Genomic DNA, 57671 nt, shown 5'->3' on the forward strand with positions numbered 1-57671 from the left:
CTTGTGAAACCCTTGCGCCCACTCCCAATATCGCACGACTTTAGAACAGTCTCCCAAGAAAAATGTTACCCAACGCCGTAATTTTTTGGGAATTTTTTTGAGTAGTTTTTTATAATAAAATACTACAGGGCCAATGCCCGGAATTACGATATGACCACCGTGGGTATGACCAGATAGTTGCAAATCTACCCGCCATTGTTGCAATATCTTTGCTGTATCTGGGTTATGAGATAAAACAATGCGCGGTGTAACCGAGTCTAATTGATTCATGACTGGTGCAGGGTAAAATTCCTGTGACCAATAATCAGCTAGTCCAACAAGGGGTAATTCTTTTCCTAGTGGATAGGCGATTTCATTCCAAAGCACATGCACCCCAATGCTAGTTAACGCCTGTGTAACTTCTGCTTTTGAGTGGCTGTAATAGATATCGTGATTACCAAGTACGGCGTAAATACCACAACGACTTTGCAAATGTTTGAGTCGATGCACCAATTGGTGAATCGGCGTCGGATCATCAGTTACGTAATCACCAGTTAATAGAATTAAATCTGGTTCAGCTTCATTAGTAAGTGCGATCGCTTTTTCTAACATGTCTTCCGACAGGCGCAAACCATCGTAGTGAAAATCTGACAACTGCACTAGCGTTGTACCTTGTAAAGATGCTGGAAGTTTCGCAATCTTAACCGTGATTTTATCTACTCTTAAATGTCCCGTAAACAACCAATGCATAAGGCAACCGATACTCCTCATACCAGCGCTTACAGCTTACCAAAATAAAAATGTAACTTGATAAACTGCAATAATTTATGTCATCTATTCCAGATACAATTAACTAATTGATTGAAATTCTGAAACTAAACTACAGGTACTCATTAGCCAGAATACCTGCCGTGATTCTATTCTTGAATTTTTAAATTTGGATTACTTATTCACCCTGTAGGGTGATTATAGTAACTTCTGGGCGGCAAAATAAGCGTCCTGGGAGGTAAGTCCCCAAACCACGATTGACATATAGCTGATTTTTTCCCAGACGGTGCAAACCCTGTGCCCATTCCCAATGGCTGACTACAGAAATATTTTCTGACAAAAATGGAAATCGACGCTGCACTTTTTTGGGTATTTTTTCTGCAAGCTTGTCGTAAAAAAACATCGCAGGGCCAATTCCGGGAATCACGATTTGACCACCGTGAGTATGACCAGATAATTGTAAGTCAACTCGCCATTCTTGCAGTATCTCGGCAGTATCTGGGTTGTGGGATAAAACGATGCGGGGTGTGTCGGGGTTTAGTTGATTCATGACTGGTACAGGATTAAATTCCTGTGACCAATAATCAGCTAGTCCAACAAGAGGTAATTCTTTTCCTAGTGGATAGGCAATTTCGTTCCAAAGAACGTGGATTCCGATGCTAGTAAGGGCATCGGTAACTTCTGTTTTGGCGTTTTGGTAATGTATATCGTGATTGCCAAGAATAGCACAAATACCACTGCGACTTTGCAGATGTTTGAGTCGAAGTATCAGTTGGTGAATCGGCGCGGGATCGTCAGTTACGTAGTCACCAGTTAATAAAATTAAATCTGGTTTAGCTTCGTTAGTAAATGCGATCGCTTTTTCTAGCATCTCTTCTGACAGCCGCAAACCATCGTAGTGAAAATCTGACAACTGCACCAGCCTCTTACCTTGTAATGATGCAGGCAACCCTGTAATGTTAACCGTCAATTTCTCTATACTCAACGGCCCAGATAACAACCAATGCATAAGACGTTCACTAAAGCTCAATCATAGCGATAACAGCTTAACGAAACATCCTCGATTTGTGTGTAGAGATCCGTACAACTTATTGAAAATTTCATCAAAACTAATCAAAAGCCTGAAAGCTAGACATAGCATACCTATTCAGCCTAAATACACTTTTTTACATAAATTTTTGGTTCAGCCCCAAAAAGAAACCCCCTCTGCTTTCGTTGTAGTAAAGTCATTACAAGGCAGAGGGGTTTCATTTTTTATTTTTATATAGTGTATAGGCAGATTTTAAAGATAATGCTGGCAAAAACCAGTTTCTCTGATGTTGTCTTTTTTTAACCTGCCTACCCAGTTCAGCCTATTTCCAATCAGGAATCTCGGCATCTTCTCCACCAATCCCGATTCCAGTGTTAAATATTTCGGCATCAGTAAGGTTGAGATCATTCATTGATGCTTTATACACATTAGAATCGTGAATCGTAGCGCGTGTAAAATTTACTCCGTTAAGATTGGTTTGCTTTAAATTCACATTGCTTACATAAGCAGATGTTAGATTAGCACCTGCCAAGTTTGCACCAGTTAAGTCAGCACCTTCGAGGTTAGCGCCTACAAGGTTGGCTCCTTGAAGCTTTGAGCCTCTCAAGTCAGCACCAATTAAATGAGCGCCACTGAGGTTAGCTCCCGAGAGATTACAGTTAATGCATTCCCCAGTTGAAAGCAGCTTTTGTAAGTCCTGCGGGTTCTCGGCTCTAACCAAGCTAGCAAAAAATAGGGGAGTTGCTAAGGCCATGGCCGCTAATAGCTGGAGTTTCATAATTTTCCCCCTTAAATAATCAAGTTGCGTCCGTTCTGTCCCTCACAACTCTATTATCTCATTAAACTTCTTAAGGTCAATCTATCTCTTGACAACTTAGTTGTGATATGAAACAGAGATAACGATAATCTAAAAAATGCCGTTAATTCTGATTTTTGGCGATTTTTACTTAATAATCCCTAAAAAACTACCAATGTTAAATCACTGTTAAATCTTTTCAAGAGCTTGCACTACTCATCATAATTTGGCTAGTTTGATAAGTATTTATACTTTTTAGTAAATACTGTTAGTTTTAGTCCTCAGAAATTCTCGGATATACTGATTAACCAATTCAGGCTGTTCTTGCTGCACCCAATGACCACAATTGGGTATGTACTTAATTTGAAAATCCCTGACATAGGCTGCGGTATCGTAGCTTAGTTCCTTGCCAAGTGCAGTGTCATTTTCTCCCCAAATCATCAGTGTTGGCACTTCCAGAACACCCCAACTTGGATTTAGCATTCTCTGTTGAAAAATATTGCGGTAGTAGTTCAACATTGCTGTGAGGGCGCCGCGTTTTGCAGCAGCATTTTTATAAGCGTCAATATCCGCTTGGGTGAAAGCATTCTTATTAACTGCTGTATTTTTAAAAGTTGTTTCAATTACTTGGTAGTCTGAAGATTGTAAAAGTAATTCTGGTATCCACGGTAGTTGAAAGAGAAATATGTAGTTGCTACGTAGCAACTGTTGAGGAGTACGTAATCCTTGAGCAAATTTGGCAGGATGAGGTAGGTTAAGAATAATTAATTGTTCTAACATTTCGGGGTAAGTGTATGCAAAATTCCAAGCGATCGCACCTCCCCAATCATGACCAACTAATACACATTTTTGGTATCCTAATCCTTTAATTAGTCCCTCAACATCTTTGATAAACTCATCCATTACATAAGCTGATTGCTCATTTGGTTTATCACTATCGTTGTAGCCACGCAAATCAAGGGCGACCACTTTAAAATCTTGGGCAAATTCTGGTATTTGATGCCGCCAAGAGTACCAAAACTCCGGAAATCCATGCAACATCAACATTAAGGGGCCTTCCCCTTGGGTAACGTAGTGTAGTTTTACCCCATTAGTAGTTATATATTCGTGTTTCCAAGAACTTTCTATTAAAGACATAATTAATTCAAATTCAGCATTAAAAAATACTAAATAGTAATACTGTACTTAGCAACTGTAATATTATTTGGAGTAACCTCACATCTATTAAAAGACAGTATTATGATAGTGATTTTTTGCAAAAACATTAGACAATTTGCCCTGCGGTAGATGTAAATCATGGGTAATTTTTGGTAAAAGATAGATATAATATTTCTCCCTAATTACCATGACACAACAGTTGACAAACCATGCTTCATTGTGGGTTGAGCGACTGGGACGATTTGGCTATGTTTCTAAGGGAGTAGTTTACGGTATAGTTGGACTACTGGCAGCACAGGCAGCTTCTGGCAGGGGTGGTAAAACAACTGATACCCAAGGCGCTCTCCAAACAATTGTCAACCAGCCATTTGGTAAATTTTTGCTAGCTTTAGTTGCAATTGGCTTGATTGGATACGTAATCTGGCGTTTTGTACAGGCAATTAAAGACCCAGAAAATAAAGGGAATGATGCCAAAGGTTTGGCAGCGCGAATTGGTTACGCAGTTAATGGCTTGATTTATGGAAGTTTAGCCTTAAGTGCTGTGAAAATCGTTATGGGTACAGGTAGCGGTAAAAATAGTAGTGATTCTACTGAAGATTCGACAGCACGTTTGCTTTCTCAACCCTTTGGTGAATGGTTAGTTGGAACTGTGGGGGTGTTTGTAATTGCTCTAGGTTTCTATCAGTTTTATCAAGCTTTTAGTGGCAAATTTCGTAAAGAACTCAATTTAACTGAGTTAAGCAACACACAAGCCCAATGGGTAATGAGGATTTCCGGATTTGGTTTAGCGGCACGGGGTATAGTATTTTGTATTATCGGTTGGTTTTTAATTGAAGCCGCAAGGCAATCGAACGCCGCTACCGCCGAAGGTTTAGATGAAGTATTACAGACACTAGCGCAACAGCCTAACGGAGCATGGCTTTTGGGTATTGTGGCACTAGGTTTAGTTGCCTATGGAATTTACACAATAATACAGGCGCGGTATCGTCGGTTAGTCAATGTTTAGATAGTGCAGTGCCGAGAATTTCAATTTATCAAATAGAATTCAGGAGTCAGGAGTCAGAATTCAGAATGAATTCTTTACGATTGGTGGACGAATAATCGGGTTTAAAACCCCTACAAAATAAGAAAATTTGGCCCACTAATTGATTCTGACTACTGAATTGTGACTCCTGAATTCTTCTTCAAATAAATGGCAATAATAGAAACCCGTGGTATTTGGCTGACGACTACTGATAGTAAGGTTCTCAGGTCAAAGGAACGCATTGCCGAGGCGATGGATTTCCTTGCTGAAACTGGATTTAATGTGGTGTTTCCCGTTGTTTGGAATAAGGCAGTAACTTTATATCCTAGTCAAACAATGCAGCAGACATTTGGAGTCGAAATTGACCATCTGTCTGTAGGTCGTGACCCTTTAGAAGAGGTGATAATTGAGGCGCGGCGAGTTGGGTTAAAAGTTATTCCTTGGTTTGAATATGGCTTTGCAAGTTCCTACAATTTGAATGGTGGTGTACTCTTACAAAAAAAACCGGAATGGACTGCGCGCGATTGTAACGGCAACTTACTAAAGAAAAACGGCTTTGAGTGGTTGAATGCACTCGACTCACAGGTGCAGGAATTCTTTTTGAACTTGGTGCTGGAAGTTGTAAAGAATTATGATGTGGATGGTGTTCAAGGAGACGATCGCTTCCCTGCATTCCCCTGTGAAGGAGGCTATGATGAGGGAACTGTCAACCGTTATCGCCAGCAATTCGATCGCAATCCGCCACAGAACCCCAAGGATAGACAATGGTTACAGTGGCGTGCAGATATTCTCACTGATTTCTTGGCGCGTCTCTACCGGGAAGTGAAAGCAGTTAATCCTAATTTATTAGTAGCGATCGCACCTAATATTCATGATTGGGCATTCCAGGAATATCTGCAAGACTCACCCGCATGGCTGAAGCGGGAAATAGTTGATATGATTCAGCCGCAGATTTATCGCCGTGACTTTAGGAGTTATCAGGCGATCGCTGATAAACTAGTAAACCAGCAGTTCACAGATGCGACACTGCCTAAGTTAGCGCCAGGAATACTGATGAAACTTGGCTCTTACTGCATTAGTCCAGAATATCTGGTGCAGGCAATTGAATACAATCGTCAACTTGGAATTCAAGGAGAGGTATTCTTTTTTTACGAAGGTTTGCGCGAAAATAACAATACCCTAGCTAAAGTTTTGCGAGATGGCCCTTATGCTAAGTCTGCATCATTTCCCACTTTGTCAGATTTGAGTGCGGGTGGTGTAAGTAACAGCAAGACATCTTCAATTTGGCAAGGAGTAGCAAGGTTTTTGAGAAATCTTTAGCTATAAATGCAATAAGCTTTATACTCTACCCAATAACATGATTCGTGATAATTTTTGCTGTATAAAACTAATACTAATTTCAAATTAACAAAGTCAGATTGAATCTGGGTTTTCGAGAGGTAATTGAAAATATTTTTTATTAGATTGGAAACAATTAATGATAATCTTTTAACACTAACTTAATAATTCAATTATTTATAAATTAGAACACTCCCACTATGATATTTTTGTTGAATCTGAGTTAAGCAACAAACCAGAATTTATATCTTTCTTAACTGATACTCAAGGTAATATTATTAGTCTTACCTTTCCTCTAGAACCAACTGCTAAAGAGATTTTATTTACCCGTATACCTGCAAGCACATCTCGTTAATTTGGATATTACTGTAACGCTTATGCTAGTACTACCATAATATTTGGGGGCTATGGAAAAATTGAACCTATAAAGTAACTTACAGATGCAACAGGTAATTGAAACTCTCAAACAAGATTTACCGACACTTTTTGAAAAAGATATTTCCTATGACATTTATACAGACGATATCTATTTTAAAGACCCAGTAAATACATTCAAATACAAATTTAACTATCGGATTATATTTTGGACTTTGCGATTTCACGCTCGGCTATTTTTTACCCAAATTTACTTTGATGTACATGAGGTCTATCAGTCAGCCGAAGATACGATTTTAGCCAAATGGACAGTGCGAGGAGTGTTGCGCGTTCCCTGGAAAGCTGGTTTGCTTTTTAATGGCTATTCAACATATAAACTCAACCAAGATAATTTGATATACGAGCATATCGACACTTGGGATCGTAAACCTGGGGAGATTTTACGGCAGTTTTGGCAAAGGGGAGGAGAGAGCTAATTTAGATACAATGAAAAATTTGGTTTACCGCCATGCCCAAGCGACTAAAACAAAACTCTGACCACCCACACCGACATCATACTCCTACTATAGATAATGAAGCGATACCTTCGGTGGGCTTCGCCTACACTAAATACATAGACAGGCTTTATTAACTCCAGTAGTTTTTGCTCAACAAAAATATTATAAGCAGTTAGGATTACGAGATAAATAAATTCTTGCAGTGCAGGGCTAGTGGAAATATAAAGATTACAAGATATTAGGTATGGGTTGAAAGGGTTCAACTCCGTCCTGCTTAACTTTTGCTGCCAAGCATGGTGGTTGGACTAATTTTTTGCGAAATCAAAGAACAAAAGTTCTTTGTTTAAGCAAGGTATAGTAAAAGTTTTTAGAGCTTGAGTTAAACTTAAGCTTATATGGTGTTCTATTTGGTAAGTCTAGTATTGACTAATAACCGTACACAGTCCTAATATTGCGACATTAGTTTGTGAATGGTTATGTCGAAGACTCACAACACCAATTAGTGAAAGAGCGACATTAATGTGTGAACGGCGACATCTAATTTGTAAATGTACAACAACTCCACTTATCGCTCACTACTTATAAACTTTAAAGTGGCTCAGGTCGGAGTTGAACCAACGACCCCAGGCTTATGAGTCCCAAAATAAAGCCAACTATATCAAGAGCTTCAGCTCCAGGTATCTTATTTCATAGTCAGGTAATAGTCAACACCTCTTTTATGATCTTATTATATTAAGTGATTATTGACACTAAAGTTTTCACTGGCTAAAGTTGATACAGTCTCCAAGCAATAAATAACTCTTGGGTTGATTGTGATTAAGTTCACGCCCCTTGCGTTATTGCCAATAGACTTAGTGTGTTGTGGTATCTGAGGAAACTACAGCCACAGATTTACTTGGGCAGATTACTAAAATCAAGCATCAATAGATTCTTATCTCCTAAGAGTCTAGTTAAATGTTCTTCACCCACAACTTATATATGGAAAGTAATAATAATGGTCAGTCAGTTTTAGGAGCATTGATTTTATTTGTACTAGTGATTGGATTACTTAAAGGTTGTAGTGGGGATGGTAGGTTTCAGTACAGATATGACGCTTGCATGGAGGGTTCTATTAAACCCACTGCCGTATTTAAAGCTATATTTGTCTGTTTGTGGGTTTAATAATTTAGTGTTACCTCGCATAACTAAAATATGAATGAACTAAATAACAATGACAAAAAAAAGGCAGGCAAGGCAATTGGAAGTATAGCTTTATTAATTGCTATTATCTTTGTATCGAAGAATTATCAAGACTACCAAAACAGAGAGGAAATACGTAAGGTTTGTAACCAAATGAAAGTAGCTAGCCAAGAGTGGGAAAGAATAAGACGGCATAATGTGGGCCCGTTAGAAGCAATGAAATCTGGTAAACCAATATTAATATATAATGGCTTAGACTGCGACCAGATAAAATAGATTAGTAAATTTTAGTAAAAAAATAGTTGAATCTATTTCTAAAATTAAGTATTTCAAGCTTCTGTTTTATTAAACTAACTTTTAAAATAAAAGAGGTTATAAAAGTGAAATCAGATGATAGAACTGCGAATTTAGTTTCATTTTCTTTATATTATTTGATTGCTTTATCCCTTATTACCTCATTCAAGTATCATTTTTCTGTAGGTTTGTTTTCATTTCTGATATGTTATATGTTAATTTCAATTTTCTACAACTCTATTATGGGATTTTTAGCAGGTACTCCAATAGGGGTAAATAATACTACACCTATAATAAAAAATGACACAAATCTTTATATTTTTGTTGTTAGGGCTTGCTTGTTGTGGGTAGTATTAAATATTTTATATGTATTAGGGTTACAATTACATTTTAGTATTATGTTTTATTTTGGAGATGTTTTGGGATCATTTTTGATTTTAATTATATATTTATCACCTATATATTTACTTCCAAGGTACGGCAAAAATATATAAAGTAAAAAGCTTATTAAGCAGCCCTCAACATTGAAGACTCAGGTACTTCCTGTTCCTCCTCCCATAGCAAGTCATTACCATAGAAAGTACTGTTGCTTTCTCTTCTCTTCCAAGCATAAGCAGCCAAAGCCAAAGCCATCACACAATCAGTAGCCAGACCTTTGTCATCCAATTTATAAAACCTTAACTCAGTCTTGAGTTGCTTTAACCTATCCTGCTCATCATAAGGAATTACCAACTTACCTTTCTCTACAACTCCTGCTAAATTAGAAAGCATAAAAGTTTTATGGTTATGTTTATTATTCTTGGCAGGTTTCTTAGTAGAGTTAATAGGGGTGCAGCGTAATAAATCTTCAGGGGCTAATTCCTTATCTATAGCTTCTTTAAGGTACTGACCTGCTAATGCGGTGGCATCATAATATAAGTCTCCTGGGAACTGAGCTAACCTGCGTTTGATTCTTTCAATAGTTCCATTCTGGTCAAATAGTGGAGTCTTAGAAATTCTTTCAAAGGCTACTACTCTCAACTCTCTATCAATAAATTGAAGTGTAGTTAATACAGTTGAGTCACCATTAGTATCACCAGCTACATCAACTCCAGTAAAGAATAAAGAAGTGGGGCCTCCTTTAGGTAAGTAAGGATAATTAATACTAGTTCCATTTTCAGGTAAACAGAAGCCTGTAAGTGGGTCATCAAAGGGGAAGAAGCAACTATGCTTTTCTCCTTTTTCAATGGCTACATCTAAATAAGAACCTGCAAAGAATGTACTACCATAGTTAGCAAACTTACCATAAACCTCTTCTCTAATCTGAGCCTGGGTCATGTTGACCATGTTGGCTTGGATAGTTTCAGGAGGATTAACAGGGTTATCAAACTGAGAAAACTCTGCAATCACAACTGAATTATCTTTTTTAAGTTTACGTTCTTTAAACTCAGCCCATAACTTTCTAAAATAGATAGCTCCTTGACCAGCAGTATCTCCTTCTCCTTGAGGTGTACTTATAAAATACTTGCGTCCACTTACCTCAGTACCACGTACATTAAGTATCTTCATACGTAAGTGTTCTAAAGCATACTCAGAAGCTGACTCATCTAATGTGGCTACATCTAAATAGAAACCTAGAATAAATCTTCCTCGTTGAACAGTAGCCTGAAACCAAATAATACTATTTAAACAGGTTTCTATAAAAGGTTGCTGCCCATCAGAGATATGTTTAATGAACCCTATACTCGTCAAGAAGGGGCTATCTTGTACTAGGTTGATGATTTCATCCTTAACTAACTTTGCCTGCTTTAGGGAAGGTGCACAGTTAATAGATTGAAATCTCTTACCATAGTCATTATAAAAGACAGAAGTAATAGGGCGCTTTCTATAAAATAAAAACCATAAGTGCATAAGAGCAGTAACAAAAGTCTTCCCACTTCTACTACCTGCCTTTAATATTCCTTCTTGAGAATTAATAGATTGCCTTAACCATTGTCTTTGCTTGGGGTGGCCCTTAACTAACTGACCTGTTTCAGGGTGGATTCTTTCAATCTCATTTAAATATAAGTTTACCTTATTTCCTAAAAAATATTTAACAAATAATACAGGGTCATTTGCTCCAGCTAGAAACTGTTGTCTTAATGTTTCTGACTTTAATATACCTTCTAAATCTGATGGGATAGCACTCATTAGTCATCCTCCCCTAACTCATATTCAACTTCTACATCAGCAGGTTTCAAAGCCAGTAGGTCATCTAATTTAGCTTCAGGATTAGCAGATAAATAACCCCTAACCATATCTTGAATTAGCATTACAGGGTCTATACTTATTTGGTCATATAAAGATTTAAGGATAGCTTCATTCTCATTGCGATCGCGTAATTCTTTTCTAGTTTTTAGAGTGGAATTAATCTGAGCTTGGTGAGATTGAATAACTTTAGATATATCAGTAATAGCCTTACTTAATCCATTGATATTATTGGCAGCTACTTCTAGTTCTCTAGCAGTAGAACCAGTGGCAGAAGCATTTGCCACTACTGCTGTGTTATACCTTTCTATAATATCTGACTGATGTTCAATTAGCCTACTAAGCATAGCATCACTAAGCATTAGGCTATCATCTATCAAAGTTTCTTTGTTATAGTCACTAGCTAATAGTTCCTTTCTCTCTTTATTTGTTAATGATTTAATAGCTCTCATGTCTTGATATTTAGTTAACTTAGAATTTAAACCATGAGTAATCTTAGCTTTAGCTGCTTTACCACCATGAGCTGCACAACATTTGTAGCCAAGCATTATATTATTTTTACATTGAGTGCCATCTTTCTTAACTACAGAACATCTAATAGGTTCCTCTCTCTTACCTGATAGATATCTATGTTTATATACTGCACTCTCTTTATATGAAGACAAAAAATATATCCTCCAATTATGTAGATAACTAAAGGATATCATATTAAAACATACATAAATAGGATTATTACAGGTCTGATTTACTAGCCATACGTATTTTAATTTCTTTGACATCTAGCTGAATAGTTTCTAGTTTAGAAAGTATTTTATTATGAGCTTCATCTGTGTCAGCTTCTATTATTATAAGAGTTTTTTTAATGTCTTCTGAGTTAGAATTAATAGCTTTAATAAAATGCTCCTGGGTAGTCAAGTAAGACCTTATCTCTGGTACTACGTGTTTACCTATTGTTTGGCTTAATCTTTTAGCTAAAAAGAATATACCTATTCCTACAAGTGATAAAGTAATTAAAACAGTTAGAGCATTACTAGTAATAGAATTCTTACTTATTTCATAAATATCTTGTTGGATATCATGTTTATTAATCTTTTGAGTTTCTATTATCTTATTTAATTTTTCTATACCAGGTTGCGAACCTGCTTTTTCTGCTGTTAAAAATTGCTCGGTGTACATAGATGTAGGTATTGGAATATTAATCAAGTGTGTGCATCTGATTCTTATTTAAGAATCAAGTTGGCTGGTTAATGCAGCCAACTTAGTTTGTACACTTTTAAACTCTTCTAAGAAACCAAGTTCTTCTGGAGTACCTGAGATAGTAGTTAAAGGTTCAATTTTATAAACTTCTCCCTTTTCATCTCTATATTCTTTCTGCATTAGTAACTCTAATTTAGCATCTAGAATGTTACCATTCTGTATGTCACCTTGATATCTCCAAACAACAGTGTAAGGAGTTAAGGTAATGTTAATCGAGTTACTAGCTTTGACAGATTTGTTAGGCATATTAATTATATATTATTAAAGTTTATTTAATTGGTATTCTATAAGGACAGTTGGATTGATTGCATTAGGGGCATTACCTACTTTAACAAATGATAAGAAATACTTTCCAGTTGTTAGTAATATGATATTTAAATCTCCACTAGTTTTAGTAATATTACCAGTAGCTTCTAAAGAGTCTCCTGCTATTAAATCTATAGATGTTAATACATTAGATATATCTCTAATTTCTAATTTCCAGTAGTTAACAGAAGTTAAAGTCCCTGTAGTATTAAAGTTGATAGAAGCTTTAAGTAAATAATTATTAGATAGGTTGCCTATAGGATAAGGGATGTTACCACTGCTACTAGAAACAGTTCCTATTACACCACCAATAATAATTGTTTGACCTAAGTTTAAAGAAACCTGTCTTTGTAAAGTATATCTACTTAACCAAAGATTTTTAGTATCATCATAAGACCAACCATTACAAGGCTGGTCTAAGTATTGAGTAATAGCCATTTAATTTACCAAGTAGAAAGTGCAGTACGTTTCCATGTATTAGCATTAGTACAAAAATAAATGTAGTTAGCATCAATTCTTATCTCTCCTGCTGTTCCAGTATCAGTTGCTGAAGTAGGAGCTGTATTCAAAGCAGATAACCTAAATTGAGTTCCGGTAATAACCCCAGTTCCACTAATGTTTGCTGTAGAAGTAGTACCACCAAAAAAATAAAAACCTTGACTAGTACTAGGTACACTTAACCAAAAAGTACCCCCGCTTACTCCTATTCCATAGTCAACGTTTGTTGCATTAACATTAGGGTAAAATACAAATTTTGTTCCTGGACTTCTAGTATTATAAGTAGGGTTACCTAATCCTGTATTAGGAGTGAGATAAGCTGTTGCTTGGACGGTAGAGCCAGCAGTAATAGCTCCACCAACACCCATACCCCCAGCAGTAACTAAACTTCCTGTAGTTGTGGAGCTTGATGCAGTACTATTAGTTATGTTAACTACATTAGAAAAAGTTTTAGCACCTGAAACAGTTTGAGTTCCGGCTAGATTAACATTAGAAGCATTTAAGGTATCTACTTCAGAACTTAAATAAACAACTGGAGTAGAACTAGTAGTATTAGTTTTTACAGTTCCATAAGCTGTACTTGTAGCAGGGCTAGAGCTACCCCCACTACCGCTATCTACAATTACATTACCATTAGCATCAACAGGTACTACAGTTTGGGCATAGGTTCCATCAGGTAATTTATAAGTACCACCTACCCCAGTTTGAGCAGCTATTATTTGGTCAGCATACTGTCCATTAGGTAAAGCAATTTTAGTCATATTTAAATAAATTTATTAATATTTATTATTAAGTTAATTAAGTTTATTGTGTAAGCATATTAAGGTGCAACTTCTTGTACAATAACACTTGAAGTATATGCACCACCACTTTGAAACTTTATGTTAGCTCCAACTGAACTGGCTCTAATTAAATAAGTAGTAGGGAAAATACTAGTAATAGCCGTTTTGCAGTTTATTGAAATTGGGGGACAATATGTTGTTGTAAATCTTCCACTTTCAATATTACTGGTGTAAACATAAGCAGAAGTTGTATTATTATAAATCCCAATACCAGCAAGATAAATGTTATCACTGGTAGCACTACTACTCTTTACAATGCCATTAAGGAGAATATAAAAGTAAAGACTATTAGTTATACTAGTAGGTGTAATAGTTACACTTAATCCTGTATTAGTAAGAGTACCATTAGTTATTATTGCTTCTGTACTATACTCTGCGTAGACTGCTTGTATTAACTTTCCACTACCACCTAAAGCTAAGATATCCCAATCAACACTACCTAAAGAAGGTACTTGTGTGGTGGTTTTATTAGCTCTATAACTAGACCCTAAATAACTAACAGCTAAGTTCTTTCTATAAGTTTTAGTACTAGACCAATTTCCTTCCCATATTACTGATAAACCATTTACATTAATAGTGTCATTAGTAACTTTATCTGGAGTTAATTCTATTGCCATTTTATTAACCTGCTAATTCCATAAGAGTTATTGAACATAAAGCTGATTGTGCTAATTGAAAGTTGGTGCCACCTAATTGAACTTGAATGGTATAACTTCTGCTATTAGTATTAGTTGAACTTACTCTTAAGTTAATGGCTACTGACTCAGGGTAAGCATCTGCTCTTCTACCTACATTCAAAGCTTGAATAGGATTAGCCGAACCATCACTAGCAGAAACTCTAAGATTAAAATAATTACTTGCAGAACTTGTACTTTTTACTACGTTAAATGTTCCAGTTATTTGAATAACAGAACTTGCAGAAAGAGGAGTTATTGTAGCAGAAAGATTAGTACTATACCAAGTACTACTTGCAGTACCCCCTACTCCTAAATTACTATCAAAAGCAACGTTAGTAGTATGTACTGTTTGTAAAACTACTCCACCTCCTCCACTACCAGCAGAGCTTTGAGGAGTCCAACCATCATTAGTTGAATTCCATGTTAGTACTTGTCCATTAGTAGGTGCATTGGAAATAATTACTCTACCCTGCAACTTGTTAGCATTCCATTGAGCAGTGTCTTTACCTACTTGAGAAGCAGTTACAGAGTGTGGATTAGAAGTATTTGATGTGTGACTTGTTAGATTACTTGAGGGAGCTGCGCCTAAAGCAGTTAAAGCATCAGAGGCCGTAGTAGATCCTGTACCTCCCTTGCTAACAGGTAATGTTCCTCCAAGGTTTCCTAAAGTTAAATTAGCTTCAGTTACATCAATGTCTACTTCATTATTTGCACCATCATTATTGACTGTTAACTTATTTGAGCCAGCATTAATGTTTTTAAATTCTAAGTTGGCTCCAGTCTTTTGTTTAAATACACCAACTCCACCCGTACCTACATTAGATGCAGTGTTAGTTTCACCTGAACCTCCACCACTACTAACAGTTTGGTTAGTCCATTTAGAAGTTGTAGAGTTGTAAGCTAATACTTGACCATTGTTAGGGCTAGTAAGCTGTACATTATTTAGTTGGTCTAAAGCAACATTACTATTACCTTGGGCTAATAACTCCCAATCTGTAGCAGTATTAGAAGGTGTTTGAGTAGTGGTTTTATTAGCTCTATAGCTAGAACCATTATAAAAAACTCCTTGATTCTTTCTATAAACTTTATCATTAGCCCAATTACCAGCCCATAAAACTGAGACTCCTACACAAGACATTAGCTTAAAGCCTCCGCATCAATATAGATTTCAGTATTAGGCTCTGTACCAGTTATCTCAATTCTGTAAGCTGTAGTGTTAGCTAATGAGTATCTTTTAACAATATTGTTATCTGTAACTGGAATACCTATTACCTCATAAGATAAACCTACTAATGCTTTGAAAGTGTAGGTAATGTTTGCAGAGGCAGTTATCTCTATGTTTAACTCTCTATAACCACTATTAGGAATAGACTGACCAATATAAGTCTGAGCTTGTAGAAGTGTTGGGATAGCAAAGTCTGTGTTGTCTAATTTCTTAGAGAAGATAGCTACAGTGTCTGACATATCTACTCCATAATCAACTAGGTAAGAGATAGTAAATTGACCTGCTGATGTCCATGCACCATTGGTAGCTTGCTTCTCCCTTAATGCTTCTCTATCTTCTAACTTGTACTTTCTATCAATTGCTTTTAGCTCAATAGCTGTAAGCCTTTTCTGGTCTTGTAGATTAATATCTCTATCTTCTTCTCTACCAATTTGAGCTAACTTAGCATTCTTTTCAGCCTCAATAATTGCTAACTTTTCTTCTAAAGTATCTTTACAACAACTCTTTGAAGCTCCACTACCTATAAGGTCTACAACATCTTTCTGAGTCCAGAATTGAGCAGCAGTTAATGTAGCTAACTTATTAATAGTAATGTAAGCTTTTAAATGTAGAAAATAATCTGTTTGAGCTTTTTCTATTAATTCCCTATCTCTAGTAATAGAAGTTCCAGAAGCAGAATCATACTTAACTACAGGGTCATTTACATAATAGTATTTGACACCAAAGCCTATAAGATTCCATGCATCAATAACATCAGCTTGTAATGAAGTTATAGCACCACTAGATAGGGTAGCTTGTATATCTATTAAACCTTTAGATTGTAAATCTGATACTACTGTAAGGGTTAATAAGTTACATCTATTATTGTCAAGAATAGTGGTAGCAGTATCATTTAAAACTGAGCGTAAATAATTATTAAAAAAGTCATTCCAAACAATTGATACTGACATATATATTTATTAAGTTATTCTATCAGGGAATCTTTTTATATAATTTATAATAGTGTTTTTAGATAAACCTTGAAGTCCACTAACAGTAGCAGGAGTGTACTGTTGATAAGTCATACTAGACCCAGTTACTCTGACATTAACGTTATTATTAAAAGTCTGAGCTACCTGTTGATAAACTTCTAAAAGGTTAACTAAAAGTAGTCCTGAATCACTATATTGATAGTAATTGTTTATTGCTACAAAAGTTTTAGAAGAGCCTACATGAAACAAATAACTTATATTAAAAGGATTTTGTCTAGGTCTACCCCAAGAACTTGCAGGTAAATTATTAGGGTACCAGTATTGGGTATTTATATGGGTTGTTAATACTTCTTTATCAAATAACTCAAGTACAGAAGTGCTTGGAGAACTTAATGAAATTGAGTTAAATTTATTAGTGATAGCAGCAGTATCAGCTACATATCCTGGTATGAAATATGCAGGGTAATCAGTACTTTGTAAAGTGCAGGTGGCATTATCTATATTTATAGTTACAGCTCCAGCAGTCTGTAAAGTCTGTTGAAAACCACCTGTGTTGTATGTTATTGCTGGTACGTATACTAATCCAGAGAACTGATTAGTTATAGAAGAGGTTAGTAAATCTCTTTCTAATGCTTTATACCTTTCTAAATCTGCAAACATAATATTTTATAGGAGGGAATTAAACCCTCCATTCAATTAGCTTTATACGTTAGGAGCAGTATAGTTAGTAGCATTCAATTGAAGTACAGCAGCAGCACCACGGTGATTAGGAGCAAATCCCCAACCATCTGTCATATTTGTGTTTTCTAAAGCAAAGGTAGACTTAACATCTACTTGCAGTCCAGCTAGTGAAGCTACTTGAGGTTGGCGGCTAAGTAAAGGTGTGCGGTTAGGCCCCCCATCAGTAGCAATACACAAGGCATATCCAACTGGAACTACTGGAGTTTTGATAATAGGAACATTGGAAATGAAACCAATCAGACCTTCAAATGGGCTTAGTTGACGTTGACGCTCACCATTAACTGTACCTGTAGCAATCTGAATGTTACGTCCTATTTGACCTTCCGCAGCTACAAATCCTGTTAGCAATTCCAGAGAGTAATCATAATCAGATACCCAAATCTCTAACTGACGGAAACCATGATGGCGAACCTTGTCAATCAGCTTTGTACGGACTTCATTTAAGGTAGGAGCATTAGCAGTGGCAACAGCAGAGTAATGTTGTAGATCCCCAGGTACAAAGTTATAACCACGGATAGAAGGTGAAGCTACAGAAGTATTACTGTTGTAGAAAGGTAAAGAGGTGGTTTGATATTTGTTGAGGCTATCAACTATTACGCGGTTAGTATTATTAAAGATTGCTTGGCGTAAGCTAGAGAACCTAGACTTTTGGAAGCTGGTAAGTTTAGCTTGTACATAACCCGCAATCTCATCTGCTGTCATTAGTTGTACAGCACGGCTGGTTAACTGAAGTGCAGTAAAGTATTCTTGGAAAGGAATTTCTTGAACATAATCCCAAACTGTCTCCCGTGAGGTAGGACGAGCTGCCTCTGTATAAACTTCTAGGTCTTCTCCATCATAATACTTAACAATCTTCTGAGGAGTTGTAACAATCTCTACTAAGGAACCTAAAAAGGTATCATTTACAGTACCATAGTACATCATGTCCATTTCTAATTCACGGACAATACTTACTACAGAGATGTTATCAATTGTTATTAACTCCGAATCATTAGAATTTAATTCACCAAAATAGGTGGTATTGTAAGTCATATATTTTTTTAATTTAAATAATTAATTAAAGTGAGATTTTAATTCGGTCAGCAGTTAGTGCAACACCAACTTTATTAGTTCCTGTACCAGCTACAATACCACCAGCTCCAGCAAACACAGCAGTTCCAGGTGTAAGAGCCAAGGAAGTACCACTTTTGTTTTCAATGATGCAAGAACCTTCAACAGCAAGGCTTGTGCCAGCTTTACGTGAGTAACGTGCTATACCAACTGGAACAGTAGAAGCGGTTGCAAGGATAGCTTGACCACTAGAGTTAAGAGAAACTACTGCCCCTTCTGGAATATCTACTGATGCAATCACATTAATGATGCTGCCATCTAAGATAGCTGAGGAAATGAAACGGTATAGAATTGTGTTGTAAGCTACATTTAACATAGAATTTTATAAATATAAATTATAGAGATTAATAACCTTTCCAAGACTTAACTTTACGTTCTGCTTGTTGAGGTTGAAAGTTAACTGAAACACCAGGCTTAGTAGAACTATTACCTGCTGCCTTAGCGGTTAAAGCTTCTAAAGCTGATTTAATTTTAGGGACTGTATTAGTTTTCAAATCTTCTTCAAAAGCTTTTTGCTTAGTGAGAATATCTGCATCTACTTCTTCTTGAGTAGAACCAGTTGGTTGAATTCCTAACAGCTTTACAATCCTTTGAAAGTCAGGTTTAGCCTTTGCGATCGCAGCCTCATAATCAATTTGAGGAGCTACTGGTGTAAGTGTTTCTAGACCTAAGTCTAATTCAGTTTCATTTACTGATTGTGTTTGCTCATCCATAGTTAAGTTTTTTGTAATAGTTGAGGTATTTCATCTAGAGGAATGTTAACTAAAAAGTCTTCATAATTCTCATAATAAAGAGCATTTAGTTGTGTGGTAACTTCATAGCTTCCATCCTGCCAAACTGTTATGTAAAACTCATCATCTTCTAAAGAGACTTTTACTTTCATATACTAAATGTAATTATTAACTATTATTAATTGTATTATCTGGGTCGGTTTCAGTTGCTGTATCTATTATATTAAATTTAGTCTCAGTAGTACTAATAGCTCTATCCGAAAATAATGTACTATTGTCTGCATTAGGCACATCCTTAGAATCAACAAAAGAAGCAGAATATTGAATGTTTAAACCTTTCTCATTATCTAACTGTTCTAATTCTTTAATTGCTTCTTCCTCACTTAATCCTTCTGACTGAATTAAGTATCTTTTACGTGATACAAGTTTATTTTTTACTGCTTCAATTTGTAGCTTTCTGTCTTCTACATTCCTGGGCATCATATCAGGAAGTTCTATTCTATAGTTAATAGTAATTCCTAACTCTGCAAATATTGTAGAAATAGCTGATAATAAATAACTTGCTCTATTTAAAGTGGCCCGTTGCAAGGGTTCATAAAGTACAGAAAGAGAGGATGAACTACTGGCTGACCTAGCATTTTGTAGTTCTAAAACCATTACACCAGTTAAGCTATAAATATCTTGTAGAATAATTAGTCGTTGGCGCTCTAAATATGTTGAATCAATTGGCTGTAAATAACCAATTTTAGGAGTAATACCTGACTCAGCAGCAGCAGCACTAATAGGTAAATGTATAATAGATGCAGCATCATTAGTAAAAGCAGTTTGAAATTCAGAAGAACCAGTGGCAGATTCAACTGATTCTCCTCTAACAGAATTACTTCTACCAATTACTGCTGGGGCGGAAGTTCCAATTGTAAATAATTGAGGCTTGTGGTGCTTACCATGCAGATTAATTCTACTGCGGACTTCAGAATATTCCAATTGTAGAAATACAATTCTATCTACTGCTGATACAGATTCCCTGCCATTTAAACTATCTACTACTCTAATAATAGGAATGCGATCGCCCATTTCAATAGGTTCACTACTACCCACTTTCATAAAATATTTAAAGTTAGGAAGGTCTAATAAATCTAAATCACTTTCACTTTCTGCTGGATTAATAATTGCTAAGTAATGCTCAACATCAATAGTTTTATATTTGTTTTCAGTAGCATTATAAAACTCTCTTTTCTCTTTTAGATAGACAATTTTAAGGGGGTCTGTTGGGTCAACCTTTACATCTTTTACATCTAATGATTTAATATGTCTTAGAACACCACCACTAATATCAATGAAGCTTTCTCCATATAGTGGCACCTCTAAATACAAATCATTTAGTAAGATATATAGTTTTAATTCAGTTAACTTAGCATCAAGTTCAGTTTGTTCAGCAGAGTTAGTTGCTAAGAACTTAATCTTCTTTTCAAAACCATCTCCTAATAAAAATGCTCTAATTTGCTCTACTATTAACTGAACTAACTTTATAGGCAATTCCTTACCAGTGGCAGGGTTGATACCTTTATAGGCATCTGATAATTCTTGTTTTGTAGCCATTTGAAATAATATTTATAACTAATTTATACTACTATGTTAACTGAGTTGAAAGTAGGATAAAGTCAGTTTACAGAAATAGATAGTAGTAGGGTTAAATATATATGTATCTGTATGGGGTAGTCGGGGGCAGGTGACTTATAGCGGCAGGGTTAATTAAACTTTTATTAGTTAACTGTATTAATGTTTAATAATAGGGTGATATACTATCCCTTTTTTATTATTATGTTAATGCCCTTAACATCAGCGCAACAAGATTGTGTAAGAACCTATTCTGCTTCTTAGGAAGATTGTGTGTCGGTTCAATTCTGCTTGTTGAATGAAGTTAGTTATCTAACTTACTTATAGTGGTACGCCTCCAGAGGTGCTTTGACACAGGAGTTGAAGTTAAACTATAAGTTCTCTACAGAAGTACGCCTCCAGAGACCCCTTGAGGGTGGAGTTGAAGTTAACTGTAGAGACTAGCTGATTGCCTTACTGAAAGCGGTTATCTATGTGAATACTTATTACTGAACGCAATGGTTAGTAAGTAATAAGTAGCTCTCTAATAACTAATGGAAAAGCATCTATGTGTATGAGTACGGTGAGCTATGCTTGCCAGAGGTACCATACAACTGTAATAAGACTGGAAGTGAAAACAATGGTTAGTAATTTCCAAAGAGTCTATTACTTTAGAGCTTAGTAGATTAGTTAGCCCTACCTTTGGTGGGGGAGAGTTAGCATAGGTGATTAGGCTAGTAGGTAAGGTGAGGGTGTATACTCCCTAAGTATACATATATCCATTCTTTATTCTTTTCATTCTATAAGAGACCTTTAGCTTCTCACTTATGCTAACTATATTGCTACGCTTACGTGCTAAGAGATGTCAGGTTTATCTGCTCACCATTGAGTAGTATCCTGCACCTACTAAGAGAACATTAGGTGCTAACAAATTAACATAGCAATCTTCTCACACACAGCAGAAGATTAGCTTGCTGATATTCAGTAACGGTTTAATTAAGGCTATCAATAGGTAGACAGCAAAGCTTAAGTTAACTATGCTTCATTAACAGATTAACAAAGCTTTCTAATTAGTTTATTTAGTGGTAGACAGCAAAGTAATACGCTCTATCAACATTAAGGAATAATAAAATGAGTACAACATATTTCAATCAAGCATTAATAGAAGTTCAATCAACTGAGTTTACTGAGGATATGAAGGCTGTAGTTAGGTTTACATTTAAGTTAGCTAGGGTGATAGCTTTATTGTTATTAGCTTTGTTTAGTTTAATTAAACAAACTGTAGACAGCAGAAGACAGGTGGCTAAGGTAAGTTAACTAACTGAAGTAGACTTAGTGGAAGTAGTATCCACAATTACGCACCTGAAATGTGAAGAAAGCTATATGCAGTCTGCTACAACTTTTAGCCAGCAAAGTGAAGTTAACTGAGTTTAGCTGAGTTAATTAAGGTATTAGACTGAAGCAAACTAAATTAGTTGAAGTAAAGTGAGCTGACTTAGTTGATTAACTTAGAAGATGGCTGAGGTAAGAAACCTGAATTCAGATAAGTTATTGCAGTTATCAAAAGTTACAGGTTGTAAAGGTTGCCTTACTTGACTGAAGTTATCTTTGAGTTTTTATCAATGGGTGAATGTATTAGTTATCTTCTATTACTGTATATATGTTTATGGATAGCGGCTTAATTAGGTTGCTCAATTAATACAACTTTAGCTATGGCCATTAGTTATGGAACAGAATATAATAGGTGTATAAGCGAACCTAGAGATTAAAACTTATGAAACTAGATAAAATAACTTCAATCAGATTATTTGCAGGTCACAATTCCAAGCTTGAAAAAGTAGCTCAGCTTGAAGGACTTGATAAAAGTGACATTATCCGAAAGGCAGTTCAGCTTTATTTGGCTGAGTATGAGAGTCATCCTTTCTCTTCTTCTTTAACTTAATCCTATAAATAAAACCAGCTCTTATAAAAGGGCTGGCTAAATAAATTACTCAAATAAATTTTAAAATAATACTTCTTACAATTATATGACTAAACTAAATATTCAAACCATTGATAGCTCCTTAGTAGTAGATTCAAGATTGGTGGCGACTGAGTTGGGTATCCAACATAAGAATCTAAAAGAGCTGCTCAAAACTTATCAAGCTGATTTTGAAGGCTTTGGAAGGGTCGCGTTTGAAACGGAGACCTTAGAAACTGCTGGAGGAATTCAGCAAACTAGTTTTTACTTCTTAAATGAAGACCAGTGTTATTTACTTTTAACCTTTGTTAAGAATACTCCTGAAGCTAGGCAAGCAAAGATTAATTTAGTTAAAGCATTTAAGGGGGCTAGAGAGAAGGTTATTCAACCCCAATTACCTAATGATTACTTAACTGCGTTGAAAGCTTTAGTGGTTGCAGAAGAAGAGAAGAGCCAACTAGCATTGAAGGCTGCTGCTGCTGAATCTAAAGTAATTGAGATGGCTCCAAAGGTTGAACTATACAACGTTATATGTGAAGCAGGTCAAAACGTTAAGGTAGGGGATTTAGCTAGGATTCTATCTATAAAAGGATTGGGACAGAATAATCTGTTTGCGTTTCTTAGAAAGCACCAAGTATTATTTGGTCAGAATATTCCTTACCAGAAGCATATTAATAGTGGCTACTTTACTTGCATACAAAAGACATCATATAACGGCAAAGTTTATACAGTTACTTTGGTTACTCCTAAAGGGGTGGAGTTTATTATTGGACTATTAAAAGAAGCTGATTATATTATCCCATCCAAAGCCGCTTAAATATTTAAACGAAAGGGTAGGCAATAGACTTACCCTTACTCATATATTAACTACTATACTTAGTATAACTTTTATCTATGGATATTAATAATGTTTTTGGTGGCAGTGAGGAAGTAAGCTCTGTCTATTCAGGCTATGTAATTAACAAGTATAAGGTGATTAAGGAGCAGTTAGACTATGTTGATTCTCTCGTAGGTGGGTTCAATAAAGATACTCAGCATCTATTTAAACATATATTAGTTAGCTCATTAGTAAACTTAGATTGGTCTGAGTGGATACCTGTTTACTCTGGGTTGATTAAGAATAAGTTGAGGGAGGCTAGTTGGAAAGTATTAGAAGAAGCAGGCTTAATTGAGGTAACTGAATACTCAATTGTTATGCACAAGAGTAGAGAGTTCAAAGTATTAGATAATCTTATACTCAAATTTATACAACTAGCACCAGTTAACGCTGAAGATAGATTTAAGAGTGATAAGTATAACTTATTTACTGGTAAGAAAGATAATAAAAAGCAGGTTAGTAGAACTGTTGATGGCAATGACAATGAGTATTCTGAATTAGTAACCAGCTCTGTAAGGATAATCAAAGAAAGTTTATTTAATATGACAGAGATTAAAAAACATATAGCTGGGCTGGAATCTAAATTACAAGATGCTAAAGATACTTATGGTGTGGGTAGTAAAGAATACAAGACTGCTTTTGGTCAGTATAAAGCAGATGAAACTTGGTTTGCTTCTATAGATAATAATGCTTTACAAATAGATGAGAACCTATGGAGTTATGTACCTGTCTATGAGGTAAAGATGAGTGGCAGAATTTATGCTATTAGAGGATTACAGTGTTGTAGTAGAAAGATGAAAGCAGCAGCATATACTGGGGTAAATGAATTGCGTAACTATGATTTGAAAGCAAGTCAAGTTAGCGGGTTACAGCAGCAGTTTGAATTAGCAGGGTTGGATACAAGCTGGTTAGAGGAGTACAGAAGTAACCCTAATGCTAAGAAAGAGTATGCTGCCCAGGTGGGTATATCTGTAGATTGTTGGAAGAGTTGCCTATGTAGTTTGTTGTTTGGGGCTACCTTATCTAAACCAAATAAGCATACCTCTAAAAAGATGTCAGCACAGATTGAAAAGAATAAGCATAAGATGCAAGCTATTGACACCGCGTTACTTAATTATCTCTATGAAGAATCAGGTAGGGATGAAGTTAAAACATTGGAGTATTTAGCAATGTTTAATAAAGTGGTAGCTCCACTCAAAGAACAATTAGACCTGTGGCATGATTGGTTACTAAAAACTTGGGTGCTTAAGGCAGGTAGATTGGGTAGAGGATGTATCTATTTAGAGAATGCGGCTGGTATTAAGTTTAATTACACTAAGGAATCTAAAGCTCATCCTGAGTGGAAGTTAAAAGCTATGCTATCTGCATTTATTCTACAGGGAATTGAATCAGCTTTTATACACGCGCTAACCGTAGAAAGCTTGAAGTACTCTTATAAAGTGGTGGCTAATGAGCATGATGGATTGATTGTGATAGGGGAGATACCAGATGAAGCAGTAAAGCAGGCAGCCTTTAGGAGTGGATTGAAGTATTGTGTATTAGAAGAAAAGGCTATAGCTTAATGGGCGGGAGTTAAATTACTTTAGCCAGTAGAAGAAGAATTGAATATAGAGAGAAATGGGCCTAACTGAAATCAGATGGCCCCATTCAGTTTAATTAGATATTTAGTTAAATTGAGTGCATAAGTTAACAAAGTTTTAAGTTAGCCGCAAAAGTTAGGTAGGTTTAGGAAGGAGGTTGAATAGCTAGGGAAGTTGGAGAGAGGGACAGAGAGAGGGAGGTAGAAGGTAGAGATAAGATGATATAGAGAATGAGGTAAGTTAACTTATAGGTATCCATATATAGCTAACTATACACTCCTCTAACCTTTACTCTACAAGCATTTCAGCCATTTAATAGTTCCCCGTTTTTGAAATTAAGCATCAAGCAGTTATTAGTTAATTAACCCCCATTAATCTGCTTGATTTTATGTTAATCAAAGAATAAATATTATTTATTGGTGATTTAAGTCACATACGTTAGCTAGCTTGATGGCTATGGTGGGCAGGTACTTGATTAAACAAGTGTAAATATGACAGAGGATGATAACGTCGCGCCTAAACTTGACCCAGTTAAAAAAGAGGTGTCTGCTAAGTTAAATAAAGTTCAATTACTATTACTGGAAGTATTCTCTACTAATATTGACGGTAATCTACTTTATGACTCTAGTAAGGTGGTGGCAAATATGGTAGCTAACCCAAATAACCCGCCAGAGTATATTGCTATGGTGGAACACCTATTAGAAAAGAATGAGGAGCTAATGCACTATATAGTAAATAGAGGAATAAGCTAACTTAATATTAGCTCCTTCATATAAAGAAAACCTGATGGTCAACCCCTAAAAACAGAGGCTCATCAGGTTATTATTTTTCTAATTTAGTCTTGTTTATCCTCTTCACCTTCTATAATTTCTTCATCAATTTCATCTTCTTCAGCATAATCAAAAATATGTTGCCAGATTTTATTACCTTCTCGCTTGACAGTGTACCCATTAACAAGAATTTCATCTCCATCTTCTAATTCAGAAAGTAAAGTCAAATATTTTATCAAAGCGGGAAGGTTCACTTCCATAGGGACTCCTTAGTTGATTGATGTTTAAAATATTTCTGGTACTTCAAGTTGTTTGATTATTCCTGAATAATGCTTGTAGATTACTTCAGGAGAATTACCCACCATGTCAGCAACTTGTTTAACACTAATACCTGCTTCCAAACATAGGGTAATAAAAGTGTGACGGCAGTTATATTGAGGTAAATAATATCTAATCAACTTATCATTGACTAAATTATTTAATACTGGTTTCCATGTTCTATTGAGAAAATTATGCGTATTTAGCTCTCTACAATTGCGTGAACAAAACAATAATGTTTCCCCTCCTCCATACCCAATATCATTCAAAAGCTCTCTCAATTGATTATTGATAGGAAATAATCTAATTTGGTGAGTTTTTGTGTCTTTCCTTATCCTGACATCAGAAGGTACAGCTTCAGCAAATGTGATATGTGTAGGAGTAATATGTTTCCACTTCAATGCCACAGCTTCTTCAGGTCTACAGCCTGAGAGAAATAATAGACGAACATAATTGGCATAATATGAATGAGGCAGTGGTGAATACTTAGGACAATATTTATTGCTAATAAAAGCATCAACAATAATACTTATTTCCTCTCTGTTAAAAGTGAGTATAGTACTATCTTTTCTTTTGGTCTTAATACCTTTAGCTAAATCTTTGAAAGGATTACTTTCTATTAGCTTAGATAGGACAGCCCAATTACAGCAAGCATTCAGTTGTTTAAGAGTGCGCTTGGCTGTTTCAGCAGAATAAGTACTCAGTAAATGATTCCTTATCAACACTGCTTGATTAGCATCAGTAGTAGGTAATGCTTTGATGCGCTTCTCTATTAATGAGTAGTCACGGACAAGAGTTGATTCCTGTACTTGACCACTTTTAAACTGAGTATACTTTTCCCATAACTCAAGTAGGCTGTATACCTTTTGTTTCTTAGGGGTAGCGGTGTGGTCAGCTTTGTATTTGGCAAGGGTAGGGTCAAAATAACCAGCTAGGATATCTAACTCTATTCGTCGTGCCTGAATCTCAGCAGCAACTTGATTCTCAACAGTGTCAGCTAAATTTAATGATAAGTATTTCTGATTGCCATTAAATAAAGCTCTAGGAAATCTTAATCTAAGATAACCTTTAGATACTTCAATACCAACTTTCATGGTAATCCTTTGACTATTTTGGATAGTCATTGGATAGTCAAAGGAGAGTTAAAACAAAGATTCAGCTTCCATGACCACCAATGTACAGAAGCTGAAACCCTTATATTATCGTCTTTTAAAGTGGCTCAGGTCGGAGTTGAACCAACGACCCCAGGCTTATGAGTCCCGTGCTCTAACCAACTGAGCTACTGAGCCATGTCTTTCCAAATCATTAACTAACATAGCATATAAATTTGCTCAAGGCTAGCCTTTTTTGCAATTTTTTTACAGCTTTCATCTCCGTTGAACTAATAGAAAGCAAAAGAGGGAGTTTACCTCCCTCAACTAACAAGGCAATGATTTCGTTATAGATAGCCTGTTTTACACGCGTTGGGGTAGGAAGGCTATTGGGTTAACAGCTTCTTTACCTCCTGGATGAATTTCAAAGTGGCTGTGTGGGCCAGTGCTGTGACCAGTAGTACCCATTAAAGCGATTGTTTCTCCTTGATGCACCTGCTGACCAGGTTGTACCAGAATTTTGCTGTTATGAGCATAGCGAGTCGTGCTGCCATCAGGATGGCGGATTTCAACAAGGTTGCCGTAGCCACCGTTGTTCCAGCCAGCTTTTTCTATCGTACCTTCAGCTGAAGCAACAACTGGTGTACCAGTGGAGTTAGCAATATCAATTCCCTTGTGCGGTCTTCCCCAGCGCATACCAAAGCCAGAGGTAAGAGTGCCCTTTGCTGGCCAGGTGAAAGCTATGGTTGAGGAAGAAGATGGAGGAGGTGTTAGTTCGTCAATGGGTTTGGGCAGATATTGATCAACTGCTGCCAAAGGTGGTATTACCTGTGGAGAAACAGTTCTTCCCCGCATCATTCCTAAAGAGTCAGAAGCATTTACTCTTCCAGAAGGTGTTGCAACCTTTACGGCTACTGGAGTACGAGAGGGAGTCCACTTACTAGGAGAACCTAGATTAGGCAAGAACTCTGGGTTTAGTGCCTCACTTGGGCGTACAGGAGTACCAAATTGGGGTTTAATTGGCTGAACGCTATAGTTACTCCGAATCGGTGTAGGAACTGGAATTTGGATTGCTACACTATTCGGTTGAGCCGCATTAGGTACGGTGAAATTATTGGGAGTAGAAACAGGAGTGAGGATCGCAGCATGATTAGTTTCAGAAGGTGCTGCTGCCACAACTGAGTTACCAGACTGTTGGGTGCGATATTTCTGCTGTAATCTCTGAATTTCAGCTTGTAAGCTCCGCAAACGGTCATTATTGTTATTGTTGACCCTTGCTACCCTATTTGCTGGTGCTTTAAACTGTTGCATTTCGGCAAAAGTTTGTGGCACTTGATTTTCACCACCGACGCCGTAAGAAGTAGCGGTGGGGGCTGTTTCTAAGTCGGTTGCACTATTTGCCTGAACCTGAACAGTTACCGGTGTAGGGACGGTAATGTTACTGTTGTCGGCAATAGCTGGTGATGGTGAACTAGGTAAATATGAGTTGGCACTACCAATATTTATAGGGGAGTTGTTTACTTTTGGAGCTTTTCTGGACTCTACAAAAGTAGGACTCGCTACAGTGGCGTTACTTGCTACAGTTGCCTCAATTTGTTGAACAGCAGGAATAATTAGTTGTTGGCTAATTTTCAGTTCATTTGGATTATTGAGGTTATTTGCCTTGACTAGTTCTGATACGGAAGTGTTATATCTGCTGGCGATCGCTGCTAGTGTATCTCCAGGCTTAACTTCGTAGGCTGTTCGAGTCGAGGACGCAATAACTGTTGGTTTAGCTGGTGTTAGTGCAGTTGTCTGTGTCTTCTGTTTTAACTTCGATATCAACTTCGCTTTGCTTGCATCGCCAGAAGTGTCCGACTGGGCTAATACAGTCTTCTCAACCACAGTTGTTGGCTGTGCCAACCCCATATCAGCTTGTGATAAATCTTTAGTCTCCCCAGACCGCAACTGTGCCAGACTGTTTCTTAAACGGTTCGATTTTTCTTGTAAACGATTCAGTGCGAACTCTTGTTGCGCCTTAAGTTGTGCATTTATTTCACTGTTGACTGCCGTTGACGTTGCCACTGTTTGTGGCTGGGCAGTTAGTGATGCATTTGCAATACCAACACCATCAGCACTAGACTCAGACAGATTATTGACTGTTGGGAAACTAGCCTCTGCTAAGGTATTGTTTAATCCCTGTGCCACTTGGGGCTTCAAGTAGGTGGAATTTTTATAAACTGCTGTTCCTTGGGAAAACCTTTCTGATGCAGGAACTTGCAAAGACATTCCCTTTGCTGCGACTTGCCATTTAGCTTCAAGCCCAGGCACTTGTGAGACTGCCGTTGGTTCCACGATAACAGGATTTTCCGGCACGCTCGCTGATGAGACTGCTTGGGACTCCAGCTTTGTGGAGGCAAATTTCACCTCAGTGTCAGGAATAGCAGGAATTGTTGAGGTTGCCTTTTGGCTACCTACAGGCACTGCTGCTTGGGCTTGATCGCTTTGTCGAGTCACCAAAAGGCTGGTTGCTCCCATAGAGATTGCCAAGCCAATCATGGCGGCTTTTGTCCGCACCCGGCGGTTAACTTTTGGATTTATCACATTTAGCAGTTCTACCGGGGCATCATCGCTGCTGGGGTTATTGTTCAACACAGCTTTCACTCTCTTTTTCAATGCTCGTTTCAAAGACGACCTCCTATGATCACTAGCGCTTAACTGACCTCGATTTTTCAGTTGGATACTAGTAAATGATTTAGATCACAACGAATGATAGATCAAGATCACATTCACCAGAGATGCTTACGCAAGATTAACCTGCTTCTCTGATTTAAACAAGTTCACACGTATTAGCAAAAGTTAAATTTTGCTGTGTTTACTTGTCCGAACCACTCCTCACACCACTTAGGACGTTTTACTTTTTACCATTGTCCGCTATTGTCTTGCGTCAATCGCGGGGACTAGACAAACTATATGCCAAGTCCATAGTCGCTGCCGAGAATAAAATTGCTGCGACTTCTGGAAAAATGATGCCCCCCACTGTAGATATCTTCAAGATATTTCTACCCAATCAGTCTTCTCAACACGAGACTTTACGTTGATTATTCCCTAAAAAACAACCGTATGATCTATCGGCTACTTTGGGCCTACTTTCTAACGTTGCTCGAACTAAAATGGCTCAAACGTTTAATATGACTGGATTTAGCTATTTTTACCCCCAATTTAGGATGCTTCAGATTCATCAAAATCTATCATTCAAATTTGGCAATATTCCAACTTTTATATACAGATTTCTTATAATAACCCTCCTATCCTTGTAAGTATCTTCCACTACAATTTCGTAAATAAACCAATTTTAGGTATCTTGTTTTACATATTATTGCAGTAATCAAGAAAACTTTTACTGCCACAAATCTTTCGTCTAATAGATAACTAGAAAATTTGTAAGTATATTTACTTATGAATATGAAGGTAAATAACTATTGTAGATAGCCTAACTGACGACGGGTTTCAAATAAGCTAATTGCTACGCTTACTGAAAGATTCAAGCTGCGAACTCCCGGTTGGTTCATGGGAATATACAGAGTAGCATCGCAATCTGACAAAATTGCTGGTGGTAAGCCGGTAGTTTCACTACCGAACAGCAACCAATCATCTGGTTGAAACTGAAAGCTGACGTAATTACATTTTCCACGGACACTAAAACCTAAGCATCTGCCTCCACGCTGCTGATGTACGGTTTTAAAGGCTTCTAGCGATTCGTGATAATGCAGTTTAACGTAAGGCCAGTAATCCAATCCTGCTCTTTTGAGGTAGCGATCGCTAATTTCAAATCCCAAAGGCCCCACCAAATGCAACTCTGTACCCGTAGCTGCACAAGTACGGGCAATATTACCTGTATTAGGAGGAATTTGTGGGTTAACTAAAACTACCTGGGGCATTGACCGTGTAATCTACGTATTGTATAAAAAAATTTCCTGTCTATGTTAAATCTACCAAACGGTAGAGGCGATTCATAGGTTTTGTTAATAATAATCAAGCATCCTCCATTAATTAGATTTTTAAAACGAGGCCCAAACGCTTCCAAAACAATGTCTAAGGGGATGTTTAGTTAAAATTAGTAAATATTAAGTTTTGTGTAGAAAGAGAAAAGACTTGTGTCTTCTAGGTCTAGTACTGCAAGACAGAAGTCAACTCCTTTTGATAATTAAAAATTAAGAATTTTTAATTGGAGTGTACTCAATACCGTTAGGTTAAGGAGTTTTTTGGTTGAGGCAGGTGGAGCATGGGAAGAAGAGAAGCAGGGGGAGAAAAGAACTACTGGACAATAACCTCTTTCTTTGGGTTTATGCGGTTTGTTTCTCAACCCCCTCAAAATTAATGAAACAGCCTATTAGGCCCTGCCAAACACACTGCCAAGGGCACGCGCCATATTTTGCGGTTGCATTGCATCCATTGCGGCGGTGGGTTCGTAACCGCAGTGAACCATGCAATCGGCACACTTGGGATTACCACTCTTCTGGCCATATTGACTCCAGTCAGTTTGTGCCACTAATTCTTTGAAAGTAGAGTAGTAACCTTCGTTTAGCAAATAGCAAGGTTTTTGCCAGCCGAGAACGCTATAACTAGGGCTACCCCAAGGCGTGCATTCGTAATCCTTTTCACCAGTGAGAAAATCTAAGAACAGTGGATTGTGATTGAAGTTCCAGTTTTTTTCACCAGCTTTGTATGGAGCCAGAATTTGCCGGAATAAGGTGCGTGTTTGTTCACGATGGAGAAAATGATCTTGATCTGGTGCCCACTCGTAACTGTAACCGGGAGAAATCATCATCCCGTCAGTATTAAGGGTTTCCAGAAAGTCGAAGAACTCTTGCATATCTCTAGGTTCAGTACCCTCAAAGATAGTGGTGTTAGTAGTGACACGAAAGCCTTTAGCTTTAGCAGCGCGAATGGCTTTGACAGCAATATCAAAAACACCTTTGCGATCAACACACTGATCGTGCAAGTCCCGCATCCCATCTAAATGGACGCTAAAAGTCAGGTAAGGGGAAGGTTGAAACTTATCCAGGCTCTTTTCTAACAACAAGCCATTGGTACACAAGTAAATATATTTTTTGCGCTCAATTAATCCCTGAACAATCTCATCAATCTGAGGATGTAGAAGCGGTTCTCCCCCTGGAATTGAGACAACTGGTGCGCCACACTCTTCTACTGCGGCAAAGCACTGTTCTGGGGTAAGATTTTGCTTTAAAATTTCCTTTGGATGTTGGATTTTACCACAACCGGTACAGGCTAAATTACACCGAAAAAGAGGTTCCAACATCAATACTAAGGGGAAGCGTTTACGTCCTTTCAAACGCTGGGTAACAAGATACTTCCCAATATCCATAGCTTGTTGTAGATTAACTGCCATCTTATTACTCCTCTGTTGGTAAAAACACCACGTTCTCAACCCCAAGATTTATCTGCGGGGTCTTTCATTTTGAATTTTGGATTTTGAATTCCCTAGAAGGGTTGACATATCCCTGAGCAACAAACCAATCTACAGCATCCCTAAGTGCCACCTTTAGCGGAGATTGGGGTAAACCCAATTCTCGTACTGCTTTGGCGGCATCGTAATACATAGGTTGTTTTGCCATCCGAACACCATCTAATGGCACTGAGGGCGATTTCCCCAAGGGTGCGAGAATCTTTTCATCAACCCAGGCAACACTAAGGGGGAGCCAAGCGGGTACTGTTCGTTGAGGTGCTATTAGACCTGTGATATCGGCGAGTTGTTCGAGTAGTTGCTTGAGGCTTAGGTTTTGATTACCTAAGATATAGCGATCGCCTGATTTACCCCGTTGCAAAGCCAGTAAATGCCCCCATGCCACATCCCGCACATCGATAAAATTTAAACCAGTATCTAAGTAAAAAGGCATTTGCCTACGCAAGAACCGCAGGATTATATCACCTGTCGGGGTAGGTTTGATATCCAACGAGCCTATTGGGCTACTGGGATTGACTATAACTACCTCCTGACCTTTAGCAACGGCTTGTATGGCTTCTTGTTCAGCGAGAAACTTAGACTTTTTGTAGTCACCAACCAGCTTTTCTAAGGGACTCTGATGTGTCTCATCGACGACTTGACCAAATGATCCTACCCCAATTGCCGCTACTGAACTGGTATAAACGGTGCGCTCAATGCCAGATTTCTGGGCTGCTGCCAGCACATTGCGAGTACCCAAAACATTGTTCTGGTAGAGTAACTCCCGGTCTGTTTGCCAGAGGGAATAATGGGCTGCCACATGAAATAGATATTGACAACCTTTCATCTGTTGCCAGAGATTTGGATCGTTTAAATCGCCTTTGACAATTTCCACCTTCAAACCGCGTAGATTCTCCAAATTGCTGCTTGAGCGTACCAGGGCTTTGACATTGTATCCCTGTTGCAGCAACAACCGTACTAAGTGGGCACCAATAAAGCCTGTACCCCCGGTGACAAAAACTTGCATCAACTTCTCTCCCGCGTCTGAAATCGGGGAAACCAATCATCTAAAATTGCGTAAACTACCGGCACAACAATCAAACTGAGGATAGTTGAAGTCACCAGTCCACCAGCGATCGCTACAGCCATTGGCGATCGCAATTCCGAACCAGCACCAAAACCTAATGCGATCGGTAGCATCCCTAAAATAGTCGAGGCAGTGGTCATCATAATTGGTCTGAGGCGCACTAGTCCGGTGTTGAGGATTGCCTCGGTACGGTCTAAGCCAGCGTTACGTAACTGATTGATGTAATCCACTAGTAAAATGGCATTCTTATTGGCCAGCCCCAGCAAGAACACGAAACCAATCAGTGAGATCATGCCAAAGTCGCTTTTGGTGATTAGTAATGCCAACATTGCCCCCACTATTGCTAAAGGCAAAGAGACACCAATTACTAGAGGGTCTACCCAGCTTTTGAACAGCAAAATTAGTACGATGACAATACACAAGGCAGATAAAGCTAAAGTAGTGCCAAAACTGCTAAAAACCTGACCTTGGCTAGCAGAATCTCCACCTAAATTTAATGAAACATTAGGAGGTAACACCGCCTTAGCTTCAGCTACCACTTTGTCAGTAGCATTACCTAAGGATAAATCCTTGCCAAGATTAGCACTCACATAAGCCACTCGTTGATTATTCAGACGCTCGATTTGAAAAACTGTACCCTGTGGATTTGTTTCGCCTGTGACTGTGACATCAGCAAATCCCGGTAGTTTCTGAATTCTCTCTTTAACTGCTTTGGCTGCTTTGCTTAAGGCTTGGAGATCATTACCGCGTAAAGCTATCTGGAGGGGTTTTTGACCGCCAGAATCGACAAATTGAATATCTTCGACACTAGTAGTTACCCCAGAAATAGTAGGTAATGAGGAGCGGAATTGGTCTTGTAGTTCGGCAGTTGTGATTGTGCGGTCTTTTTTAAGCTTTACATAGAGTGTGCCTTTGTTCGGCTCACCCTCACGAGAACCAACAGTGGTAAATACCGTTTCAACTGCTGGTGATTTTCTTACAACCTCTTCTAGTTTCTTTGCAACCTCAAGAGAATCATTTAAAGGATTGGGAATTGGGAATGGGGGATTAGGGATTAGGGATTGGGGATTGAGGTTTATCCCCTGCTCCCTTGCTTCTGTGCCCGCCTGCCCCTCTGCTCCACTAGGGATACTCGGCAAAGGAGCTGTATAAGCAATATTAAATTCGCCGCGATCAAGTTTAGGAATAAAGCCTTTGGGAATTAGTGGAATTAGTACTATACCTGCGATGAAGCTGAGTACAGCTAACCCGATAACTATCTTGCGATGATTCAAAGACCAACTCAGCAAGTTTCTGTAAAATTGGGTAAAGGCTACCCAGATTTTTGCTTCTTGACGCGGGGAGAGTGAGGATTTAGGTTTCAGCCAGTAGATAGCCAGAACTGGAGATAAAGTCCGAGCAACTAGCATCGAAGCGAGCATAGCGGCTGAAACAGTGATGCCGAAAGGCTTAAAGAACTGACCGATTACCCCGCCCATCAACCCTATGGGTAGAAAAACTGCTACTGCTGTCAAAGTGGCGGCGGTGACTGTCAACCCAATCTCATTTGTAGCTAAAAGCGCTGCTTGGCGAGGAGTTTCTCCATCTTCTACGTGTCGCATGATGTTTTCCACATCAACGATCGCATCATCAACAATACTACCAATCACCAAAGCTAAAGCTAGCAGGGTAATTGTTTCCAGGTTAAAGCCGAAAATCGCCATGACGATAAACGTCGCCAACAAAGACGTAGGAATCGCTAAGGCAGAAATTAGAGTGGCTCGCCAATTCCATAGAAAAGGGAAAATTACCACTATTGACAACAAAACTGCTTCCAACAGCGCATCAATTGTTGACTGTGTGGCTCGACGGATATATTCTGCTTGAGTAGCAGCTAAAGTGAGTTTGACATCCTTCAGACTAGACCGTAGCCTTTGGACTTCTTTCTCAACTCGACTCACTACTTCCAAAGTGTTAGCATTGCCACGTTTGATTACCTGAAATGCGAGTGCATTTTGCCCGTTGAACCGGACTAATGTTGCCCCTGCTTGGGGAATAGCTGCACTCGCATTCAATGGATTTAGGGGAGGAGTTGCAGTAGCACTACCCAAGAGTGAGACTTTTAGCACTCCTGGCAGTTTAGCGATCGCACTTACAATCTCGTCTTTCGCCAACTTTGTCAAATCAGTAAGATTCCGTGAGGAACTCTCAATGGCATAACTAATGGCGGCTGACTCATTTAAATTCAGAGGAATAATTTTAGAAGTTGCGCCTTGAGGCAAAGTCACCTGCTTGAGGGCAATTTCAACTTCTTTAGTCGATGTTTCTAAATTCGTCCCAACGGCGAAAGAAAGGCTAACGGCTGTTTGACTAGGATAAGTGGATGAGCGAATATTCTCCAGTCCTTCTAGGGAGCGGAGGCGTTCTTCCAGGGGTTTAGTGAGCTTCGCTTCTGTATCCAGGGCAGTTGTCAGGGGGGCTGTAGCATTCACAACTACCACTGGAAATGTAATATCTGGAAACAAGGCATACTTGAGGGAACTGAAAGCCAGAACACCAGCTACTGTTACGGCAATCCAAAAACTCACTGTCAGCCACGAAAATTGAATCGCCAATTTAGAAATATTGAAGACTTCTCGTGCGGATTTGGAGTTATGAAGCTTTACCATCTTGGAAAATTATCGTGTGGGTGACACAATTATTTAGTCATGCTACAGCAATCACCCTCGGTTTGCGAGTTTTGGTTACTACTAAACAGCAATATTACTTATTGTCACTCAGATATGACCTAATCTTTAATACAAAAGGAAACTTCAAAGATGAAACTTGGTTCTGTTGAGCATAGGACTATTGCCTAATTTTTTGCCCATCAACACAATTCTGGTACCTCAGGGAGCAGAATATAAAGCTGTCTGTCGCGGATTAAGCGGCGTTACTGGTTCGATCCCAACGGTAGTAGCGATACCTGTTGGCATGAAGCCTTTACTTAAATATCTACAACAAGGAGAATTTTTAGCTCCATCCAGAGTGCTGATTATGGGTATCTGTGGCAGCTTGAGCGATCGCTATACAGTTGGTGATGTTGTTTTATATCAAGATTGTGTTTATCAAGGGAAGCGGTTAGAGTGCGATCGCACTTTCACAACACAATTACACTCTGACATATCAGAAAAAGCCTCATTAGTCAAGTCTATGACAAGCGATCGCGTAATTTGGTCTGCTGCCGAAAAACGCCGTTTAGGTGAGATGGCTGCTGATGTTGTTGATATGGAAGGATTTACAGCCCTAGAGTTTTTCAATGCGGCTGGAGTTACAGTGGCAATGCTGCGAGTAGTCAGCGACAATTGTCAGCACGATATCCCCGATCTCACACCAGCAATTAACTCTGATGGCTCCCTAAATCCTTTCCCTTTAGCGATAGGAATGCTTCGACAACCCCTTGCTGCTACTCGACTGATTCGAGGTTCGTTAACAGCATTAAAAGTGTTAGAGCAAGTTACAAATCGGCTTTTTTCTAGCAATAAATAGGCGACTAGAAGTCGCCACTACAAAAACATAGACGCTTTGCGGCTTTCCGTAGGGTAGTCTACGGAGGTGGACTAATATAAAATCAAAGGTTTGCCCTGCTGCGAAGGCAGATTTTGTCTCATGTAGTTAGGCTACTACTTTTGGGAATGGAAGGGACAACCCCCTGCGGTTAATTTTTGAAGAAAGACATTATTATCAAAATAATGCTCTAAAGACTCAATCTTCAAATCATCACTCACACGAGCAATACTAATTCCTACGATTTCTATCGTCTCTCCTGTGGGCGCATAGTCTTTATAGGAACCATTAAATGTTCCCCAATGCCGCCACTTAAAAGTAACATTAGGTGGACCCGAAAGGACTTCTGTTAATTCCCAAAGGAAGCCATTAGGAAAAGCATTATGAAAAACCTGAAATGAAGATTCAAAGGTTTCTGTTTCAGAGCTATATTGCTCACTTTCACCCAGGAAGAGATTATAAGTACCTTCGACTGCGACATCCTGAGCAGTGTATTGTTGTCCTCCATTGGTACTCATCTTAAACTTATCAGTAACAATCGAAAGCCACTGTTGAGGATTAGATTTAACGGTTCAGTTAAGGCTAAAACTGCTTATTGAAGTGAATTTTTTTAACGAACCGCCAAGGACGCCAAGGACGCAGAGAGAAGAAAGAAATTCTTAACTGAACCGTATTGTCTTATATTTGCTTTGATATGACATGAAGACAAACTAATAAATATTAATAGAATAACAATCAATCCAGTTACGTATTAATGCTGAAATTTCTTATAGAATAAGCTTTACACAAACTTTATCGTTATATATATCAAGTAGAAAACTAAATTGGGAAGCATAATATATAGCCTTATGAGGGTTGGGTTCCACGAAAGCTTATTCCAGTAAATAGTGAATCAAAATCCTTTTTTGTCAGAATAGTTCAGAACTAATTAGCTAACTATCAAATATTATTTATGAAACTCAATCATAAGCTCTACCTCTACTCGTTTTTAGCTCATTTCGGATGGCTCAAAAAAAGTTACACCGCTAAAATTATGTTGGTGGCATTTTTGGGCACTCACGTACCACTTTTGACCTTACTTTTGAGTTTCGTCATCTCAAACTCCTATTCTTGGGAAATGGCGGCGCGAGTTATGATTATTGCTCTGTTGGCGACGTTAGCGGGTACAGCCGCCACCCTCTATGCGCTAAACCATCTCCTCAAACCAGTCATTTTGACATCTGCTACATTGCAAAATTATCTGAACACCAAAACCCTACCTGAATTGCCCACAGAATTTGCTGATGAAGCGGGTACATTGATGGCAGATACCTCACAAACTCTTCATAAATTAGATGAGTTAATTCACTACATCAGTAATTATGATGATCTGACTGGATTGCCCAATCGTGATTTATTCTGCGATCGCCTCCATGAAATTCTATCTAAACCTGAAAACAACCAGCGCCTTGTAGCTGTCTTTTTGCTAAGTATTGATGATTTTACTGGTATAAGTCATGGGTTAGAGCATGAGACAATAAATTTGTTGTTAAGAGCAGTTGCCCAGAGGTTATCAACCTGTATGGGACAAACAGATATCCTTGCCCATTTGAGCGGAGATGAATTTGCCCTTGTCCGAACAGAGATTCATTCTTTTGAAAGTGTGATTAAGCTATCTCAAGTGCTGTTAAGTACTCTGAGCAAACCCTTTTCTGTTGAGGGTAACTCAATTCATATCACCGCCAGCATTGGGATTACAATTAATGACTTAAATGAGCGCAATAGCGTAGACCAACTTTTGCAACAGGCTCATATAGCGCTTTACCAAGCAAAGCAACAAGGGCGTAGCCAATACCAATTCTATTCACCAGAAATTAATACTCAGTTGCAGGAGCGACTGACATTAGAAAATGAATTACATGGGGCGCTTGAGCGCAAGGAAATGGTGGTTTATTACCAACCTCTGATTGATTTACATAGTGGACAAATTACAGCTGTAGAAGCGTTGATTCGCTGGCAGCATCCTACTTTAGGTATGATTTCTCCAGCAAAGTTTATTCCAATTGCAGAAGCCAATGGTGCGATCGTACAAATTGGCGAATGGGTTTTGCGAACTGCTTGCGCCCAAAACCGTGCTTGGCAGCTTGCTGGATTTACGCCAATTAGGATGTCTGTGAACCTGTCATCTCGACAGTTTGAACAACCGTATCTGGTTGAAGTCATCAATCAAATTCTTGAGGAAACTGAACTCCAAGCATCCGATCTGGAACTGGAAGTAACAGAAAGCTTCTTGATGGGTAACATCGAGCGATCAATTAAAACCTTAAAACAATTACGAGAACTCGGTATATGGTTGGCTCTAGACGACTTTGGCACTGGTTATTCTTCCCTAAGCTACTTGAAGCGCTTTCCTGTGAATATACTAAAGATTGATCAGTCATTCGTGCAGGATGTCATGTTCAATCCTGATAGCGTTGCCGTCACCAATGCCATTATTGCCCTCGCAAAAAGCCTCCGGTTGAGTATTACGGCAGAGGGAGTAGAAACCCAAGAACAGCTTGACTACCTGAAAATGCAGGGATGTGATGAAGGTCAAGGTTACTACTTCAGTCGTCCTGTCCCTGCTGATGTAATTGCCTCGATGTTGCAGAAAATTTCTCAGCAGATAGAGGTAATTGCAGCATAATAATGTAGATGCTATTCGCCAAAGAGTTACCCGAATACGTTTCGGATAAGTAATATTCACCTGCTTGTGGTGTGGGAAAAGGTAAAGGATGTCTTCAAAGCCTTTTTCTTTTCCCTTCAGCCGTTTCACCTTAATTTTGATATCATGCCATGACGTGCCAGTGATCAGGACGAGGACAAATCAACTGCCATGTCTTATATCAATTACACAATTCGCAATGGGCAACTCTTGGAGACGCTAAAAGCGAACGCCCCGCTACGCTAACGCAATGACGCTCCTACGGACGCTCGTTCCTCGCTACCGCTTCGCTAACGCAATTAAAAAACTTATACCATTTCTTTGTGAGGCTGCGCCAAACCTTCTTAAATTCTTTCTTTCTTTGTGTCCTACCCTGCGGGAAGCCACTTCGTGTCTATGCATCCTTTGCGGTTCGTTTTTCTTCCTTGTACTTAAATATGGTTTAGCGCATCTTCATACAGAATTGGTATTAGCCCTCTTTTGTTACTACGGGGGGAGAAAAATGCTTGAGCAATTGCATGAAATAGAGCTTGTAAGGCAATCATGGGCAAATTGTACCCTTTCGAGGTCTAGGCGCAGTATAGCAACCAGACTTATCTTAGCTTTAGTCACATCAAGTCTTTTCCCTTATTTGCTTTTTTTGGATTTTAAGCATGACTGTAAATTCTGGCATTGATGATACACAGATATCCGGGCGCTGGATTCAAATCAGTTTTTTTATCGCAGTAGTGTTTTTCAATCTCTGTTTAGCAATCCAAGTATTCAGTGTTGGACTGGCTTACTTTTACAACTCTGATTGGTGGAACCTACATATTTGGTTGGTACGAGGATATAGCGGATTCTCACTAATTTTGTTGATTTGGGTATATTTAATGCGGTTTCCCCCAAAAGTCCAGCGCCTGACAGCAAGTATTCCAGTGCTGCTGGGACTGCAATTTCTCACAATTCACTTGAAGACTCCTTTTCCTTTAGCAGTCTTCCACCCACTCATAGGTTTTTCCTTATTCTCTATTTCCACAACCCTAGTTCATCGGACATCGCAGATCGTATTTCCCAACCACAACCAAGGCTAAATCTGTAACTTTCAATTCTTTTAGCGCTATTACTGGAGAAATATATATTAGGTTATCCGAAGGTTCGGAATTACGATGGCTCTTGGAATGAGTGGAGCCGTCTACCTGATGTAACTATAGAGAAGTAATGAGAGTTACTTGCGATGCTGCCAATATTGCCAATAACCGCACCTTTACAGACGGACACCACTACCGCCATCAAGATTAAAATCTCTTAACCTTTCGTTACACTAAAGACATTGAGAAGGAAGAAAGCAAACTTCTCAAAGCTGAAATCAAAGGTGAACGACATGAATGGCACAATTCGCGTTGGTAATCTCTTCGGAATTCCCTTCTATATCCATCCGTCATGGTTTTTAGTTCTGGGTTTAGTAACCTGGAGCTATAGCAGTGGACTGGGGGCACAATTTCCGCAATTGTCTGCGGGATTAGCATTGCTTCTGGGATTGATGACAGCGCTAATGTTATTTGCCTCTGTCGTCGCCCATGAGTTAGGCCACAGTTTCGTTGCAATTCGTCAGGGTATTGATGTTAAATCTATTACTCTGTTTATATTTGGTGGTTTAGCTAGCTTAGAAAAAGAATCGAAAACCCCAGGTGAAGCTTTTTGGGTAGCGATCGCAGGGCCTTTAGTAAGTTTCCTACTGTGCGGTATCGTTACAGTAATTGGTGTTACTACTACTGCATCAGGGCCATTAGCTGCAATTCTAGGTGTTCTAGCTTCTGTTAACTTGGCATTAGCGCTGTTTAACCTGATTCCTGGCTTACCATTAGATGGCGGAAATATACTGAAAGCCATCGTTTGGAAAATTACAGGCAATCCTTATAAAGGTGTGACCTTTGCTAGTCGAGTTGGGCAAATCTTTGGTTGGGTAGCAATTCTTTCAGGTGTACTTCCTCTAATATTATTTGGCAGCGCTGGTAACTTCTGGAATTTGTTAGTTGGCTTCTTCTTGTTGCAAAATGCTGGTAATTCGGCTCAATTTGCCAGAGTGCAAGAAAAACTCACAGGTTTGACAGCCGAAGATGCTGTAACCCATGATAGCCCGATTGTATCTGCTAATCTTACTCTGCGAGAGTTTGCCGATGAGCGAGTCATAAGTGGGCAAAACTGGCATCGGTTCTTAGTGACTGATGATGATGGACAATTAGTAGGTGCGATCGCTATTGATAATTTACGAACCATCCCAACAGCAATGTGGTCAGAAACTCAAGTAAAAGACGTCATGCGACCAATTACTGAATCTACCACAGTTCAATCAGATCAACCTCTGCTGGAAGTCATGCAGTTACTCGAACAACAAAAGCTATCTGTGCTTCCGGTGATTCGCAAGAATGGTGTTCTAGTTGGAATCTTAGAAAAAGCTGCTATTATCCAGCTACTTCAAAGCCGAACCCAACCTAACCCTGCATAGTTCAATGAAGAGACAGGGGAGATTTCCTCTTTTCCCCCTGCTCCCTGCCCCCTGCCCCCTTGCCTTAAAAGCAATGGGGTATTTTTCATTTAGAAGTCCCATTAGATGGGGTTGAGAGCAACAGATAAATTCCAACTTCCTGCCTTCTTCACCATCTCTGCGGTAAGAACACGTCGCCAAGTTAATTTTTTTGTAGTCTCATTCCAATGCCAGCGTAATAAATTAGCGGGTTGACTATTGGCAATTCCTGGTAAACCAATCGCTTTTCTAGGTGCATTAGTAGCGAGTAAAATTGCACTTTCTACGTCACAAATTCCCCAATTCACCAAATTCTGCACTCCTACCAATAAAGGTAAAGTCGTCCCCGACAAAGTGCCATCTGGCAGTCGTGCAGTACCGTTTTTAACTTCAATTTGCCGAGTATCCCAAGGATATACGCCATCGGGTAGCCCTAGAGGTGAAAGGGCATCGCTGACGAGGAACAGCCCTTTTTCTTGATAGCTAGCGCGAAGTAAAATTTGCAGCATCGTAGGCGAAACGTGTTCACCATCAGCAATAAAACCACAGATTACATTAGGATGGGTAATTGCTGCCCCTAATAATCCTGGTTCGCGGTGATGTAATGGTGGCATGGCGTTGAAAGCATGAGTTACCATTGTTGCACCTTCCTCAAAGGCTCGTTGCCCTTGGGCCTCTGTTGCTTGAGAATGCCCTAAACTGACAATAATTCCTAAAGAACGCAAATATGGAATTACTTCACCAGTAGGATCTAACTCCGGTGCTAAGGTGATGATTTTCACCACATGAGCATAATTACCCAAAACCCGCTTTACCTGATCAATTGTTAAGGGTAACAAGTACTCTGCTGGGTGTGCGCCGCGCTTTTGGAGATTCAAAAATGGGCCTTCTAAGTGTACTCCCAGAATCTTGGCACCAGCTTTTTGAGTAGGGATAACCTCAGCAATAATAGCAAGCGATCGCTGAATATTTTCGACTGAAGTTGTCACAAGTGTCGGTAAAAATCCATCTACCCCAACATCCCACAAAAATTGTGAGATTTTCTGGAGTATGTGAGCATTTTCAGGCGTCAATTCGGGAAATGCCAAACCCAACGCACCGTTAATTTGCAAATCAACTCCGCCTAGAGAAATCCAGTCACCACCAACATCTAGTAGGGAGGTACATCTGTGCATTTCTACTGTACCCATTGGCAAGATTTGCTCAATTATGCCCTCCTGGTTAATTAAGAGCATCTGCAAATCTTTGTAACCAGGCACTCTAGCATTGATAATATCTACAGAATTTTGTGTTGCTTGGGTCATCACACTGACGAGAAAATAGCTAAATCTGATTTTAGATGCAACCAATATCAATAAATCAATTCAAACAACGCCAATAAATGAGATGATGATCGGCATTACTTAGCTTCCATAAGCTAGCTCAAATAATTTTGAATTTTAAATTTTAAATTTTGAATTATTATGACTCCCTTAGTTGGTATTATCATGGGCAGCGATTCCGATTTGCCCACTATGAAAGACGCGATCGCAGTTTGTAAAGAATTTAGCGTTGAAAGCGAAGTGGCGATCGTTTCTGCTCATCGTACCCCAGAACGCATGGTGCAATATGCTCAATTTGCACACCAACGCGGTATTAAGGTAATTATTGCTGGTGCCGGGGGTGCTGCCCATCTGCCGGGAATGGTAGCGTCTTTAACTCCACTTCCTGTTATTGGTGTTCCTGTACCTACTCGTAACTTACAAGGTATTGATTCTTTGTATTCTATTTTACAAATGCCTGCGGGTATTCCTGTAGCAACAGTAGCGATCGGTAATGCCAAAAATGCCGGACTTTTAGCAGTACAAATTCTTGCAACTTATCAACCAGAATTGTTAGAAAGAGTGCAGCAATATCGCCAAAACCTATGTGAATCAGTAATTGCAAAACAAGCAAAACTAGAAGAATTAGGCTATGAGCAATATTTACAGCAAATGTTTTAAGATAATTTGTAATTGACAAATGACTAACCAAACTATTCGCGTAGTTGCCCGTATTACTGCTTTGCCTAACAAAGTAGAAGAACTAAAAGCTGTACTTCTAGAACTCATTGAGCCAAGCCGACAGGAAGCAGGTGCGATCAACTATGAACTTTTGCAAAACCAATATGACCTAACAGACTTTACTTTTATAGAGGAGTGGACTTCTCATGAAGCCCTAACTACTCATCTAGATTCACCCCATCTCCAAGCGTTAGCAGCCAAACTAGAAACTTTAGTGGCTACTGCACCCGATATCCGCCGATATCATCTTTTGGCATAGTGTCATATCGCTTACTTGAAGCAGATTCTTTATTTTTAAGGATCATTTGGAATATCTCAGCTTTCAATTCTAAGATTGAAGCGATCGCTCCAGAATCAATGCAGCATTCTGAAGTATCTTGATTCTGAGGCCGTAGTCAAAAATTGAGAGCGACAACATCCATGTGTCAATTGCTCGGAATGAATTGCAATGTTCCAACGGATATTTGCTTTTCTTTTGAAGGGTTTTCTGCACGGGGAGGAAAAACGGATGATCATAGCGATGGCTGGGGCATTGCTTTCTTTGAAGGAAAGGGATGTCGGATGTTTTTAGATGCCCAACCTTCTGTTGCTTCTCCTGTCGCAGAGTTTGTGCGGAGTTATCCCATTCACTCAACCCATGTCATAGCCCATATCCGTAAAGCTACTCAGGGTGAAGTTGCCTTACACAACTGCCATCCTTTCCGCAGAGAATTGTGGGGTCAGTATTGGGTATTTGCCCACAACGGTAATTTGCCAGATTTTGATCCAGAAAATTTGGGCTTTTATCAAGCCGTAGGTGATACAGACAGTGAAAAAGCATTCTGTATGATCCTAGAAACATTGCGATCGCGCTTTCCTGGGGGTAAGCCTGACATCAAGAAACTGTACCCTGTGCTGCAAGAAATTACTGCTGTAATTGCAAAACTGGGTATATTTAATTACTTATTATCAGATGGAGTCCACTTTTTTGCTTATTGTTCAACTAAACTCAGCTACATTGTTCGCCAAGCGCCCTTTGCAGCTGCCCATTTAATTGACCAAGACATGACCGTAGATTTTCGGGAGGTAACTACAGAACGCGATCGCGTCGCTGTCATTGCCACCACTCCCCTGACTGACAACGAAGTTTGGACACAAATCCAACCGGGAGAATTACTTGTCTTTCAGGACGGGCTGCCCCTGAAATATGCATTTAGTTAAGAATCTGATCCTGTTGGCCAATTCAAAAATGAACCAGAAAATTTTCCCATTTAGATACTTTCTAGATGGGTTTTGTTTTTCGTACTTTTCATATTGATGTACCACAGTTGCTTGCCGACAATGATTTTCCTAACACTTTTAGGCTCGTTTTAGTAAAAACTTACTATTCCCTAGCAAGTTGCTTGATAAGTAAGTCGGTGCGAATAAATAAAACTATATTAAGTAATGTAAAAATATTGGAATTGATTTTGTAGTAAAGATTTTAGTCCTAAAAGAAGGATTGAAGTCCTTACTACAAACCTTTAATTATTTATGCTGTTTTACTTACATCAGGTAGCAAATTGTGATGACAACTTGATACTTCAAAGTAAAAACATTTCTAATTCCTCACAAAACTGGTAAAATCACCATGATCTTGATAAAGAATGTGAGGTTTATTGGTGTTTGCAACTAGATACATAGAATTATCAAGTATGATAAACACTATATAACTATATTCCCATCGATTATTTGTAGATTTAGCGGAGGAAATAGAATGAGTTTGTGGCAACGCCCACTGAAAAGGTTACAAGCGATGGCTGAACACAGAATGTATCGGTTCAGACTGAATTCGCTCAAAAGCTTTGTATCGCTCTTTTTAGTAGGAACTGTTTTGAGTGTGGCGCTTGCCGCCTGCTCTGGTGGAACAGCAAGTAATCCTTCCTCTGAAACCCCTAGTGCTGCTCCTGTGGCTGCAAGCAAAGATAATGTTGAACTAACTCTGGTTTCTTTTGCAGTTACCAAAGCGGCTCACGAAGCAATTATTCCTAAATTTGTCGAACAGTGGAAGAAGGATCATAACCAAACTGTCGTCTTCAAGCAAAGCTATGGCGGATCTGGTTCCCAAACTCGCGCCGTTATCGATGGTTTGGAAGCAGATGTTGTTCACTTGGCACTAGCTGGAGACACCTCAAAGATTGAAAAGGCTGGATTAATTCAACCAGGATGGGAAAAAGAAGTTCCCAATAATGGTATTGTCTCCAAATCGGTGGCAGCATTAGTCACCCGTCCAGGAAATCCGAAAAACATCAAGACTTGGCAAGATTTATCTAAAGACGGTATCAAACTAATTACTGCTGACCCTAAAACATCAGGAGTTGCTCGTTGGAATTTCTTAGCTCTTTGGAATTCAGTGATTAAAACTGGTGGAGATGATGCTAAAGCAACTGAATTTGTTACCAAAGTGTACAGAAACGTGCCTTTGTTGACTAAAGATGCTCGTGAAGCTACTGATGCCTTTTTCAAACAGGGTCAAGGTGATGCCCTGATTAACTATGAAAATGAGATTATCTTAGCAGAACAAAAGGGTGAAAAATTGACTGCGATTATTCCTGATGTCAATATATCTATCGATAATCCAATCGCAGTAGTAGATAAAAATGTTGATAAGCACGGTACGCGTGAAGTTGCTGAAGGTTTTGTCAAATATCTGTATACTCCAGAGGCTCAACAGGAGTTTGCAAAATTGGGATTCCGACCGGCAGATGATACTTTAAGCCTAAGTAAAGAAGTTGCAGACAAATTTCCCAAGGTGAAAACTTTAGGTACAGTTGCAGACTTCGGCGGTTGGGATGGAATCAATAAAAAGTTCTTCGCAGAGGGAGCGATTTTTGACCAGATTCAAGCCAAGAAAAAATAATTAGTCATTAGTCAATCGTGGGTGGTCAGTAGAAAAAACACCCAATCACTAACAAAAAACTTCGGTGCTGCTGAATCGAGTTATGAAGGTGGATGTAGAGACGTTGCAATGCAACGTCTCTATAAAGATTTTAAAATGATGCAAAATTATTTTTCATATCCCAATCAGCAACGCCAAAACTTCTTGTGAATTTTAGATTTTGAATTTTTGACTATGACAACTGTATCTCCGTCGCTGAAAGTTGAACACAAAACACCATTCTGGAAGAAATTGGGGCGGGTTCCTTGGACTTGGCGAATCACCATAGGATACCTGACAGTGATGTTGTTTATCCCCATAATTGCCATGTTCTTGAAAGCAAGTACGGAACCTCCGGCGAGATTTTGGGCGATCGCAACCAGTGATGTAGCATTAGCAACATATAACGTCACTTTTGTTACAGCAATATTTGCAGCCTTGCTCAATGGCGTATTTGGTACTTTAATTGCCTGGGTTTTGGTTCGCTACGACTTCCCCTTAAAACGCTTGATTGACGCCACAGTGGATTTACCCTTTGCACTACCAACTTCGGTAGCAGGGTTAACACTGGCAACAGTCTACAGTAATAATGGTTGGATAGGTTCGCTACTAACACCACTGGGAATTAAGGTATCTTTTACCCGCACGGGAGTTGCGGTGGCAATGATATTTATCTCGCTACCTTTTGTTGTGAGAACTGTGCAACCCGTGCTTCAGGAAATGGAACATGAAATTGAAGAAGCCGCTTGGTGTCTAGGTGCTTCTCAATGGCAAACATTTTGGAAAGTGATTTTGCCACCTTTATTTCCGACAATTTTAACTGGTGTTGCCTTGGGTTTCTCCCGTGCAGTTGGGGAATATGGATCAACTGTAATTATCTCTTCCAATACTCCTTATCAAGATTTAATCGCACCTGTGCTGATTTTCCAGCGATTAGAGCAATATGACTATTCTGGTGCAACAGTAATTGGCATAGTTTTACTATCAATTTCGTTGGTATTGCTATTGGCAATTAATTTCTTACAAGCATGGGCAAGGCGATATGACAGTAGATAAGCCAAGTTTTCACTCATCTGCATCTGATACACATACGGCCAAGCCGAAAGAGCAGAAGAGTTGGGTACCACTAGTTTTAATTGGTATAGCGATCGCCTATTTAGCCCTAGTTCAATATATCCCGGCAATTAACGTTTTTGTCCAAGCCTTCAGCAAAGGAGTTGGGCCGTTTCTATCCAACCTATCGCGCCCAGCTTTTCTCCATGCAGCTTGGCTAACCCTATTGCTGGCTGTGATTTCTCTACCTTTAAATACAGTATTTGGTTTATGTGCAGCTTGGGCGATCGCTCGTCATAAATTTCCTGGACGCGCCGTAGTTTTGAGCATTATTGACTTGCCCTTTTCCATCTCGCCCGTAGTTGCAGGATTGATGATTGTGCTACTTTACGGACGCAATGGGTGGTTTGGCCCTTGGCTCCAAGCTCATGATGTGAAAATAATCTTTGCCTTTCCAGGTATGGTGCTGGCTACAGCCTTTGTGAGTATGCCCTTTGTGGCACGGGAAGTCATTCCTGTTTTAGAGGAATTTGGCAAGGATCAAGAAGAAGCTGCTAGAACTTTAGGGGCAAAAGATTGGCAGATATTTTGGCGCGTCACCCTACCCAGTATCCGTTGGGGCTTACTATACGGTTTAATTTTGACCAATGCTAGAGCAATGGGTGAATTCGGTGCGGTTTCGGTGGTATCTGGTAACATTGCTGACCAAACCCAGAGCTTACCACTGTTTGTAGAAGACGCTTACAAACAATATGAAACTGAAGCTGCCTTCTCTGCGGCTGTACTGTTAGCATTGCTAGCAGTAGTAACCTTAGTGCTGAAGGAGATTCTGGAACGGAAAACTCGCATTAAAGATGTTGAATAGAAAAATCAAGAGATTATAGTTATCCTTTGAATAGGATACAAGCAAATCATGGGACATGGTACGATCTACTTAGTACCTATAAGGAAATTACCGTTAGGGTTAAGAGTAGTTCTGTACCAATCTCTATCAGGAATTGAAATAATTCAGATATGGCTACTGACAATACACTTACCAATAAACGGATTCGACTAAGAATTCCTAAAGACTATCACCAGGAACCTGTAATTTCTCGCTTGGTATCTGATTGTGGACTGACTGTGAATATCACCGCAGCGATTTTAGGAGCGAATGCTGTCGGTGATGGTTGGTTTGACCTTGAATTACAAGGAACAGATGCACAAATTCAGAGTGGGTTAACTTATCTCCACGACTTGGAATTGGAAGTCTGGGATGACACTAAAGCAACTGATTGGTAAGAAGTTGTTTTAAAAATCTAATTTCTTACTTGCCTCGGCGATTGGAAATCGCACGCCAGGTGCTTTGAGTCGCTTCAGTAGTTAAGATCAGGACTAAAGTTCTTACTAGCAACTTATTTATCTAGCAAAATTACCTTAATTTAAACTATGCTAATTCACTACCTCTATCTAAATAAAAGAATTATTGGATAGAGGTGATTGTGAATTTAGCTAAATTCATTACTAACGTTGATAATGACCGCGAATCCATACTCTGCGGTGATGTATCCTCTCCCAATGCCCAGGAATCCATCTTTGATGATGATGCCCACCAAGATTGATTACTAATGCTGACGCCTGTTTTGACATAGCAGTAATGAACAGTGGTAAAGCAACTAATATACCTGCCTGCAAGCATCCGTTTCATAACGAGTTTTCCTTTGTTCAACTATCTGGGATTAATTCAGTTAAATTCTTTGTGAGTTCATAATTCAGTAATTTAACTGATTTATAAATTTAGACTGCTGCTTTTTCTAAAAGGTTTAATTTAGTTGATATCAATTTTGTGTAATTGATATCAATACAGTTCAGTTAAGCATTTCTTTCTTCTCTCTGCGTCCTTGGCGTCCTTGGCGGTTCGTTAAAAAAATTGAGTTTGACAAAGAGTTTTAGCCTTAACTGAACCGTATTGTAATTGATATGTCAAATTTATGTACTACCACTTTAACCTCAAGTTGCTCTACATAAAATCAGGATAATTTACGTGAATATACTTATTGTTTTTTTGCATTATTTGTGAGAATATCCTTTACATAACAATTAAATACATTAAATCGATAGAGTTATCGTATTTAAATCAAAGCCAAAAAGATGAAAATCTCTATAAGGCTGACATCCAACCAGGCAGGGCATCAGCAAGATTCTCTGTCGAACCCAAAGATTGCTTAGGCGCAGCTGAGGTGTGGGCTGCGCTTGCGCTCAGTGACTACCGTAGGCATTGCTATTGGGAATTAATCTGATGTCTCAGAGTAAATCTATAGAACCCGCTTCAGTCCACAGCCGAATTCTCGTGCCTCAGAGGTATCATAGGCAACCTGTAATTTCCCGGCTGGTGTCTCGTTATGATTTAACTGTCAATATTAAAGCTGCATCTCTGACATCCGACAATGACAGCGATGGCTGGTTTGACTTGGAACTTTCGGGAAATCCCCAAAAACTGACAGATAGCTTATCTTACTTGCAAGGATTGGGAGTGAATTTGCTGGAATTAGCGATCGCTACTCAAATTCAACCCAACCAACATCCTTTAACTTTCCCAAATCCAGCTAACATGAGTTCCAAAGACTCTGCATGGCTGACAAATCAATGGCAAGAACAATTCCAGCAATGGATTTCTCTTGGTCAAACCAGTCGATTGCGCTTGCAAGTGTGCGTCTTAAAATCTTATTACGAAGAACCAGTGATTTCTGAGTTAGTTTCTCGTTATGGACTAACAGTCAATATCACCAGTGCTAAACTCCAACCCGATACCGAAGATGATGGCTGGTTTGATTTGGATTTGTGGGGGAGAACAAAGCAACTCTACTCTAGCCTGAGTTATCTAGAAAAACTGGGGCTACCAATTTGGCTAGATTTGTCTAGCGTTTATAGCGATGTCTACGACGGGCTACGCCTACACTAATTCACAAAATAGTTACTACCTAATGGCAGCATTAAATAACCGTCACAATTCCCAAACCAGATTATCGCTGGTTTCTTCAGTTTATACAAAAAGCCAAATCACCCAGATTCGGCTGCGGATATATATTCCTAAATGCTATCTGCAAATGCCTGTGATTTCGCAGTTAATTTCTGCTTACGGCTTGGTAGTTAATATTACTAAAGCTATGTTACAACCAAATACAGATGAAGAAGGATACTTTGACATTGAACTGCGGGGAACAGAGGCACAAATCTCTCGGGGTCTGGCTTACCTGGAATCCCTGAATTTGAGAATTGTAGGCAAGCCGAATGCTGACGGCGATGGCTGGTTTTGCTGAAATAATCTAAATTTCGTAGTACCAAATTTCTTCTTCTCGCAGCACAATTCGATGCAAGGAAAGACGAGCAATCAGTCCCTCTTGCTCAAACTGTCCAAGAATACGAGTGATAGTCACACGAGTTGAACCGAGCATTTCCGCCAGGTCTTCGTGAGTCAGACGCATATCTATTAAACGTCCTTTTTCAACTTCCGAACCAAATTTTTTAGATAACCATGCCAATAGCTTGAGCAGCATAGTTTCAACTTTTCTATGGCTACGAATAACCATCAATTCTTGAGCCTGTTGGATATGGGTAAGTAAAGTTTCTGTTAGTTGACTCCATTCCTCTAGAGGTAAGATCGTCGCCTCTACTTTAGTTAGGCATTCCATTTGGTAAGGTTCTAATTTTGACAAAGCCTTACCAACAATATCTCCAGGGCCCCATAATCCCAGAGCAACGGTTGTACCATCTTCCAGATAGGTAAAAGTCCTGATAAAACCCGTTTCAATCTTCCAAAGTCCATTTTCATGCTCTGGTAGAAATGACCTACGGGCAAAAACTTCTTTAGTATTATTACTTGAGCTAGATAAACTTGTGTATAAAGCCACCATAATATATAAGACTATTCTCCGATAAATTAACCGTAGTATTATATTTATATCAGGTTCTAGGAGGCTATGAATATTTTGAAGAGGGGAGTGAGGAAGAAGCAGAGGGGCAGGGAGCAGGGAGCAAGGGGGAGAATAAAAATATTACCTCTTTCTCCTCTGCCTCCTGCTCCCCTGCCTCTTATCAATGCCCAATTCCCAACGCCTCAAAATTAAATTCCTGCACCATCAAGAAAATCTTCAATTATCCCATCAGAATTATTGCTTTTCGGGTTGTCGGTTGGTTCGTCGTTAAGTTCAGTTGGGGACAAACTTGATTGTTGCAATTCCTCGAACTGTTTCTCTAGAGCCTTGACGCGTTCAAATAAAGCGCGGATGACTTCAGCTTCTACGTCGCGTACTTTATCATGATCCAGAACATTGGTAGATGAGTTGTTCTGACGAGTCACGCGCCCTGGAATCCCCACTACAGTAGTGTTACTGGGGACATCTCGTAGTACCACAGAACCTGCTCCGATACGGACGCGATCGCCAATTTGAATATTTCCCAATACTTTTGCACCCGCTCCCACAACTACATGAGAGCCTAAAGTTGGATGGCGTTTGCCGCTTTCTTTCCCAGTACCGCCAAGGGTGACACCTTGATAAATCAAGGCATGATCGCCCACGATCGCAGTTTCGCCAATCACTACTCCCATCCCGTGGTCTATAAACACTCCCTGGCCAATTAATGCCCCAGGATGAATTTCAATTCCGGTTAAAAACCTACTAATATGAGAGATGAGTCTTGGTATAAAGGGAATTCCAATTTTATACAGCCAGTGTGCTAATCGATGAAACACTAAAGCTTGGAGTCCAGGGTAACAGAACAATACTTCTAGCCAGTTACGGGCTGCTGGATCACGCTCAAAAATGGTTTGCAAATCAGTTAGTAGCATACTCTGTTAAGGTTTTCGTTGGTAAGTGAGGTTCTGAAAACAGAAACTCAGGATAATTCCCACTAAAAGATCAGGTCATTTATAGGAATTGTGTAGGATAATAATCTACGGTAAGTCGATAGGATAGAGTGTTTTTGTGGGTAGTTAAATGGGATGCTATCACATTCCACAGTTTGAGAAAAATTATTTTCGCATTAACTGCGATAAGTCCCCCAATTCACCGTAGTATGTTGAGTACAGCCTTGAATAGCCAAAACTACGCTCTCTTGGATCTGTCTTCCAAAGTGGAATACGCGCTGCTAGCACTATTAGAACTGGCAAGCCACCACGGGAAAAAGCTTCCTCTAACCATGAGCGAGATCACTGCCAAGCAACCCATACCTGAGCGCTATTTGGAACAAATTTTGACCAACCTCCGGCGCGCTGGTGTGGTGCAGAGTCAACGCGGCTCTAAAGGAGGTTTCCTTTTAGCTCGTGAACCTTGGCAGATTACAATACTTGAAATTGTCACTTTGGTAGAAGGCGAGCGGAAAGAGAAAGATACCTCTGAATTTCCGACTTTGGAAAAGACTCTGGTTTATGAAGTTTGGGAGCAAGCTAACGCTGCCTCAATTGAAGTTTTGGGTCGTTATACACTCCAAGACTTGTGCCAGGAAAGAGAAACTCGCGCACAGCATAGTCCAATGTATTATATTTAGACACGACGGAGTACCCACATGCGGATAGCGAAAGATATCACAGAGTTAATCGGCCGAACTCCTCTAGTTCAATTAAATAAGATTCCCCAAGCTTCAGGAGCGGTTGCTCAGATTGTGGTGAAGCTAGAAAGCATGAATCCAGCATCTTCTGTCAAAGACAGGATTGGTGCGAGTATGGTGGAAGCGGCGGAGGAAGCAGGCTTAATTCACCCTGGAAAAACCGTTTTAGTAGAGCCGACTTCTGGAAATACAGGAATTGCGCTGGCGATGGTAGCAGCCGCCAAGGGTTACCATCTTATTCTAACGATGCCTGACACAATGAGCCACGAAAGACGATCCATGCTCAAAGCTTATGGCGCTCAACTAGAGTTAACGCCAGGGGTAGAAGGGATGCGAGGAGCGATCGCTCATGCAGAAGAGATTGTAGCTAAAACGCCCAATGCTTATATGTTGCAGCAGTTCCGCAACCCCGCCAACCCGAAAGTTCACGCCCTAACCACGGCAGAAGAAATCTGGGATGATACCGATGGAGAGGTAGATATTCTCGTGGCGGGAGTGGGTACTGGTGGGACGATTACCGGAGTTGCAGAAGTTATTAAAAAACGGAAGCCGAGTTTTCAAGCGATCGCAGTTGAACCAAGCAACAGTCCAGTATTAGCCGGTGGTAAATCAGGGCCTCACAAAATTCAGGGTATCGGCGCGGGATTTGTCCCAGCAATTTACCGTTCAGAACTGGTGGATGAAGTGATTCAGGTAGCGGATGAGCAAGCGATCGCTTACAGCCGTCGTCTCGCAAAAGAAGAAGGATTGCTATCGGGAATTTCTGCTGGTGCTGCGTTGTATGCTGCCATTCAAGTAGCACAACGGCCAGAAAATGCAGGTCGCCTAATCGTGATGATACAGCCCAGCTTCGGTGAACGCTACCTCAGTACTTCACTGTTTAAAGATCCAGAGGAGAATGAGTGGTTGAGCAAAGTTTAATTTTAGATTTTAGGGACTTCTAAAAAAATAAATTATTTAGTAGGGTGTGTTAAGGCGACAGCGTAACGCACCTATTCTCTATTAGGCAATGATTTTTTACGAAACAAATCGGACTGTTATATGCGATCGCTCCGGTCTAAATTGGTGTTTTTTTAATCTAAAAATCGCTAGAATTCAAATATTGTGTCAATATTGACTCTAATTAAACTACTCGAATTGGTTTGAGAAGATAGTCGTTGGTAATCTTACTGTTCTCCTTTATCTTCAGGACTTACGTAAAAATTGCCGAAAAGCTTAATTTATCGAACCGCCTTCTCTACAAGAGGCTTCCGCCAACGCGTAGCGTCTTGCAGAGAAGACGCCATCGCGCAGCGTCTCGTAGAGAAGAATTCGTAGAGTGTGCGTAAATCCTAATCTTGTTCTTTTTGCATCTCCACTGGATTTGGTAGAAATAGAGTGAACTGACTACCTTCTCCCAAAATCGATTTAACACTTACATCTCCACCATGCAAACGTGCTAATTTGCGTGTTAAGGCTAAACCTAAACCAGTACCTTCATACTGTCGATTTAACCGACTATCAAGTTGTTTAAATGGTTCAAATAGAAATTGAAACTGATTTGAGTCTATACCAATTCCAGTATCTGAAACTGTAAAAGTTATCCCTTGGGGTACTTTTTTCACTACCAGCGATACCTGACCGGCTGGAGTGAATTTAATTGCATTGGTAAGCAGGTTGAGTAGCATTTGCTTAATGCGCCGCTCATCACCAACACAAATATCCTCTTCTACCTCAATTTTACAGGTGAGTTGTAATCCCTTTTCTGAGGCGCGATCGCGCACTGTCCACATAGCATAATTACATAAATCTGACACTGGCAAAGGTGAGAGTAACAGTTCCTCTTTGTTTGCTTCTACTTTAGATAAATCAAGGATACCGTTAATCAGTGCTAGCAGATGTTCACCACTACTATATATACAACTTACATATTCGTTCTGCTTTTCATTGAGAGAGCCAACTATTTCTTGTTGCAACAACTGCGACAAACCCATAATTGCATTAAGAGGTGTCCGCAACTCATGGCTCATGGTTGCTAAAAATTCACTTTTTGCCCGACTAGCAGCTTCTGCTGCCTCTTGAGAAACACGAAGTTTCAATTCTGTTTCCTTACGTTCAGTAATGTCCTCAATCATCGCTAGAAAAAACTCAGGTTCACCATTGCTGGCTGGTATAACAGAAACAGAGATATGAGTCCAAACTAAGCTACTATTTTGATGCAGGCAGCGTCTCTCCATCTCAATCCGATGTTTTTCGACAAACTGTTCCTGATGTTTAGAGGGTTGGAAGTCTACTCTCGAAGTTCTCTTTAAGTCTGTGTGAATTTCTGACATCAGTTGTTTGTAAAGTTTTAAATCCCCTCTTTGTGTGCAAATGTAATCTGTAAAGTGCTTGCCGTATAACTCTTCTCGGCTATATCCTAAAATTTTGCACAGTGCCAGATTAGTATCGACTATCTGCGCTTTCATATTTATAAGTCCAATGCCGATAGAAGAACACTCAAAAATTGCCCGAAATTGCGCCTCACTCTGTCTCAATGCTTCTTGTGCGAAGTTTCGCTCTTTCGCTTCTATAGCCAGCGTCACGAAATCTGCAATAGAGCCAGCAAAAGTCTCTTCCTCTAAAGTCCATTGGCGTTGTTCGCCTATGTGCTCATGACAGACTACACCTATCAAACGACCCTCTAACCAAATTGGTGCATCCAGCAAGGATGTAATGCCCGAAACTGAAAGATAAGACTCGGATAATTCTTGGGTTCTTTTATCATTTCTGGCATCATCTGCGGCAATGGTACGTTCTTTTTCTAAAGCTTGGAAATAAGCTGGATAATTTTTTTCTGAGAGCGAGTTACCAAAGCTATGCTCCTTGGTGCTTACATCATATAAATCGATGCATTCAATTTTTGAACGTTCTTGATTATATAACCATACACCAACCCGTTTTACTGAAAGCGTCCGAGCAGCAGCCTCTGTGATTTCCTTTAAGGTTGCATTGAGATCACCTTGCTGAAATGTCTTGCTTCTTGCCAGCTGCACGAGCGTCTGGCTTTGTTTTCGCCGATAGTTTTCTTTAATTTGCAAAGCCTTTTGAGGCTGATTGCGCTCTGTAATATCTCTAGCTGACACCACCTGCATTTGTTGACCTCAAGAAGAAACAATTTTATCTTGCAGCCTTATGGAAAAAGTAAAACTGTCTTTGTATAACTACAACTACTTGATCTTGTTTTTCATAACCGGAATATATATTTTTTCTAATTAAAATTTATGATTTTGGATAACAAGTTTTAAACTAAATTTTTCTCATTGCTTTTATTACTTCATGGCAGTGATTTTTGCTAGGGAATAATTAGCATTTACAAGAATTTCACTATCAAGTACTTTTACTATATGAGTCAGATTTTATTTTTGAAATTATCTACGTGGGTAAGGAGTGGGGAGTAGATAGTAGGGAATCAAGCTTTTCAATCTTTACCGAGCTTTTTCATAAATTAAATATTAGTTTTATATCAAGTAGTATCAGTTGTAAGTAGTTAAATAAAATTAATTATACAAAAATAACACATGAAACCCTTATATAGACTAGAAACTCATGTGTAAATAATTCTGTACGATTACTTATAGTATTTTAAATTTGCGTCTAGGGACTGAGGGCTAA

At 39.1% G+C, this 57671-nt stretch carries 56 protein-coding genes, 1 tRNA gene and 1 pseudogene (1 of these 58 only partly in view); 25 read left to right on the top strand and 33 right to left on the bottom strand.

The genetic code is table 11. The features are described 5' to 3' along the window. The 4 genes from RMZ43_RS02860 to RMZ43_RS02875 all read right to left on the bottom strand — a co-directional run. Positions 1-729: the 5' portion of a metallophosphoesterase gene (locus RMZ43_RS02860; RefSeq protein WP_322646872.1), read on the bottom strand. The gene continues 105 nt to the left of window position 1, outside the view; 729 of the gene's 834 nt are visible here — the first part of the coding sequence; the start codon lies at positions 727-729; its stop codon lies off the left edge, out of view. A gap of 196 nt (positions 730-925) precedes the next feature. Next, the gene (locus tag RMZ43_RS02865; protein WP_322654719.1) at positions 926-1756 is read right to left on the bottom strand and encodes a metallophosphoesterase; all 831 of its coding nucleotides are present in this window, start codon (positions 1754-1756) and stop codon (positions 926-928) included. A gap of 343 nt (positions 1757-2099) precedes the next feature. Next, a complete protein-coding gene (locus RMZ43_RS02870) occupies positions 2100-2555 on the bottom strand; it encodes a pentapeptide repeat-containing protein (RefSeq protein ID WP_322654718.1) in 456 nt (151 codons plus the stop codon). Positions 2556-2828: 273 nt separating this feature from the next. Then, positions 2829-3710: an alpha/beta fold hydrolase gene (locus tag RMZ43_RS02875; protein ID WP_322654717.1), complete on the bottom strand. Its 882-nt coding sequence runs from the start codon at positions 3708-3710 to the stop codon at positions 2829-2831. Positions 3711-3918: 208 nt separating this feature from the next. Between RMZ43_RS02875 and RMZ43_RS02880 the strand changes: the two genes are divergently transcribed. The 4 genes from RMZ43_RS02880 to RMZ43_RS02895 all read left to right on the top strand — a co-directional run bounded on the left by RMZ43_RS02880 (position 3919) and on the right by RMZ43_RS02895 (position 8420). Further along, positions 3919-4737 carry a DUF1206 domain-containing protein gene (locus tag RMZ43_RS02880; protein ID WP_322654716.1) on the top strand — a complete coding sequence of 273 codons (819 nt, stop codon included), beginning with the start codon at positions 3919-3921 and terminating at the stop codon, positions 4735-4737. A gap of 186 nt (positions 4738-4923) precedes the next feature. Then, on the top strand, positions 4924-6075 hold the full coding sequence (locus tag RMZ43_RS02885; RefSeq protein ID WP_322654715.1) for a glycoside hydrolase family 10 protein: 1152 nt from the start codon (positions 4924-4926) through the stop codon (positions 6073-6075). A gap of 458 nt (positions 6076-6533) precedes the next feature. Continuing rightward, positions 6534-6944 carry a DUF2358 domain-containing protein gene (locus RMZ43_RS02890; RefSeq protein WP_322654714.1) on the top strand — a complete coding sequence of 137 codons (411 nt, stop codon included), beginning with the start codon at positions 6534-6536 and terminating at the stop codon, positions 6942-6944. 1212 nt (positions 6945-8156) lie between these two features. Beyond that, on the top strand, positions 8157-8420 hold the full coding sequence (locus tag RMZ43_RS02895) for a hypothetical protein (protein ID WP_322654713.1): 264 nt from the start codon (positions 8157-8159) through the stop codon (positions 8418-8420). Positions 8421-8945: 525 nt separating this feature from the next. Here the strand turns inward: RMZ43_RS02895 and RMZ43_RS02900 are convergent. The 15 genes from RMZ43_RS02900 to RMZ43_RS02970 all read right to left on the bottom strand — a co-directional run bounded on the left by RMZ43_RS02900 (position 8946) and on the right by RMZ43_RS02970 (position 20621). After that, positions 8946-10607: a hypothetical protein gene (locus tag RMZ43_RS02900; protein ID WP_322654711.1), complete on the bottom strand. Its 1662-nt coding sequence runs from the start codon at positions 10605-10607 to the stop codon at positions 8946-8948. Next, positions 10607-11329 carry a hypothetical protein gene (locus tag RMZ43_RS02905; RefSeq protein WP_322654710.1) on the bottom strand — a complete coding sequence of 241 codons (723 nt, stop codon included), beginning with the start codon at positions 11327-11329 and terminating at the stop codon, positions 10607-10609. The genes RMZ43_RS02900 and RMZ43_RS02905 overlap by 1 nt, the downstream gene beginning before the upstream one ends. A gap of 67 nt (positions 11330-11396) precedes the next feature. Next, complete coding sequence (locus tag RMZ43_RS02910) at positions 11397-11867, bottom strand: hypothetical protein (protein WP_428850694.1); 471 nt, start codon at positions 11865-11867, stop codon at positions 11397-11399. Positions 11868-11888: 21 nt separating this feature from the next. After that, positions 11889-12167: a hypothetical protein gene (locus tag RMZ43_RS02915; protein WP_322654708.1), complete on the bottom strand. Its 279-nt coding sequence runs from the start codon at positions 12165-12167 to the stop codon at positions 11889-11891. Between the two features lie 15 nt (positions 12168-12182). Further along, on the bottom strand, positions 12183-12665 hold the full coding sequence (locus tag RMZ43_RS02920) for a hypothetical protein (protein ID WP_322654707.1): 483 nt from the start codon (positions 12663-12665) through the stop codon (positions 12183-12185). 5 nt (positions 12666-12670) lie between these two features. Continuing rightward, entirely contained in the window at positions 12671-13486 is an 816-nt protein-coding gene (locus RMZ43_RS02925; protein ID WP_322654706.1) for a hypothetical protein, read from the bottom strand. A gap of 59 nt (positions 13487-13545) precedes the next feature. Beyond that, the gene (locus RMZ43_RS02930) at positions 13546-14184 is read right to left on the bottom strand and encodes a hypothetical protein (protein ID WP_322654705.1); all 639 of its coding nucleotides are present in this window, start codon (positions 14182-14184) and stop codon (positions 13546-13548) included. Positions 14185-14188: 4 nt separating this feature from the next. Continuing rightward, entirely contained in the window at positions 14189-15382 is a 1194-nt protein-coding gene (locus RMZ43_RS02935; protein WP_322654704.1) for a hypothetical protein, read from the bottom strand. Beyond that, positions 15382-16419, bottom strand: coding sequence for a hypothetical protein (locus tag RMZ43_RS02940; protein WP_322654703.1), 1038 nt, complete (start codon positions 16417-16419; stop codon positions 15382-15384). Before RMZ43_RS02940 ends, RMZ43_RS02935 begins: the two co-directional genes overlap by 1 nt. 9 nt (positions 16420-16428) lie before the next feature. Next, positions 16429-17100, bottom strand: a complete 672-nt coding sequence (locus RMZ43_RS02945) for a hypothetical protein (protein WP_322654702.1) — start codon at positions 17098-17100, stop codon at positions 16429-16431. 42 nt (positions 17101-17142) lie between these two features. Then, the gene (locus RMZ43_RS02950; RefSeq protein ID WP_322654701.1) at positions 17143-18213 is read right to left on the bottom strand and encodes a hypothetical protein; all 1071 of its coding nucleotides are present in this window, start codon (positions 18211-18213) and stop codon (positions 17143-17145) included. Between the two features lie 25 nt (positions 18214-18238). Beyond that, positions 18239-18607 (bottom strand): hypothetical protein, encoded by a 369-nt coding sequence (locus tag RMZ43_RS02955; RefSeq protein WP_322654700.1) that lies wholly within the window; start codon positions 18605-18607, stop codon positions 18239-18241. Positions 18608-18635: 28 nt separating this feature from the next. Then, positions 18636-19004: a hypothetical protein gene (locus tag RMZ43_RS02960; RefSeq protein WP_322654699.1), complete on the bottom strand. Its 369-nt coding sequence runs from the start codon at positions 19002-19004 to the stop codon at positions 18636-18638. 2 nt (positions 19005-19006) lie between these two features. After that, a complete protein-coding gene (locus tag RMZ43_RS02965; protein ID WP_322654698.1) occupies positions 19007-19174 on the bottom strand; it encodes a hypothetical protein in 168 nt (55 codons plus the stop codon). A 16-nt stretch (positions 19175-19190) separates the two neighbouring features. Beyond that, positions 19191-20621, bottom strand: a complete 1431-nt coding sequence (locus RMZ43_RS02970) for a hypothetical protein (protein WP_322654697.1) — start codon at positions 20619-20621, stop codon at positions 19191-19193. Positions 20622-21749: 1128 nt separating this feature from the next. On the opposite strand from RMZ43_RS02970, the gene RMZ43_RS02975 reads away from it, so the two are divergent. The 5 genes from RMZ43_RS02975 to RMZ43_RS02995 all read left to right on the top strand — a co-directional run bounded on the left by RMZ43_RS02975 (position 21750) and on the right by RMZ43_RS02995 (position 25787). Next, on the top strand, positions 21750-21935 hold the full coding sequence (locus tag RMZ43_RS02975; protein WP_322654696.1) for a hypothetical protein: 186 nt from the start codon (positions 21750-21752) through the stop codon (positions 21933-21935). 457 nt (positions 21936-22392) lie between these two features. Next, positions 22393-22560, top strand: coding sequence for a hypothetical protein (locus tag RMZ43_RS02980; protein ID WP_322654695.1), 168 nt, complete (start codon positions 22393-22395; stop codon positions 22558-22560). A gap of 85 nt (positions 22561-22645) precedes the next feature. Further along, positions 22646-23395, top strand: a complete 750-nt coding sequence (locus RMZ43_RS02985) for a phage regulatory protein/antirepressor Ant (RefSeq protein WP_322654694.1) — start codon at positions 22646-22648, stop codon at positions 23393-23395. Between the two features lie 77 nt (positions 23396-23472). Continuing rightward, positions 23473-25017 (top strand): hypothetical protein, encoded by a 1545-nt coding sequence (locus RMZ43_RS02990; protein WP_322654693.1) that lies wholly within the window; start codon positions 23473-23475, stop codon positions 25015-25017. A gap of 509 nt (positions 25018-25526) precedes the next feature. Continuing rightward, positions 25527-25787, top strand: a complete 261-nt coding sequence (locus RMZ43_RS02995; protein ID WP_322654692.1) for a hypothetical protein — start codon at positions 25527-25529, stop codon at positions 25785-25787. Positions 25788-25870: 83 nt separating this feature from the next. Here the strand turns inward: RMZ43_RS02995 and RMZ43_RS03000 are convergent, their stop codons facing one another. From RMZ43_RS03000 to RMZ43_RS03035, 8 genes are all read right to left on the bottom strand, one after another. Further along, a complete protein-coding gene (locus RMZ43_RS03000) occupies positions 25871-26065 on the bottom strand; it encodes a hypothetical protein (RefSeq protein ID WP_322654691.1) in 195 nt (64 codons plus the stop codon). Between the two features lie 24 nt (positions 26066-26089). After that, positions 26090-27217, bottom strand: a complete 1128-nt coding sequence (locus tag RMZ43_RS03005) for a tyrosine-type recombinase/integrase (protein ID WP_322654690.1) — start codon at positions 27215-27217, stop codon at positions 26090-26092. Between the two features lie 121 nt (positions 27218-27338). Continuing rightward, positions 27339-27412 (bottom strand) — tRNA-Met (locus RMZ43_RS03010). A 165-nt stretch (positions 27413-27577) separates the two neighbouring features. After that, positions 27578-29881 carry a peptidoglycan DD-metalloendopeptidase family protein gene (locus RMZ43_RS03015; RefSeq protein WP_322654689.1) on the bottom strand — a complete coding sequence of 768 codons (2304 nt, stop codon included), beginning with the start codon at positions 29879-29881 and terminating at the stop codon, positions 27578-27580. 791 nt (positions 29882-30672) lie between these two features. After that, positions 30673-31134 (bottom strand): tRNA (cytidine(34)-2'-O)-methyltransferase, encoded by a 462-nt coding sequence (locus tag RMZ43_RS03020; protein ID WP_322646863.1) that lies wholly within the window; start codon positions 31132-31134, stop codon positions 30673-30675. Positions 31135-31586: 452 nt separating this feature from the next. After that, positions 31587-32606, bottom strand: coding sequence for an adenosyl-hopene transferase HpnH (gene hpnH, locus RMZ43_RS03025; RefSeq protein WP_322654688.1), 1020 nt, complete (start codon positions 32604-32606; stop codon positions 31587-31589). Between the two features lie 64 nt (positions 32607-32670). Next, complete coding sequence (gene hpnA / locus RMZ43_RS03030) at positions 32671-33687, bottom strand: hopanoid-associated sugar epimerase (protein WP_322654687.1); 1017 nt, start codon at positions 33685-33687, stop codon at positions 32671-32673. Next, positions 33687-36395, bottom strand: coding sequence for an efflux RND transporter permease subunit (locus RMZ43_RS03035; RefSeq protein ID WP_322654686.1), 2709 nt, complete (start codon positions 36393-36395; stop codon positions 33687-33689). Before RMZ43_RS03035 ends, hpnA begins: the two co-directional genes overlap by 1 nt. Here RMZ43_RS03035 and RMZ43_RS03040 point away from each other — a divergent pair. Continuing rightward, positions 36365-36565 carry a hypothetical protein gene (locus tag RMZ43_RS03040; protein ID WP_322654747.1) on the top strand — a complete coding sequence of 67 codons (201 nt, stop codon included), beginning with the start codon at positions 36365-36367 and terminating at the stop codon, positions 36563-36565. The two genes, RMZ43_RS03035 and RMZ43_RS03040, sit on opposite strands and share 31 nt — an antisense overlap. A gap of 11 nt (positions 36566-36576) precedes the next feature. Beyond that, a complete protein-coding gene (locus RMZ43_RS03045) occupies positions 36577-37254 on the top strand; it encodes a phosphorylase (protein ID WP_322654685.1) in 678 nt (225 codons plus the stop codon). A 134-nt stretch (positions 37255-37388) separates the two neighbouring features. Here the strand turns inward: RMZ43_RS03045 and RMZ43_RS03050 are convergent. Beyond that, positions 37389-37838, bottom strand: a pseudogene (locus RMZ43_RS03050) (ester cyclase); the annotation flags it as partial. A gap of 386 nt (positions 37839-38224) precedes the next feature. Between RMZ43_RS03050 and RMZ43_RS03055 the strand changes: the two are divergent. The 3 genes from RMZ43_RS03055 (at position 38225) to RMZ43_RS03065 (ending at position 42443) form a co-directional block, all read left to right on the top strand. Next, positions 38225-39937 (top strand): putative bifunctional diguanylate cyclase/phosphodiesterase, encoded by a 1713-nt coding sequence (locus RMZ43_RS03055; protein ID WP_322654684.1) that lies wholly within the window; start codon positions 38225-38227, stop codon positions 39935-39937. 671 nt (positions 39938-40608) lie between these two features. Beyond that, positions 40609-41028: a DUF6220 domain-containing protein gene (locus RMZ43_RS03060; protein ID WP_322654683.1), complete on the top strand. Its 420-nt coding sequence runs from the start codon at positions 40609-40611 to the stop codon at positions 41026-41028. A 290-nt stretch (positions 41029-41318) separates the two neighbouring features. Continuing rightward, positions 41319-42443, top strand: a complete 1125-nt coding sequence (locus RMZ43_RS03065) for a site-2 protease family protein (protein WP_322654744.1) — start codon at positions 41319-41321, stop codon at positions 42441-42443. Between the two features lie 101 nt (positions 42444-42544). Here RMZ43_RS03065 and nagA read toward each other — a convergent pair whose 3' ends face one another. Then, a complete protein-coding gene (nagA, locus tag RMZ43_RS03070) occupies positions 42545-43765 on the bottom strand; it encodes an N-acetylglucosamine-6-phosphate deacetylase (RefSeq protein ID WP_322654682.1) in 1221 nt (406 codons plus the stop codon). 159 nt (positions 43766-43924) lie between these two features. Between nagA and purE the strand changes: the two genes are divergently transcribed. The 7 genes from purE (at position 43925) to RMZ43_RS03105 (ending at position 49733) form a co-directional block, all read left to right on the top strand. After that, on the top strand, positions 43925-44443 hold the full coding sequence (gene purE, locus RMZ43_RS03075) for a 5-(carboxyamino)imidazole ribonucleotide mutase (RefSeq protein ID WP_322654681.1): 519 nt from the start codon (positions 43925-43927) through the stop codon (positions 44441-44443). A 19-nt stretch (positions 44444-44462) separates the two neighbouring features. Next, positions 44463-44762 (top strand): putative quinol monooxygenase, encoded by a 300-nt coding sequence (locus tag RMZ43_RS03080; RefSeq protein ID WP_322654680.1) that lies wholly within the window; start codon positions 44463-44465, stop codon positions 44760-44762. Positions 44763-44923: 161 nt separating this feature from the next. Beyond that, on the top strand, positions 44924-45703 hold the full coding sequence (locus RMZ43_RS03085; protein ID WP_322654679.1) for a class II glutamine amidotransferase: 780 nt from the start codon (positions 44924-44926) through the stop codon (positions 45701-45703). A gap of 535 nt (positions 45704-46238) precedes the next feature. Then, entirely contained in the window at positions 46239-47381 is a 1143-nt protein-coding gene (locus RMZ43_RS03090) for a sulfate ABC transporter substrate-binding protein (protein WP_322654678.1), read from the top strand. 213 nt (positions 47382-47594) lie between these two features. Then, a complete protein-coding gene (gene cysT / locus RMZ43_RS03095) occupies positions 47595-48455 on the top strand; it encodes a sulfate ABC transporter permease subunit CysT (protein WP_322654677.1) in 861 nt (286 codons plus the stop codon). Continuing rightward, entirely contained in the window at positions 48442-49317 is an 876-nt protein-coding gene (gene cysW / locus RMZ43_RS03100) for a sulfate ABC transporter permease subunit CysW (protein WP_322654676.1), read from the top strand. The genes cysT and cysW overlap by 14 nt, the downstream gene beginning before the upstream one ends. A 149-nt stretch (positions 49318-49466) precedes the next feature. Continuing rightward, positions 49467-49733 (top strand): NIL domain-containing protein, encoded by a 267-nt coding sequence (locus RMZ43_RS03105; protein ID WP_229461634.1) that lies wholly within the window; start codon positions 49467-49469, stop codon positions 49731-49733. Between the two features lie 181 nt (positions 49734-49914). On the opposite strand, the gene RMZ43_RS03110 is transcribed toward RMZ43_RS03105, so the two are convergent. Further along, positions 49915-50139, bottom strand: coding sequence for a hypothetical protein (locus RMZ43_RS03110; protein ID WP_322646846.1), 225 nt, complete (start codon positions 50137-50139; stop codon positions 49915-49917). A 591-nt stretch (positions 50140-50730) separates the two neighbouring features. Here RMZ43_RS03110 and RMZ43_RS03115 point away from each other — a divergent pair. Beyond that, positions 50731-51393: an NIL domain-containing protein gene (locus RMZ43_RS03115; protein ID WP_322654675.1), complete on the top strand. Its 663-nt coding sequence runs from the start codon at positions 50731-50733 to the stop codon at positions 51391-51393. Next, positions 51365-51751 carry an NIL domain-containing protein gene (locus RMZ43_RS03120; RefSeq protein WP_322654674.1) on the top strand — a complete coding sequence of 129 codons (387 nt, stop codon included), beginning with the start codon at positions 51365-51367 and terminating at the stop codon, positions 51749-51751. Before RMZ43_RS03115 ends, RMZ43_RS03120 begins: the two co-directional genes overlap by 29 nt. 6 nt (positions 51752-51757) lie before the next feature. On the opposite strand, the gene RMZ43_RS03125 is transcribed toward RMZ43_RS03120, so the two are convergent. Next, the gene (locus RMZ43_RS03125; protein ID WP_322654673.1) at positions 51758-52345 is read right to left on the bottom strand and encodes a Crp/Fnr family transcriptional regulator; all 588 of its coding nucleotides are present in this window, start codon (positions 52343-52345) and stop codon (positions 51758-51760) included. A gap of 209 nt (positions 52346-52554) precedes the next feature. After that, positions 52555-53280 (bottom strand): serine O-acetyltransferase, encoded by a 726-nt coding sequence (cysE, locus tag RMZ43_RS03130; protein ID WP_322646842.1) that lies wholly within the window; start codon positions 53278-53280, stop codon positions 52555-52557. 227 nt (positions 53281-53507) lie between these two features. Here cysE and RMZ43_RS03135 point away from each other — a divergent pair, with 227 nt between their 5' ends. Together RMZ43_RS03135 and cysK are read left to right on the top strand one after the other, a co-directional pair. Beyond that, a complete protein-coding gene (locus tag RMZ43_RS03135) occupies positions 53508-53978 on the top strand; it encodes an RrF2 family transcriptional regulator (RefSeq protein ID WP_322654672.1) in 471 nt (156 codons plus the stop codon). A gap of 18 nt (positions 53979-53996) precedes the next feature. Then, positions 53997-54959: a cysteine synthase A gene (gene cysK, locus RMZ43_RS03140; protein WP_322654671.1), complete on the top strand. Its 963-nt coding sequence runs from the start codon at positions 53997-53999 to the stop codon at positions 54957-54959. Positions 54960-55369: 410 nt separating this feature from the next. On the opposite strand, the gene RMZ43_RS03145 is transcribed toward cysK, so the two are convergent. Beyond that, positions 55370-57151 (bottom strand): ATP-binding protein, encoded by a 1782-nt coding sequence (locus RMZ43_RS03145; protein WP_322654670.1) that lies wholly within the window; start codon positions 57149-57151, stop codon positions 55370-55372. Positions 57152-57671: the final 520 nt, after the last annotated feature.

It is taken from the genome of Nostoc sp. CmiVER01 (assembly GCF_034531135.2).
Lineage (GTDB): Bacteria > Cyanobacteriota > Cyanobacteriia > Cyanobacteriales > Nostocaceae > Nostoc.

Excerpts from the sequence above, each read along its gene's own strand:
- RMZ43_RS02865 (WP_322654719.1), bottom strand. The coding sequence starts at position 1,756 with ATGCATTGGTTGTTATCTGGGCCGTTGAGTATAGAGAAATTGACGGTT.
- RMZ43_RS02870 (WP_322654718.1), bottom strand. The coding sequence starts at position 2,555 with ATGAAACTCCAGCTATTAGCGGCCATGGCCTTAGCAACTCCCCTATTT.
- RMZ43_RS02875 (WP_322654717.1), bottom strand. The coding sequence starts at position 3,710 with ATGTCTTTAATAGAAAGTTCTTGGAAACACGAATATATAACTACTAAT.
- RMZ43_RS02880 (WP_322654716.1), top strand. The coding sequence starts at position 3,919 with ATGACACAACAGTTGACAAACCATGCTTCATTGTGGGTTGAGCGACTG.
- RMZ43_RS02885 (WP_322654715.1), top strand. The coding sequence starts at position 4,924 with ATGGCAATAATAGAAACCCGTGGTATTTGGCTGACGACTACTGATAGT.
- RMZ43_RS02890 (WP_322654714.1), top strand. The coding sequence starts at position 6,534 with ATGCAACAGGTAATTGAAACTCTCAAACAAGATTTACCGACACTTTTT.
- RMZ43_RS02895 (WP_322654713.1), top strand. The coding sequence starts at position 8,157 with ATGAATGAACTAAATAACAATGACAAAAAAAAGGCAGGCAAGGCAATT.
- RMZ43_RS02900 (WP_322654711.1), bottom strand. The coding sequence starts at position 10,607 with ATGAGTGCTATCCCATCAGATTTAGAAGGTATATTAAAGTCAGAAACA.
- RMZ43_RS02915 (WP_322654708.1), bottom strand. The coding sequence starts at position 12,167 with ATGCCTAACAAATCTGTCAAAGCTAGTAACTCGATTAACATTACCTTA.
- RMZ43_RS02920 (WP_322654707.1), bottom strand. The coding sequence starts at position 12,665 with ATGGCTATTACTCAATACTTAGACCAGCCTTGTAATGGTTGGTCTTAT.
- RMZ43_RS02925 (WP_322654706.1), bottom strand. The coding sequence starts at position 13,486 with ATGACTAAAATTGCTTTACCTAATGGACAGTATGCTGACCAAATAATA.
- RMZ43_RS02930 (WP_322654705.1), bottom strand. The coding sequence starts at position 14,184 with ATGGCAATAGAATTAACTCCAGATAAAGTTACTAATGACACTATTAAT.
- RMZ43_RS02935 (WP_322654704.1), bottom strand. The coding sequence starts at position 15,382 with ATGTCTTGTGTAGGAGTCTCAGTTTTATGGGCTGGTAATTGGGCTAAT.
- RMZ43_RS02940 (WP_322654703.1), bottom strand. The coding sequence starts at position 16,419 with ATGTCAGTATCAATTGTTTGGAATGACTTTTTTAATAATTATTTACGC.
- RMZ43_RS02945 (WP_322654702.1), bottom strand. The coding sequence starts at position 17,100 with ATGTTTGCAGATTTAGAAAGGTATAAAGCATTAGAAAGAGATTTACTA.
- RMZ43_RS02950 (WP_322654701.1), bottom strand. The coding sequence starts at position 18,213 with ATGACTTACAATACCACCTATTTTGGTGAATTAAATTCTAATGATTCG.
- RMZ43_RS02955 (WP_322654700.1), bottom strand. The coding sequence starts at position 18,607 with ATGTTAAATGTAGCTTACAACACAATTCTATACCGTTTCATTTCCTCA.
- RMZ43_RS02960 (WP_322654699.1), bottom strand. The coding sequence starts at position 19,004 with ATGGATGAGCAAACACAATCAGTAAATGAAACTGAATTAGACTTAGGT.
- RMZ43_RS02965 (WP_322654698.1), bottom strand. The coding sequence starts at position 19,174 with ATGAAAGTAAAAGTCTCTTTAGAAGATGATGAGTTTTACATAACAGTT.
- RMZ43_RS02970 (WP_322654697.1), bottom strand. The coding sequence starts at position 20,621 with ATGGCTACAAAACAAGAATTATCAGATGCCTATAAAGGTATCAACCCT.
- RMZ43_RS02975 (WP_322654696.1), top strand. The coding sequence starts at position 21,750 with ATGAGTACAACATATTTCAATCAAGCATTAATAGAAGTTCAATCAACT.
- RMZ43_RS02980 (WP_322654695.1), top strand. The coding sequence starts at position 22,393 with ATGAAACTAGATAAAATAACTTCAATCAGATTATTTGCAGGTCACAAT.
- RMZ43_RS02985 (WP_322654694.1), top strand. The coding sequence starts at position 22,646 with ATGACTAAACTAAATATTCAAACCATTGATAGCTCCTTAGTAGTAGAT.
- RMZ43_RS02990 (WP_322654693.1), top strand. The coding sequence starts at position 23,473 with ATGGATATTAATAATGTTTTTGGTGGCAGTGAGGAAGTAAGCTCTGTC.
- RMZ43_RS02995 (WP_322654692.1), top strand. The coding sequence starts at position 25,527 with ATGACAGAGGATGATAACGTCGCGCCTAAACTTGACCCAGTTAAAAAA.
- RMZ43_RS03000 (WP_322654691.1), bottom strand. The coding sequence starts at position 26,065 with ATGGAAGTGAACCTTCCCGCTTTGATAAAATATTTGACTTTACTTTCT.
- RMZ43_RS03005 (WP_322654690.1), bottom strand. The coding sequence starts at position 27,217 with ATGAAAGTTGGTATTGAAGTATCTAAAGGTTATCTTAGATTAAGATTT.
- RMZ43_RS03020 (WP_322646863.1), bottom strand. The coding sequence starts at position 31,134 with ATGCCCCAGGTAGTTTTAGTTAACCCACAAATTCCTCCTAATACAGGT.
- hpnH (WP_322654688.1), bottom strand. The coding sequence starts at position 32,606 with ATGGCAGTTAATCTACAACAAGCTATGGATATTGGGAAGTATCTTGTT.
- hpnA (WP_322654687.1), bottom strand. The coding sequence starts at position 33,687 with ATGCAAGTTTTTGTCACCGGGGGTACAGGCTTTATTGGTGCCCACTTA.
- RMZ43_RS03035 (WP_322654686.1), bottom strand. The coding sequence starts at position 36,395 with ATGGTAAAGCTTCATAACTCCAAATCCGCACGAGAAGTCTTCAATATT.
- RMZ43_RS03055 (WP_322654684.1), top strand. The coding sequence starts at position 38,225 with ATGAAACTCAATCATAAGCTCTACCTCTACTCGTTTTTAGCTCATTTC.
- RMZ43_RS03060 (WP_322654683.1), top strand. The coding sequence starts at position 40,609 with ATGACTGTAAATTCTGGCATTGATGATACACAGATATCCGGGCGCTGG.
- RMZ43_RS03065 (WP_322654744.1), top strand. The coding sequence starts at position 41,319 with ATGAATGGCACAATTCGCGTTGGTAATCTCTTCGGAATTCCCTTCTAT.
- nagA (WP_322654682.1), bottom strand. The coding sequence starts at position 43,765 with ATGACCCAAGCAACACAAAATTCTGTAGATATTATCAATGCTAGAGTG.
- purE (WP_322654681.1), top strand. The coding sequence starts at position 43,925 with ATGACTCCCTTAGTTGGTATTATCATGGGCAGCGATTCCGATTTGCCC.
- RMZ43_RS03080 (WP_322654680.1), top strand. The coding sequence starts at position 44,463 with ATGACTAACCAAACTATTCGCGTAGTTGCCCGTATTACTGCTTTGCCT.
- RMZ43_RS03085 (WP_322654679.1), top strand. The coding sequence starts at position 44,924 with ATGTGTCAATTGCTCGGAATGAATTGCAATGTTCCAACGGATATTTGC.
- RMZ43_RS03090 (WP_322654678.1), top strand. The coding sequence starts at position 46,239 with ATGAGTTTGTGGCAACGCCCACTGAAAAGGTTACAAGCGATGGCTGAA.
- cysT (WP_322654677.1), top strand. The coding sequence starts at position 47,595 with ATGACAACTGTATCTCCGTCGCTGAAAGTTGAACACAAAACACCATTC.
- cysW (WP_322654676.1), top strand. The coding sequence starts at position 48,442 with ATGACAGTAGATAAGCCAAGTTTTCACTCATCTGCATCTGATACACAT.
- RMZ43_RS03105 (WP_229461634.1), top strand. The coding sequence starts at position 49,467 with ATGGCTACTGACAATACACTTACCAATAAACGGATTCGACTAAGAATT.
- RMZ43_RS03110 (WP_322646846.1), bottom strand. The coding sequence starts at position 50,139 with ATGAAACGGATGCTTGCAGGCAGGTATATTAGTTGCTTTACCACTGTT.
- RMZ43_RS03115 (WP_322654675.1), top strand. The coding sequence starts at position 50,731 with ATGTCTCAGAGTAAATCTATAGAACCCGCTTCAGTCCACAGCCGAATT.
- RMZ43_RS03120 (WP_322654674.1), top strand. The coding sequence starts at position 51,365 with ATGTCTACGACGGGCTACGCCTACACTAATTCACAAAATAGTTACTAC.
- RMZ43_RS03125 (WP_322654673.1), bottom strand. The coding sequence starts at position 52,345 with ATGGTGGCTTTATACACAAGTTTATCTAGCTCAAGTAATAATACTAAA.
- cysE (WP_322646842.1), bottom strand. The coding sequence starts at position 53,280 with ATGCTACTAACTGATTTGCAAACCATTTTTGAGCGTGATCCAGCAGCC.
- RMZ43_RS03135 (WP_322654672.1), top strand. The coding sequence starts at position 53,508 with ATGTTGAGTACAGCCTTGAATAGCCAAAACTACGCTCTCTTGGATCTG.
- cysK (WP_322654671.1), top strand. The coding sequence starts at position 53,997 with ATGCGGATAGCGAAAGATATCACAGAGTTAATCGGCCGAACTCCTCTA.
- RMZ43_RS03145 (WP_322654670.1), bottom strand. The coding sequence starts at position 57,151 with ATGCAGGTGGTGTCAGCTAGAGATATTACAGAGCGCAATCAGCCTCAA.